This window comes from Enterobacter sp. JS8-1, assembly GCF_049187015.1.
Lineage (GTDB): Bacteria > Pseudomonadota > Gammaproteobacteria > Enterobacterales > Enterobacteriaceae > Enterobacter > Enterobacter mori.
Genome location: NZ_CP185807.1, coordinates 1 through 56,114, shown reverse-complemented (window position 1 = coordinate 56,114; position 56,114 = coordinate 1). Strand labels below are relative to the sequence as shown.

The following is a 56,114-nucleotide window of genomic DNA, read 5'->3' as shown; positions in this document are numbered from 1 at the left end:
TTCGCTGACGCTGAGCGCGGTGCGTGAGGACTACTGGAATACCGGGAAGACCATGGAGTCTTACAGCGCCGGATATAACAACACCTGGAACAGCGTGAGCTACGGGATTACTTATTCCTACAGCAAAAACGGCAGTACCGACACCTACGGTCACAGTATCAGCTACGATAAGGATCAGCAGATTGCGGTGAACGTTAGCGTGCCGCTGGAAAAATTACTGCCGGGTACTTGGGCAAACTACAGCATGAACCATAGTAAGAACAACGGCACCACGCACAGTGTGGGTCTGAACGGTTCGGCGCTGGAGAACAACGCCCTGAACTGGAACGTGCAACAGGGTTACGGCACAGATGGTATTGGGTATACCGGTAACACTAACGTTGATTACAAAGGCACTTACGGTGAAGTCACCGCGGGTTACGGCTATGACAAGGACAGCGATCGCCTGAACTACGGTCTGCAGGGCGGGATCATTGCCCACGCCGACGGTGTGACCTTCTCGCAGCCGCTTGGTGAAACCAACGTGCTGGTGAAAGCACCGGGAGCGAAGGGGGTGAGTATCCAGAATCAGAGCGGAGCGAAAACTGACTGGAGGGGTTATACCGCTGTGGGCAACCTGACGCCGTACCGTAAAAATGACGTAGCCATGATGACCGATACGCTGCCGGATGACGTGGAGCTGGAGCTGACCAACAAGACGGTGATTCCAACCCGCGGTGCGGTAGTGAGGGCGGATTATGTGGCGAACGTAGGTATGCGGGTATTAATGACGCTTAACCACCGTATTGGGCAACCCGTACCTTTTGGCGCTATCGCAACAGTGAAGGGACAGAATAATAGTTTTATTGTCGGTGATAAAGGTCAGGTTTATTTAACTGGATTAAGTCCGAACGGGACATTGCAGGTCAAGTGGGGTAATGATTCTTCTGAGCAATGTAGTGCGGATTATTCTTTTCCTGAAAATAACTTAGATACTGGTGTTCAAGTTATTAATGCGCGTTGTAATTGAGGGCGCCAATAATGAGTGAAAATATCATTATGTTTAGATTTATAAGGGCCATGTTTGTCGCTTTGGTGGGGTTGATAAGTTATAGTGTGAATGCAGCTTGCTACACTAACCAGGGGGGGGCATCACCACAAAGTCAAACAATAAGCCCCGGTGTTATTAATGTTCAACGCGACTTAGCTGTTGGAAGTGTTATTGCAACCTATACCACAGCAACTACAGGTACGGCATTAAGTTGTACTGCAGGAACAAGTGCAGATGGTTTTTATATGGGAATGGTACTATTTACATCATTATCAAATATAAGCCACGTTTATCAGACTAACGTCGCTGGTATTGGTGTAAGAGTTTATAGCGCGGGTGGTAATTTCGATAGTCCAGCGACTTTTGTTAGTTTTCTTGGTCCAGGTTCATCTGCTTTTGGTCCGCGAACAATTGACTTCGTTAAAACAGGAAATATTATACCTGGTAATTTAAATTCTGGACTTTTAGCTCGTATATATGGGAATGGCGATGGGGTTACAGCAGTGAGTTATAATTTAAATTCTACGCAGGTTAATCAACTCGCTTGCTCGATTACAACGCCGAATCTAACGTTTCCTATAGGGGATGTTCTCGCATCAAATTTTGGACAAACAGTTGGCACTATCCCCTCTGGAGCACAAAATACCCAAAGTTTGGGGCTGAATTGCGATGCCGGAGCCAATATTAATGTGATGCTCCAGGGCACCCAAAACCCTGACGTAAGCACCACCAGTGTATTAGCACTAACCGGTCAGGGAAATGCGGATGTGGCTACGGGTGTAGGTGTACAGCTATTATATAACAGCACGCCTTTAGTATTAAATAGCCGAATTATGCTGAAGCAATCGACTGGCGGGGCGGAAACTTTCCCTATTACCGCGCGTTATTACCAGACTAACACTGCTGTTACCACTGGTAAGGCAAATGCAACTGCAACGTTAGATCTCACTTATCAGTAATAGCAATGAGAAGATAAAATGAAAATGTTAAGTGTGTTATCCGCTGTAACAATGGCTCTTATGATTAATAGCTCTGCTCAGGCAGGCGACCCCGTTACCCTCAATATCACCGGAAACGTTGTTGCCTCTCCTTGTCAGGTTAGTAGCGACAGTATTACTAAGTCCGTTGATCTTGGACAAAATATCCAGGCGTCATCATTGCAAACAGCAGGTTCGGCTACCAACTGGGTAAACTTTGATATCAACCTGAACAGTTGTCCCGCTGGAACTACGAAAGCCATTATGACCATGCATGGTACGGCCGATCTCTTTAACCCTGCAGATATGTATCGTAATACCGGCACTGCAACAAACTTGGCAGTCCAGGTACAAAGTCAGGCAGGCGATCAGTTGGGCGATACCAAAACGATTTCAGGAACCATCGCCAGTAATGCCTATACCTACAACCTGCGTGCACGTGCCTATACCCAGAACGGCAGCGTAATGCCAGGAAGTATTAGCTCTGTTGTTACGGCAACGTTTGAATACCAATAGTCTGGATGCGCTCCGGCCTTCCGGAGTGCAACGGAGATTTCTTATGCATAATTCTAAATGGTTTGCTGGCGCATTCATGGTTATGTTGCCATGGCTATCTTTCGCTGATGCCTTGCTGACGTTAAACGGAAACGTGGTTGCCAGCCCCTGTACGGTTGATACCGACACGGTAAACAAGACGGTTGATTTAGGCGCTGCGCAACGCCGGGATCTTCAAACCGCCGGTGAAGGCGCAGAGTGGCAGGATTTTGGCCTGCTGTTAACCAACTGCCCGCCAGGGACGACTAAGGTTACGGCCAGTCTTAGCGGTACGGCTGATACCCAGGATGCAACTGCATGGAAAAACAGCGGTACAAGCGGCAATATGGCCCTGCGTATCGCCAGCAGTGACCACGCAACAGTCTATGCGCTAGGCTACATACTTGAGCAAAATGTGGATATCAGCACCCGATCCGCACATTTTCCCATGTCGGCCAGAATGTTTACGCCACAGGGAAATGCTACTGCCGGCACGTTCCGTTCTGTGATAAACGTCGATTTTACTTGGCAGTAGAATGTTCTCTGGAGCGGAAAACTTTTTAAAGGTGCACTATGTATCATTTACCGCTTGAAAATGCGTTGTGCGGAATACGATTTCAGCCTATTTACTCTGTCGCTGAACAAGAAATTAAAGCATGGGAAGTTTTAAGTTTATTGCAACCCAATATTAATACCGAAGTTTATTTTTCTGCCCAGCCTGACAGCGTCTACCTGAATATTTTACTGTGGCAACTGAAGTTAATCTATCATGTGAACAATCGAAAGCGTTACTATTTAAACATTCCCGCTAGGTTATTGTGTTCCTTGCAGGCTGTTGAAAAACTCCTGCCGTGGTTACGGGAAGGGATTGTTCTTGAGGTACAGGATCCTCAGAGCTTCATTTCGCTGTCACGTTCGGAACGTCTTTTTTTTTATTGCTATACCAGAATAATAAAATCTACGGGCGCTGAGGTGTGGCTTGATGATATTTTACCTGAGCAGGCAAATAATTTAAGCGTTGAGATGGCGCGATTCGACGGAGTGAAAATTGATAAAAGCGTGCTCTTGAAACCGTCTGCTTTAAGCCCACTTATTACACATTGTGCCCGGCACGTGAAATTCGTACTGGTCGAAGGAGTCGAAAATAACGAGCATTTTACTATAGCAAAAGAAGGCGGGAGTGATTTTCTACAAGGTTATATGTGGCAAGAAGAGCAGTTATTTATCAACTACATTATAGATTAACAATGTTAAAGATTTTGATTAATGAGTCTGATACCATGTTTCGCCATGGAATGAAATGCTTCCTTAGAGATCTTTTTTGGCAAATATTTAGAAGAAAAACCGAGTTTATTATCGACTACACACCTGGAAATATAGCTGACGCAGATGTGATTATTCTTTCTATGTGTAATGGTGAGGGATATACATGCTTCCCGGAGTTGCGCGCCAGGAGTAAAGGGATAATTATTGGGCTGGTCGATGAGAGTCAGCATCATCGGTCACCATTTTGCTTCAAAGATATTGTCTATATCACGCGACGAGAAACCCTGGAGATGACAAGATATAAAATATTTTCTACCTGGAATAACTGGCTTGTAAGCAAGACAATACCTCAGTACATAAACTGCCGGGGCTGTCAACATTACACGTTATCTCTCCAGCAACGGGATATTCTGGAAAGAATTTACAAGGGTAACTCAATACATGAGATTGCCGCGGATATGAATGTAACCTATAAAACTGTGATGGCCCATAAATACATTGTGATGAAGAAGTTCGGTTTAAAAAATGACTATGAACTCTGCACGCTGTTTGGTAGGATGCAGGAAAGATTCAGAAAACTAGTGAGTTAAGGCAGAGTACGTCCATATATTTCTTCATTACGAACCACACATGAAGCAGCATCTTTGCTTCTTCATATATTGTTCAGTGTACCTTCTTCCTTGATAAACGTTACCAATTACAAGTGCATTACCCATACTGTAGCGTAAACGTCATTATGTAAAATGACTCATGTCCGGTGTTACAAATTCCCGCCTTCAATTGTTGACGATTTCATTCATTTGGCCAGAGCAAAAGTCGTTGAACATGAATTAATATCACGGTGCAACTTTGACCTGCTCCCCGTTGATTAATACACACCGATGTTAGTAATGTCTTCATAAGTGTAGTGGTCAACTAAAACTGGCCACCGCTTTAGAGTTTTTCCAGTATCGGTTTTCCGATTCGTTTGGGGGTAATCCACCGTTATAGTTATGCGGCCTTAGCGAGCTGTAATACCCGACGATATAGTCTTTGATCGCATGAGCAGCTTCGCTAAAGTTTATATAACCTGTCACTGGCACCCACTCGTTTTTCAGACTACGGAAGAAGCGTTCCATGGGGCTGTTGTCCCAACAGTTTCCACGTCGGCTCATACTCTGCCTGATCCGGCAACGCCACAGTAACTGCCGGAACTGCCTGCTTGTATAGTAGCTACCCTGGTCACTATGGAACATCACTCCGGGCTGGTTTACCGCGAGCTTCCCACGCCATTTCCAGCGCTTTGATGGTCAGCTTGCTGTCCGGCGAGAATGACATTGCCCAGCCCACCGGTTTCCTTGCGAACAGATCGAGAACAACAGCGAGGTAAGCCCAACGTTTACCTGTCCAGAGTAGAGTAAGAGGCAGAGCGTAGTCGGACTATTTCCCTGCCTCTCCTCTCCGAACCGGACGTGCACCTTTCAGCGCATCCGGCTCTCCGTTTAAACGCTGGCGAACGCCATTGCCACTTCAGTAAAACGCGATGTATATGTGTTTCTGGCCTCCGTCCTCAGATAGGGATTTCCCTCAGGCAGACGCCAGCGGAACAGCTTCTTGCCTTGCCCCACCAACCGGTACAGCACTTCACCGCTGAGCTTGCCGTGATTGGTTTTACCAAATAAAACCCACGTTTTGCTCTGACCCGGTTTCGGTGATTTACACCACCACCTCATCAGGGAAGCGATACCTGTACGGTATTTGCGGGCCAGCCAGTGAGCCAGCTTCCAGAACACCACTCGATCGATATAACTGAAGACTTTGGCCTTAAAATCAACGAACTGGTAGAACGCGGCCCAGCCTTTCAGTTTCCGATTGAGTTGTTCAGACATATCGACTTTGCTTTCACTATAATTGCCTGATAACAATGCCGTCAGCGATGCGGCGAAGTTTCTGGCTTTCTCCTTCGGGATCGTCGAGACCACCCGCATATCGCCGTAACGACTGCGTTTGCGAATGATCCTATGACCCAGAAAGATAAAACCGTCGTTTACATGGGTGATTTTAGTCTTATCCATGTTCAGCCTGAGTTTCAGGCTGTCTTCAAGCACACCCCGACACTCCTCCCTGATGGCTTCTGCCTGTGCTTTGGTGCCTTTGACGATAAGCACGAAGTCATCGGCATACCGGCAGTACGCTACAGCGGGTTTCCATTGCCAGTTTTCTCTGACTGCGGTGCTTCGGCCTCGCTGGATGCTGTTATTCCAGTACCAGCGATCCTTTCGGGCTTTCCCGCTCAGGTAGCGCGTATGCAGATACTGATCGAACTCATTGAGCATGATATTCGACAGCAGCGGCGATATTACGCCACCCTGCGGTACGCCTTCGCTGGCCGCCCGAAAGAGACCGACATCAATGTGCCCGGCCTTGATGGTTTTCCACAACAGGCTCATAAAGCGAGCGTCACTGATCCTGCGGCGGACAGCCTTCATCAGCAGTCGATGATGTACGGTGTCGAAGTAACTGGACAGATCGCCTTCAATCACCCATCGACCCCGTGTTTCCCCACAATCGGTGAGTTGTAGTTTCACTGTGCGGATCGCATGGTGGACGCTACGTTCAGGCCGGAAGCCATACGAAAGTGGATGAAAATCACTCTCCCATATCGGCTCCATCGCCATCAACATGGCCCGCTGAACAATACGATCCCGCAACGCGGGGATACCCAGAGGTCGCTGTTTGCCGTTGCTTTTAGGGATGTAAACCCGTCTGGCTGGCAGGGGTTGATAGACACCCGAGAGAAGTTCATCCCTGAGTATTTGCAGCTCAGCAGCCAGTCTGGCCTGTAGCGTTGTTTTGTTCACACCATCAACGCCGGGGGTATGCGCCCCCTTTGATGAAAGCGTGATCCGCGCCGCCTCAGCCAGCCATTCTGGTTGTGTTATCAGACGCAGCAACCGTTCAATCCGTCGGGACGGATCGGCTGTTGCCCATGTGGCAAGCTTGCGTTGCATTTCGCTGATTATCAAAGGTCTTCACCTCATTAGGTCAGTTAATCCACGTCGCAAACACATTCAAACTGCTTCCCTTCGCCATGTAATGGGCTTTCCCCATCGCGGACTACTACGGAAGCTCCGCCAGCCAGCGCGTCATCGGGGCCATTCCCCCTTACCATCCGTCGCTGACCTTCCCCGGTTTACCTGCCTGGACTCAGACATACTGAGGAGGCTGCCCGTCGCACTCTTTATCCTTGCTTGCCGCAAGTTGGCAGAAGTCAGCAACGCTGAGCGTGATAGACGCTGCTGCCCTGGTGTTTCGCATACATGTCAAAACACCTTCGACGGACAGTGCTTACATATCACTGCCCGTTACTTCTGCACGGCCTGCCAGATCACGTAGACCGTGGTGACGTTTTCAACCCACAGAGGCGGATTAACGGGTTCATGTTCTTCAGCCTTTCAGTACTCAACCTTGAGGATCATCTCGGTTTAGTGATCTCGCCTCAATCCCCGTTGTCAGCGGGTTACATCACCCTGCGGGCATGCCGCAGGTCACTGCCGCTCAGGTTCACCACCGTCACACCCGGTGGGATTGTTGGGCTTCTCGTCATGAGTTACCGGTTCAATATTCCAGACAGACTCGTGGTTCATTTGAGCATCCATGCTCGCCCTGAACTCCGGGCACACTATACGTCACATCGCCGCACCACACCTGATTAGGCTCTGTCACTGCGAACTGTCGCTCAAGGTGATTAGGGATAGCTATATGTTCATTACTACCACGTTTATAACGGTGGGTAGGCTGCTGACAACTCACCAGCCCCAGCTCTTTCATGAGCCTGCCGGCAAGCCAGCGTCCCATTTTGAAGCCTCTCAGGGTTGCCATAATCGCGATACTTCTTGCACCAGCAGAGCCATGGCTGATGTTATGCAGTTCCAGAACCTGACTGCGTAACACAGCTCGCCTGCCGTCTGGCTTTTCGGGGCTTTTTCCCCAGTATTTGTAGCTGCTTCGATGAACCCCAAACACGTGGCAAAGTGTGACCACAGGATACTGCGCTCTGAGTTTCCCGATTAACGAGAACTGTTCAGGGAGTCTGACATCAAGAGCGCGGTAGCCTTTTTTAATATGTCGTTTTCCATTTCAATGCGTTGTAGCTTTTTCTTCAGCTCACGTATTTCAATCTGTTCCGGGGTTATAGGGGAGGCTTTAGGTATTTTGCTCTGTCGTTCATCCCGCAACTGCTTTACCCATCACGTCATGGTAGAAAGACCCACATCCATAGCACTGGCCGCAGCTGCAACGGTGTAGTTCTGATCAAGGACCAGTTGAGCGGATTCGCGTTTAAACTCTGCGCTGAAATTTCTTTTTTTCATTGAGGCACCTGTAATGTTCTGAGGTGAGCATATCACCTCTGTTCAGGTGGCCAAATTCAGTAAACCACTACATTTTGCCTCTCAATGCATGAAGGTGTCTGAATAGTTCCTCTACAGAGTGACTTTCAACATCAGGGCTCATGGAACATGTATGCCGCGAAGCGGCATGGAGACGCCAGCCGGAGCTGAACCGGGTGATTCTGGTGAGGGGCGTCGTAACCGGCATCAGCCGTTACGGATTGATAGGTTCTGCCAATCCCATCCCTTTCCCTGCAAAGCCATGACTACTTAAAGCTTTCAGAATGAAAATTTGCGCGGTCGGAGTGAGTCCGTCAAGGCCTCTGGCCGCTGACGGGCTGTATCTCCGCGTTAGCGCTGTGAGGCGCTTACGAGCGTGTACAGCGGGCTTGCCGCGACGCTAACTGCAGCTGCTCTGATTTCTAGTTACAACATCCCTCTTAAAGCGAGGGTGTTCCGGCCCTTCGGGCCGGGGCGGCGTCGGTTTAGCAGGGGTCAGGTATGTATGCGGCGCCTGGTTCTGGCGAGAACGGGGCCCGGCGCTTGCGACGGGAGGTACTTTTGATTTCCTTCTGAGCGCGCGGCCGTGAGGCCGCTGCATGCGAAGGCATTTTACGTTATCCACAGAGTGGCCGAAGACAAAGATCTACTCTGGAATGTAATGAACAGAGAGATAAAAAAGGTGAAGTAAGAGTGTTTTGCGGAATGTCTTTTATTCATTTCCGGGTTACTTCACTTATTCGTTTGCGGATTTCTGTGTAAAAAAAAGAGACTGTGGCCATTGCGGGCCATAACGACCGGCAGAACGTCATGGTGACCGGAAGAAGAAAGGAGTGAAGGATGAAAAATGAGCAGAGTGGCCGAAAAAAACAAGCACGAAAAGCCCCGGTGAGGGGGCTGTAAACAAGAAGACTGTTGTGTCGTCTGTGACTAGTCCGGTGGAGAAAGCGCCAGATCCAGCTGGTAAAGATGCTGGATGGCCAGAGCCTTCAGGCGCTCAGATGTGCACCAGTACGCTTCATCAGGCGGCAGGGTGCGGTAAATCCATTCAGACATTGCATGGAGTCGTTCATCTGCCGGCAGCTTAATCAGATTGTTGGCACGTTTACGCTCCGCGCCTTTTTTGCGGCGGTAAACGAGTGCCTCCCGACGCTTACGGCCAGACCAGCATTTCCGCGCAGAGTGGGCCTGAACATCATCATGTTCGCTCATCACCCCTTCCCGGATCAGCTGCTCACGCTCGGAGCTCTGACGGAGCTTCTTCTCCTGTTCTTTAAACAGCTTGTCCATATCGACGCCCAGCATCTGGAATCCCACAGGGGTGATATAGACATACGTTGGCAGCCAGGTGCGGGATACACGGTCCCAGGCGCGTTCTTCCGCGAGACCCAGAACGCCAAACCGTACCTGTTCCTCAATAAGCCGTGAAAGGCGTGACACCGTCACCTCTGTTTCAGGAATGACATTGCCTTTTGCGTCCTTTGCACTGAGTTCTTTTGCAAGACGGGAGATACACATGCCGACGGTATGCTTGCCGGCATCACAGAAGCTGATGAGCACTGGCCAGAGCGCATCGAGCAGGCGCTGACGTTCCGGACGGAAGCCATATTTACGTCCCGCCTTACGGCGGCCGGCGACATAGAGAGGGTGACGAGAAACATGCATGCGCAGGCTGACCTGCCCGGTTTCATTGTCTTTTTTCACAAGGCGATTGTAGGCATGACCGAGCTGTCCGGAGAGCTTTTTATAATGCTCCGGGCGATACCAGGCCGGGTTCTCACATTTGGCTTTTGTGGAATGCTCACCGCGTTTGCGGCGGGTCAGTTTTTTGACCGGTGCAATGAGGAAATTATCCTGAGTGCCGGCATCGACATTCTGCCAGAAACGGGTTAGCTCATCTTTCGGTAGATCTGACCAGTGAACAGAAATCTGATTGTCATTCACGGCGGCCTGTTCTTATGGCGGCCGGGTGTTGTTTTCTATGGTGCATGCGTTATAATCCTTCACAGGCAACGCGCCTGCTTTTGGACCCCCTGATACCTGTGTCTTCCGCCAAGATGATGACAGTTATCGGGGGGTTTGTGCATTCAGGCTCCGGGAAATCCCGTAACCTGCTCCTGAACGTTTTACTGGACACGTCCTGTCCTTGTTTGTTTCCGGAAGTCCGCATTTCTTCCGTAAAACCATCTTCTGCCACCCGCCTGCCTCACCACAAAGCAGTCAAACCGTCAGTTTGAGTTAGGTCACAAAAGTAATCTGAATCAACAATCTGTCCCACCACAAGACGATCGCTGACGATCCGAATACTACCTTCTCGTCAGTAATTTTTCCAGATGTTAGACCAGATAACCGTCCGTAGTTTGCATGCTAATTATCCTTAAGGGACTATAACCGGCAGCGCTCGCCGCAGTATCAGGCCGGCAGGCCTGATCGAGGAAGCGCAGGAGAACGGAACGGGAAGATGGCAATTACGCGCGGAACATGAAAAACAGTCTCTGGCGGGAGACGTTCTTCGGACTGAGGATCATTTCACTCTGGTGGCTTTCCGGATTGCTGCCTGGAGTCTTTCAGCGGTTACGGCTTCCGGGAAAACCGTGATGGTGTCGGGAGTCGCCCCGCTAACGGGCATGACGACGATCCCCGGCGTTCCGGTGAGCCCCAGTTCCTCTGCCAGGTTACTGTTTTTCTCAAGGGACGCGGTATGGTCGCCCGGCACAGAGGCGGCCAGCCCTGCCTTTGACGCTGCCGCGAGTATATCCTCCGCCGTCAGCTTGCCTTCATTATGGCCGGTGGCGTAGATGGCATTGTGATAGGTGACATAGGCCTGCGGCCCTTTCTTTTGCCAGACCGTCAGCCCCTGCTGCGCAGCCTGAAGTGAAGCTTCCCAGCGTCCACCAAATATTGGCCACTCCTTAAAGAGGTAGCGGACGTCCGGCTGCGCTTTCATGACCTTCTCCAGCTCCGGCGCGAAGCGGCTGCAGAACACGCACTGGTAATCAAAGAATTCAATCACAGCGACCTTTGCATTATCAGGCCCGTAAGCCGGGGTGTCCGGATCATGCAAAAGGTTCGCCTGATTCTCCATCACGCTGAGTGCAAACATCTTCTGCTTACGTGTCTCCTGCTGTTCCTGCAGCTTACGACTGACCGTCACCAGTATCTCCGGGTGCGACACCAGGTAGTCAGCAGCGATTTCGCCGATACGTGCCTCCTGCTCCGGGCTGAATAAGGGCTGAGGGGCCGAAGCGTGTGCCATTGAAATAAAGCCAATGTATGTTGTAACTATTAATGCTGCTAATTTGTTTGCTTTCATAGCCTGATTCTCATGATTAAAAGGGGGATTAACGTTCTTTCTGAATGGTTCGGGTGAGGGTCTGTTCTTCACGCTCCGGCATGCGGCCGCGTTCAGTATTTTCTGCCGCCCTGAGCATGTCTCGTTCAGCGTTTGCCAGATCTGCAATCACACGCGATGCCCGCGACTGTTCACCAGCGGTCTTGTCAGCACCTTCCAGCTCGCTTCGGACGCCTGCAGCGGCTTTTATTTCCTGTCCATCGGTGTTTTCCTCACCTCTGACCCTGGCGATCACATCCGCATCCGGGTTGAGTGGTTCCGGTTTACGCGGGTTAATGTCTTCCGGTTTCAGTCTGATCACCTCTTCCTGTGGAACTTCCGCCAGCAACGACTCCGGCTGCCTGCTCCGTCCGGCTTCTTCATTGCGAACCTGGTCTGCCAGCATTTGCTCGCGCAGCTGCTGTACGTTCTGTTCGTCCGTCAGCGTGGAGACAATACCCGGTGACACATCCTGTTTTGTCCCACCGCTTACCTTAAGCAGCCATGCTGAAGGCGGTTCATCACCGGTCTGCCAGACCACGCCGTCCTTTGGATGATTTCGTACTGCATCGAGTGCAGCCGTCAGGTCGCTGGCCACTATCGTGTTTCCGGACTGACTACGCTGCAGCACGGCGCCACGGGCACGCTCTGTCATGACCATTCGTGTCTCCCCCTGAGTCATCCGTCCTTCCGGGCTGGAAACCAGGGAAACCAGGGCCAGGCCCGCACTCCTGCCATTGTTGTCATACACCGGCAGCGCCAGCGCCGGTTCAGGAAAGCGCCGGGTGGCCGGGATGATTTTTGCCGTCAGTGACGCATCCTGCATGCCCTGATGGCGCACCCAGGCGCGACCGATGGCCGTTTTATTCACCGGCTGCCCCATTGCCCAGATGGCTTTCGCCTGTTTGCGCTGCGTTTCCGGTGCCAGCGCATCGTGCGCAGTTTTGATATCACGCTCCGGTGTTTTTACCGCCTTAACCCAGTCCGCTTTCCCGTCGGTGTATATCTGGACGTGCTCTTTCACGCGTGAGGCTGAAATGTAGAAGGCACGACGGGAAGCCAGTGCCTTACGTCCGTCTTTCGTGCCCTCAAGCGCAATGACATAATCACTGCTGGCCCCCTGTGCGCCGTAGCCGGTGACGGCCCAGCCGTAGTCGATATGCTGCTGCGCCCGGACCTTCTCCGGATTGATGGTGACGCGACCGTTCTCCCCTTTCAGACGGATATTCCCCTCCTCGCTGACCGACTCCACCGTATAGCGCTGGTTGGCCATCTGCCCCTGTTCGCGATCGGTCGCCGTGAACTTAAGCAGATCGCCGGAACGGACTTCCATCTCGCTGCGGCGAAACAGCTGCACGTCACCGGTGATCAGCTCCTTCGGTGAAATCAGAGCAATCTTCCCTTCCTCATCACGTACCGTCACCGTTCTGCCGTTACGGTCAACGGCCACCACATCCTGGTAGCGGTCACCGCGTTTAACCACCATCCCTGCTTCCCAGGCCTCTGTTTTGTTGAACTCATGGCGCGTATGGGTGATTTTATCGAGCACAGGCACCTTAATGGCCTTCTCCCCCAGTTCTCCCCGCGCTGCAAGCGCGGCATGAATGCCGGCATTTATCGCTTTACGGTCGGCGTTCAGCTGCGCAATGATGAGCGTACGGGACCGCGCCTCCGGCGTCCGGTCCTTCCAGTCCGCCACGATGTCGTTAACGGGCGTCTCCGTTTCCTGAATCGCACTTTCCGGGAGCGCGGCTGAAGCGCTACGCGCCACACGGTCAGCCGGCTGGGTTTCAATGCGCTGCAGGGCCGCATCGATCCGGTTATCGATGATGTCGTGAACGGCGCCGCGCAACTGCAGGTCTTTCTGACGGACGATTTCCTTCATGATGGCCACATCCATCGGGCTTCGCTCCTGCATCAGCTTAAACGGCGCGCCCACGTCGACCGCTTCAAACTGGTCGATATCCCCCATCGAGACTGCACGTCCGCCGCCGCTGGCAATGGCCTGGAACAATGCCGCCGTATCCTGGTTGCCTGCCATTGATGATTCATCGATAAGAAACACCTGTCCTTTATAGTCAGGTTTCCCGCCTGCGGCCGTCGCCTGGTCATGCTCAACGACAAAGGATTTGATGGTCTGCGCCCGTACACCGACGTCGCTCATTTCTTTCACCGCCTGGTGCGTAGGAGCAAGCCCCGTCATCACCGGACGAACGTCCGCCGGTAAGGTCTCCAGTGCAGATATCACCGCCTTCAGCTGCGTGGTTTTCCCCACGCCGGCATAGCCCTGAATCCCGATAAACTGATCCGTGGTACCCAGCACCAGGGTGGTCGACTTTTTCTGGCCATCGGTGAGTCCGTTCAGCACGGCCTCCGGTACCTGTTCCAGCAACGGCTGCTGCGTACCTTTCCCTTCCTCCACCACGCGCAGAATGGCTTTCTCCATCTCCCAGGTGGACCGGGACACCAGTACCGGCTCTCCCCCTGCGGATACGGACAACAGCTCGCCATTTTTAATCATCGCGCCAATTTCATTCCCGATGGCTTCGAGGTCGGGATGATATTTCTGCGCTTCCGTCGCCAGCTTAAGCTCGCTGATCACCACGGTGCGCTGGTCGTTAATGGCACGCCACACGGCCAGACCCGCGTCCGTCCGGATGCTGTGATGCAGTGAATCAACCGCCTGACTGACGTCCTGGTGACCGCTCAGGTTTCTGACCAGCTGCACGGGAGAGGCATTGGTCTTCATGCGCTGCAGCCGGGCTTCAGCCCGGTCCTGCACTTCGGCGGTGAACACTTCCGCCCGGTGGCCACTCTGTGCCAGCGAGTTCATGGTCTGGGTCGATATGTCGCGGCTGTTGAGCGCGGCCAGCACCACGCCGGCGTCGTTATCCCGTCCGCCCGGCGCGGTTACGTAAGCATGTGACAGATAGAGCGGCTGGTCTTTTGGCAGCGTCAGTGTGTCTTCCCCCCGTTTAACCTCAATCCCCTTTTCACTTATCCCGGTCACCTCAAGACGATCTTTGGCCTTCAGGCTGTGCTCGCGGTCGCCCGCCACGGACAGCAGTTTTTCGCCGGTGGCCACGCTGAGGGTTTCACGGCTGAAGAGACGCCAGTCAGCGCTGATATCCCCGATTTTCATCCGGGTCAGCACGCCGTCACCGTCGATGAGCGAGAGGACTCGCGTGTCCTCATGCACCCGGTCAATCACAAAGGACTTACGCTCTTTTGCGTCCGCGCGATCTTCAAGCACCATGCCGGGACGGTACGAACCTGGCATGCGGCGCGTTTTGCTGTCGAGCCACACCGGCTGCCGGGCCTCTATCTCCACGCCGTCACGCCCCAGCTGCCCTGCGTTCTGCAGCGCCTCACGTACCAGGCCCGTCAGCTGCGCCTGTTCACGTTTGCCGACCACGACGGCGGTGACGTTATCAGTTCCTCCGCTCAGCTCTGCAAACCGGTTGGCCAGCGCCTCGTAACGGTCGCGTTTGTTAGGAATACTGACCACTTCGGCCTCAAGCCCGGGCGCAGGCTCCGTGCGGCGGGAGCGGGCAACCCCTGCGGACTCCAGCACGGACATGGCGTTACCGTTCGCCTGCCGTCCGGCACTGTCGAGAAAGACCAGCTGTGCGTCCTGCGCGCGCGCTTCGCCCAGCAGAACCAGCGTCTCCTTTAATCCCAGACGCTCTGCCCCTTCGATAATCAGCGTGCTCTGGGGTTTCAGGTGGAAATCACCGCTCAGAACATGCTGCCGGCTGATAATCCGTTCCCGCAAATCGTCGGATTTCGCCAGCGAAATGGCGCGCTCGGCAGAGCTGGCCAGCACCTGCACGTCACGACCGTTCGCGCCGGCAATACCGGCCAGCTGCGCGGTCAGGTCACGGATGCCCGCCACGCCTGACGGTGCATTCATCAGAACCAGGGCGTCCTTCTCCACAACTTCAAGCGCCGCCGGCGCGTACTGCGCCGGGCGGGTGAAACTGACGACTTTTGTGGATTTGAGATGCTCCTGACTCAGCGCCTGGATCGAGAGTTCATCCAGCAGGTGAATACGGGAGGTGAAAACCCCTTTCTCACTGTCCAGCGGCACAATCATGCCGTCCTTCAGCGCCGCATCGATGGCCACACGAATATCCTTAATCTCCGGCAGCCGTTCACTCAGCTCAGCGGTGGTCATCATCAGCTCGCCAAAGGTGAAGCGCGTTTTACTGTCGCTGAGCTGCGAGATGGCCAGCCGGACAGCCTCAGTCAGTTCCGGGCGGGGTATTTCAGTGTCCAGTTGAACGGCAGGTAAGCTCCTGGTCGCCGGCGTCTTTTCGGGAACGGTCTGTGCCGGGTGACTCAGCGTGTCAGTTTGCTGTGGTACTGGCTGACGGGACTGGCTCTCCGGTTCTGCGGGTTGAGCAGGTGTGTCGACGCTCTTTTCTGCCGTGGACGACGTCTGCAGAGAAGCCTGTTCAGGCCCGGCAGGAACCGGCTTAGCCTGGTGATCTCGCTCCGGCTGAGGCGCGGTCTCACGAAGACCTGCATCACGCGGCACCACGCTCTCCTGATACGCCTTCAGGTCAAATCCCTTCTCCTTCATCTGGCCCAGCCAGCGCTCCATCAGGCGCATCCGAGAAGGGTCAACTTTCGCCCTGCGGGTGTCTTTGGCGGCCACATCCCGGCTGCGCAGCGTGGCTTCAGCCCCCACGGCCCCCTGAATTTCCCGGCCCCGTGATGAATATTCGTCCCTGACTTCTTCCGGAACGCCCTTGATCTCCCACATCCCATGCTTGCCTACTTCTTCCACTTCATGGCCGAGCGCTTCAACCCGCTCGCGCAGCGCGCTGCGATAGATTTTCCCGAGGGTGACCTGGTGCTTCATGACGGTTTCGATAAAGCCGGCGTTATGGATATAGTCCGTGGCCAGGGCTTTCCATTTGCCCGCATACTCCGTCATGTTGGCAATCAGGAGATGGGTGTGCAGCTGAGGATCAAGATTGCGCGAGGTATCATGCGTATAGGCGGCCGCCACCATCTTGCCGGTGTGTACAATGGACGTAACGCCGTCTTTCGTGTCGCGGGCCGAGATGAGCTTCTCCACATAGCCAGCCGCCACGCGGACGGCATGGTTATGTGCTTCCACCATTTCTTTATCATTGCCAATGAGCGCCAGAATGGACACGCTCTTGGGAGCGGAAAAGGTCAGGTCATGGCCCGGGCGGTGGACGTGCTGTCCGTTAACCTCCTTGCCCAGCCGTGAGCCGTCCGGCAGACGGCCCTCGAGCACGGCCGTCAGGTCATCGCCACGGACATTGCCCTCAAGGCCCAGCTCTTTTGCACCTTCCCCCATCCAGAGGCTCTGCAGGCTGCCCAGAAAATAGTAGTTATCGGAATTGCTGTAGTAGCCTGCAGCCTCGCCGGCTGACGCTACTGGGGCGACTGACATCATAGGTCATGCTCTCTGTCGTAATAGTGATGGTCGTTTTCGTCGTAACCCGGGTCGTCCGCGTGACGGTGAAGTAAAATGTTCTCTTCTTCCTGCGCCAGCTGACGGTGGGTGCTGTGGGCTTCATCCTGGGTCTGCGGTGTCACTGACTTCCCTGCCGTCGTCAGACTCAGGCCGCCGTCAGGCAGTACCGTCACCTTCATATCCAGGTTCATTGATTCGCCCGCATTCTCGCTGGCCTGATCTTCGCCTCCGCCTGAGGTGGCTCCGGTATTGAGCCGCCGTTTCAGCATTCCCAGCGCGCCAGCTGCTTCATGCTCGGAGGGAGCATCCAGCTGGGTTCGGCTGCGGATTTTTTGCAGTGCTGCAGGTATTTCCGGATTAAGGGACGCAGTCTCTTTTTGACGATTTTCTGAAGGAGAAGAAGGTCGAAGTGAAACGACGTTGTCTTTTTTGTCTTCGGTGACAGGGTCTGTCACCGTGCTGTGATTTTCAGTTACGACTTGCGTAACCACAGGCGCTGTTCGCGATGTGACGGGCTCCCTGGCTGGTACTGGCTTACATTCAGGTGCAGCGCTGCGCGAAGGTTTATTTTCTTCCGCCGGAGCACGCGCCAGTTTTTCGACGGCCGATGTTGCCGGCGAGCCGGATGCCCCTGCAGAAGAAACCGGAGCTGGACCGCCATCTGCAGAGGATGTCGCGCTCCCCTTCTCCAGCACTTCATCACCGGTCGGGAACGTCAGACCTGCAGCTGCAGCTGCGCGCTCGTTCTCCTGAATAACCCTCTCCAGCTCTGGACTCAGTGCATCGCGGATATTGCGCTCGATCAGGCCTGCCTGACGCTTCTTCAGCGAGCGGTATTTCAGCTTCAGACGAACAACCGGATACTCACCCGGGAGGCGCACGTAGAAGTTGAGGTTTGGCAGACGCATGATCTGCTCGTAGTCGACAATGGGGTTATTGACCTCGTCCTTACCGAGGGACACACCATCACGCACCTGGTCCAGACCGTAGCTGTTCTGCTCACGGATTTTGCGCTTACGCTGGTTGCCCAGCTCCTCTTCCACCACTTTGGCCATCTCCGCACTCGGTGAGCGACCGTACATACGGGTGTTCATCAGGTCGAAGATACTTTTGGCCAGCTCGCGGCCGTAGACGTGAACCAGCTGGGCCATGTTTTGCATCCCCAGCACGAAACATCCACCAAACTTACGCGCCTCGGCAAGCGTCTCGGCCAGCTCGGGGATGCGCTGCAGGCTGGGGGCTTCATCGATAATGAACCATACGCGGCGGTCGCTGTTCTCCCCCATGCTCTGCAGCATCAGCGTGGCCAGAGATACCCACAGCGATATCAGCGGGCGTACACTCTTGCGGTGACGAGCCTGTGTTGAAATAAACAACCAGCTGCTGTCATAGCGTTCCTGCGTCATCCACTCTCTAATGGTGAACGGCGGCTTCGTTCCGTCATCCAGCCCCTGCAGGTAGCGAAGGGCTTTGGCGTAGTTGGTTACCACTGAGCGAATGGAAATGGCCGTTTTCTCGATCTTCTCTTCCACCAGGTTGGCTGAGGGCGTGTTGGCCAGATAGTCACGCAGATTTTTCATGCTGAGGGACAGCAGGGTTTTGAGGAACTTCTCAATGCTGCGCTCCGGGTCCGTCGACATACGAATTGCAAGGTCGGCATAAATAGTTCGCGAACTGGATACCCAGAACGGATCTGAATCCCCTTCAACCGGAATGAGGCTGGCGGCCAGGTTGTCGTAATCGACCGCGTCGACACACTCACCCCACATCTGCCAGTTGGCACAGCGCTCGTCGTGGGCGTTAAGGATGATATCGGTAGACGGGTTATAGTGGGTTTCGGTGAAGGTACAGCCGGAGTCGTAGATGATGGCCCGGTCACCACGTTTGCGGATGTAGTCGAGTAACCAGCGTATTAGCGTCGACTTCCCCACCCCGATAGTGCCATGCATCAGGAAATTGAGTACCTCCGCCATCCTGACCATATGCAGATCACCCACGCGAAGGTCAGAGAACTCACCGTTTTTACGCAGCAGCTTATTCACTTCAGCAGGCTTGTCAGTCAGCTGCATCCCGGAAATGTATTCGTCTTCACTTTCCTTTCGACCGATACTGGCGATAAACCATGTCACGGCGATAAACACCACCATACTGAACAACCCGCTGGCGCCGGCCGCCCACTGCAGCTCAGTCAGGCACTGGTTGCCCATCTCCTGCATGTACAGGTCGGTATAGATCTGCGGCAGGGTCATTTTGAGCACCATCATCGTCGCGGTTGGCGCATACCAGTAGTGGACGTCGTAAATTTTTGGCGTCCCCGTTGCCGGCATCAGATCGATAAAACTGCTGTTGATGCTGGCAAACCACCACAGGGAGCCGTTATCAAGGGCTTCCTGTGGAATTCGCCAGAGAAAAATGGCGGTAGTCAGCACGGCGAACAGGATGAAGATCCAGAATCCTATCCAGTTGTTCACCTGAATGAACATGCGCCAGCGGTAGGCAGTCATCTGCCCGCCCTGGGTGAGGTTTTTTCCTGCGAAGCTCATAGAGTGTTGTCCGGCCGTTATCGCATCACCTGCGCGGTGATGTGTGTTATCAGAGAAGAAACGTTGAAAAGGTTGCTGTAAAAGGTGGTATCGCGAGGGTAAAGCGCCGGTTTATTACATCAGGCTCAGCTCATATCTGGCCTGCTGGCACCCGTCCTCCCAGTCCTGTTTATTAATGTATGCAGCCACAGAACGGACTGAAGTGGCCACATCCCTATAAGCCGCTGAGTGCCACTCCCGGGGTTCCAGACCATAAAGAGTGAATTCATAGCCAGCCCAGCAAGCAATGATGGTCATTCCCTGCCCCTCAGGAAGTGAACCAAATACATTAATCCAGGCCTTCACTACCATCAGCTCGCTTTCAAGATGGATAAGCGACCAGAATTCAGCTGAGTAATCTGCACGTTCATTTATCTGATGCATCATGATGGACGAACTCCTTTGAAGTTAAGGACGCAACGCTCGCCGCAGGCAGGGCTGCGCCAGGCGCAGTCATGCGAGGAAGCGTAATTACTGGTAACTGACAGAAAGCACCGACGCACCCTGCCCGTAATGAGCACGGTTAAAAATCAGCTGTGAGGGAGAACGGCTGCGACGATCGCCGCAGCCGTGGGTATTACATGATGCCAGCGATGGACTTGGCCAGCTGCGCTTCCAGGACAGGTTTTGCCTCTTCAAATTTGAGGTTCACCTTGTTGGCGTTGGATACCACGCGAGTCTGGTATTTAGCTCGATTGCCCTGCTCCGTGCTGGTCTGCAGCTTAATACCTGACGTGCCCTGCTTAAGGGCGGCAATATTGTCGGTCGTGACGGCTGCTTTGCTGCGCTCGGAGATCTGCAGATCGGTCACCATCGTGTAGTTCACGTCTTCAACCATTGCATCTGCAGCCATACCAATCAGCCCGGTGGCCAGCCCTACACCCAGCGTTGCGCCAGCTGACGACGAGTTATACGCCGTAATACCCGCGCCCAGTGCCGCACCCATTGCCGCACCTTCATACCCGGTCTTGAGGAATCCCTGCGCATCACGCAGATCCATCTTTTCGGCTTTCAGTACGTTTGCCTGAATCCAGTAGTAGGCCGAGTCCGGAGAGCTGGAAACGCGGTAGCCTTTCGCGGCCAGTTCATTTGTAATTTGTGCCTGCAGACCAGACATGTCCTTGTCAGAGGTATTACGGATCTGCAAATAAACAGTCTTCTCTGATGATGGTTCCAGCCAGATTGTTTCACTCATCTGGGTTTTGACATCGAGATTACGTTTCTTCACCGCTGTGGACATGGCACCACAACCAGACAGAGCGAGAGTCGACGCGATCAGACCAACAACGGCTAATTGTTTTAATTTCATAAATTCATCCTGTGCATAGAAAAACGTCCCCGTTAGCGAGATATAGCTAACAGAGACGTTATTGGCTGATTTGAATGTTAATTTACAGCGAGAGGGTATAAAAATCCGGGCAACGTGTGAAGTTCCGGGACTGTATTTTCATCAGAGATTAAATTTTACTTAAGATAGAATATTGACCATTCCTATCTACTCATCATCTTACTGGCCGTTGACATCAATGGCCCCAGACCGTAACGAGTGCTCTGTATTCCAAGATATCCATTAGTAACAAATATTGATATGAATAAAACTGCTGGAATACTCCCTGCCAGTAACACTCCCCAATCAGTTATCATCCCTACGACAGATAACAAGGTGGCGCTACCCCATAGGTACAAGGCTATTTTCTTAACTGTGGACCTTAAGGAAGTGATTAATGTCGAACGATTCCTGATATCTTCAGGTATAGATAGATATACCAGTACAGTAGAATAATTTATGAGTATGAAGAATATTGCTACAACAGCTGTCGCCCCTATAGATATCCATCCTCCATACCCTAAAACGAGCTGTGCTGCTTCAAGATAGAACTTCCAGCCTAGCCCGCTATTATCTCCTGCTTGAATCAGACTGACATAATAAGCAAACCACATCAGAATGGCTGTGAGGATCATAATTACAGGGTATATAGCTACAATCTGGAAAGCCTTCTTCGGTGATGAAACTGGACGTTCATCACTACTAATCCCTGAGATAATCTCAGCAATTTCTTTTTTTGCATCACCATTTGAGAATGCCATATACCCTCCTAATCAGCCCGTCTTCCTTTCTCTTAGCTCAGCTAATCTACGTTTCATTTCATCATCATATTCAGCAGGAGATGATTCCCCCTGACTGATTTTCTCTTTATTTAAACCATTCGAGAATGAACTTTGTGAATTATGAAGCTCTCCTTTCAATATATCACTGGATGCCTGAACAGTGGATTGTTTTTTACCAATTTCTCCAGCAGATTCGTTGATTTTATGCTCATTTTCAGATCTTTGTTCCGCCACTCGTCGTTGTAACTCATTCTGTGGACCAAAACCCTGCGAGGAATGTTCGTGCAGCTTAGCCTGATTTTCTTTGTATGCCTCCTCTATAGCATCACCACGTACTTTTTCGCCGCCGACATTAATACCAGAACGGTTATGAGTAACTTCACTTTCCTGGCCATGTACGGTCCCTTGCTCCCTAACAACTCCTGAATGACGGAACTCCGGATGTGATTCTGCAATATGGCCGGCATTTTCATCTGCAGCTGAGTGTCTTCCGGTGTTAACCATACTTACCGACGAGGTGATATTACCCGTGCTGCTTCTCTGTCCGGCAGATTGTCCTTCATGATTTGTTGGTTGCTCATTCCCTCGCGAAACATACTCGGTTGTTCTGGTAGAAATATTTTCACCTGCAGGTGTAATCTGCCCACCCTGCTGGCCTCCATAACCTGTGACCAGAGTCGTTCCTGATGTCTGGACATTGCCAACACCTCCCTGGCTATGAGCATCGCCCTCCAGAGAACTGTAACTTACTCCTACATTACCGGATGTACCTGATACCTGCTGACTGCCATGGGCTGGCTGAACAATATGCTCACCGCTGAATGCCGCATGCTCATTACCGCTTCTAAGATCCACTCTCCCCTGCTGATAGTCGCCCATAATTTCAGGTTTAAGACGCTCATTAACGAATTCCATTGCCGCTTCGCGCGCCGACGGCGCACTTGTCAGCATGGACTGAGCCTTATCACCGTATTTATTAGCCGCCCAGTCCACAAACTCCTGGGTATAGTTCGTATCGAGGCTTGCACTCTGGTTCTGAGCAACGGTGGCCATACGGCTGAACTCGTTACTCTGCGTTGAACTGGTGGTGTATTGATGGTACTGGCTTTCCGCATCATTGAGTGTTGCGGCAAACTGCTGAACATTGCTGCTTGCTGCATTCTCGGAATGGTTTGCACCCTCGGTGATTCGGCTACTTTTAACCATATCCATACCTTGCCGGAAGTCATTAACTGCCTGGCTGTTCTGGTCGTGTCGCATATCCTGATTACTGGAGTTAGTTTCCTGGGTACCATGCGAACTTCCGCTCGCCCCTTTAACTTCTGCACCAAGATGTGCTTCTGCACTGACTCCAGTAGCCCATTTCCCAATTTTCCCGAATGCCTGATCGCCGGTGTTGAATTTACCGCTTGCTCCCGCATTAACACTGCCTTCAACAGATTTTGACATCAGCTGGTTGTAAGCCTCCTGCGTAGAGATATTATTCGCCTTCGCGTAATTCTCTGCAGCAGACATCATCATACTGGCACCGCGCGTTGCGTTAGTGGCCTGGCTGTTTTCGCTGCCTTTGATTAGGCTGTCGCTGGTACCGGTCTGATTAGAAAGCTGAGAGAGCTGCGACCAGCCACTGGTAACGCTGTGGTTGTAGCCATCGAGAGCAGTCTGCGCCTGTACCTGCGACTGGCGGGCTGACTCCTGGAAACCACTGCTGGCCAGCTGGCTGAGCTTCATGTTCACCGGCAGATTCGACATTGCACCCGAGCCGTCGATAACCGTATGGCCACCGGCCGTCTGAGTCTGCGTGGAGCCATTATCCGCCTGCCAGGTTTGCTGACCCTGACGCTGCATCAGGTTGGTATCCATCTTGTTCTGGCTGACATTGTCCATCGACATGTTGTTAAACGACCAGTTTCCGTCCGCTGTGGTCGCTGCCACACCAGCTGACGTGAAGGCGCCCGAGCTGAGTACACTCCCTGCCACCTGAGAGCCCATCGCCGCTGCACCTTTGGTCAGATAGAACGACAGCACCGGAATGGAAAGGGACAGATACCCTGCCAAATTCGCCACGTCCGAATGCTGCAGCGCAACCACATCCTTATTGGCCAGCACCAGGGGCGTGCCCCCGGACTGGCTCTGCAGCCAGTAGTTGGCGGCATAGTTAAGAATGGCGAACATTACCGGCCACATCTGGAAGTAGATAAACCCGGAAATGTATATTTTCAGGGTGTTCAGGCCAAACATCGTGTGATTGGATGCGGCCAGCGCAATCATCAGCGGGAACAGGCACACAAGGATAAGCATCAGCAGGGACTGTGCGAACGGCAGCGTGCGGGTCGCCAGCTCGTTACCTGCAGCCCAGGCGAGGCGCTGTTTGGTTGCAGCGTTCTCGGTGGCCAGATTAAGCAGGTTAGCCGTATCGGATGAGCGAGCCGCAAACCCTTTAATACCCTGCCTAACTGCACTGTTCGTGATGTTGTTCTTCATGATCTGCGCAGCAGTCATACCACCGGCATAGAAGAACCCATAACTGTCCCCCATTGAGTTGGCCAGAAGCGACGCGCCATTCAGCTTGTTGCCGAAAACCTTTCTCGTCAGCCAGGTGAACGTCGCACTGCCCGGGTTAACGTCAGTATTGGCAAGCTTCTGGATCTCCGTTGCGGCCTGCTGGCAGGTCAGGAACTGGCGTGAAGTGGAGGTCATCTTAAAGATGCCACGCAGCGGGCTTGGGTTACTGGTTATCAGCGTCAACGGGTCAGTAGAATTGAGCAGCTGATTAATGGTGTATTTTCCATTCAGAAGAATGTCGCCGATCACGCAGTTTTCCACGTAGTCCGGTAGCATCTGTGCCAGCTCCGGATTTTGCGTCGTAAAGTCACTGGTTTCCGCCACAATCTGCGAGCCAAAAAGCATCCCGGTTTTGCTGTAGGTCACTGAGTCGGGTCTGGCCATCAGCATGTCGTAAACCGACGCCATCTTGTACCCGATACTGGTAGTAAGAGACGCGATAGCCGCCAGGCCAACCGGTACGTTATCGGTGACCCAGACCGCCCCAGGATCAGAGAGGTCAATGACCTGCACTGAGCGTTTCGGTACCAGCAGGATGGATGTCAGGATCATGAAGACCGCCAGCCACTGGACGAAAACCATCGGGTTACGTTGTTTGATGAAGGTAAGCAGTACGGCCAGCACCCCAAAGGTGCTGGCAATACGCAGTAAAGTGTGGAAAGTATTCTGACCGACAAGGGTGACTACGGCGTCCAGCGCCGTTTTCCACATTCCCCCGCCATAAATGGTGTATATCTCAAGCATCAGCGATCACCCCAGTGATAGTTGCTTTGATAGGAGCCTGAAACAATGGTGGACACCTGCTGCTGCAGGTACTGCATGTTGCGGTCGATACCGTCCAGCGCGTTCTGGTCAGCCGCAGACTGCAGCTTCATGTCGGCCAGCAGTCCCTGCGCATGAATAATGTTGTCGCGTAGTTTTGCGGCAGCTTCTTCAGGGAAGTTCTTGCCAGCCAGAGACAGGCTTGCCTGTTTCACCAGCTCCTGGAGGTACTGAATCATCAGGTCCTGGGCAATGAAGTCGGAGACCTGCAGAAGGTACGTGGCGCTCATCCCCATACTCTGGGCGTTAGTCAGATACTTCAGCACCGGTACAGAGGTGGTGTTCACAAAGCCTTTTTCCTGATCGGTCAGCGCAGTATCGTCGACCAGCTTGTTCTGCATTGAGAGCATCAGGTTTTTAACCAGCGTAACCAGAGCGTTGGACTCGGAAATCGTCAGATTGGTGACAACAGGTCCCAGACACAGTGTGGACTCGTCACATCCGTAGACCTTCGCCGTTCCCCCGCGCATCAGGACTTTAATCAGGTCGCGGTTATCAACCAGCGGCGTCAGAATTGTCACATCGCCATTCTTGTTGAAAATGATGGAGCCGACGGTACTCATGACCAGCTCCTTCAGCGCGCGGTCGTTGCCGAGAAGGCCATTCTTACTGAGGGTGTCCCAGATAAGGTTTTTGTTCTTCAGCACCTGATCCTTCTCAGCATCACCGGCTTTAGCCGTGACTTTGTCGCCCTGTCCTCCGACGGTACAACCCTGACGGGAAGCCGCCCAGTCGGAGAACATGTTGGTTTCGCCGGCAATGTCCTGGCAGATTTTCTGCTGGGAGACCTGCGTCACTGGCCACAACCCGCCGATGATGCCCTGAGCAGCCTGGCATGAACTCATGTTCATGGAGTTAACATCACTGGCCAGTTTCTGCAGGAAATCTTTAGCCTGCTTCAGCTCCGGTACCATCGTCTGCAGGGCCAGATCGAAAGCATAGCCGGCGGCGTTGCTCATGATTTGCTTCACGAATCGCTGGATTTCCTCGCCGCTGATCATACTGAACGACCCGAGATAGGCATCGATACCGCCGCAGCCGGCGTTAAGGGAAGGCAGCTGCATCGAGATCAGCTGGACGTTTTTTACGGGGTTCCGGAGGTATACCGAGCCACCGGAGAAGTACCCTGCCGCCTGCCCCTGCCAGGCCTGCGCCTGAGTCACGTTGCCGCTGTAGCCCAGATTATTGAAGAAACCGTTCAGATCGCCGTTGACGTCCGCCTGAGCAGGCAGAGCAGCCAGGCCTGAGAAGAACACGATCCCTGCCGTAATAAGCGCCTTAATCATTTGGCACCTCCACAGCTTGCGTATTCTTGCCTGCCGGGCTGTCAGCACAGTTAATTTTACGGCAAAGATATCTGGCCAGACTGAGCCAGCTGCAGACGAGTAAATTCACCGCAATGAGCGCGATAATCGCGGCCATAACGCCCCACAATAGGTACTGCGGATAGTGGATGAGAAGCGAGAGCGTGAACTGTTCGGCGTGGTCAACGGACATCGCACTGAGCGTTGTGATGGCGCACGTCACGTATACCCTTTCGACTACGGAGGTAAAAATTAAGGCATAAAACAGTTTAAGGGTTAACAAATCCGTCCATTTTCGGGCTTCAGTATCCGCACTACAGTCTTTCACTATCGCGAAAGCCTGGTTCCGGATAAACGTCTTCAGTCTGGTAAGCCTCATGCAATCTCCTCCCGGGGGTTCCTGGCAAGGGTCTGTCGGCAGACGTACAGCCCGGTGACGGTGAAAAAGAACCCGATGCTCAGCGAAATAAGCAGGAGCACCGGTAAGTCCTGCAGACAGGTTGTCAGTTCAGGGCGATCCATGACGCTGACCACCCGGTGGGCCAGCACCCCGTAGAATGCTGCGGAGACAAGCAGCGTCACGCTGAATAACAGCCACACGCGCTCGGTACGCGATAACGCATACGTATTTGTCGTCATTTTGTAGTCCGTTTGTATTACTGAGGGGTGACCTGCGCGCTTGCCGGCATTGGCGGCAACATTTTTGGATCGACGTTATCCATGTCAGCCTGAATAAGGCTGGCCATACGGCTCTCAAGTGCCGGGATGTCCATCACGCCCTGGGTGAGTGGATAGGCTTTCAGGGTGTTGACGTTGACCATAAAGGCCGTCGGTGTCGCAATTGGCAAACCGTTTCCGAAGAAGGTGACAATCTCATCTGCGATGGGAGAGTTAGGGTCCGTCTTACGCGGGATCATCGGGGTCGGGTAAGATACGTCCCCGCCGCCGTCAAGGGTGTACGGGTACACCCTGATGGCATGCTCATCAGCCCAGCCCTTCAGCAGCGGGTCAAACTTAGCGCTGTACTGGCAGTGCGCCTGCATAAAGAGCACCACGGCATAATCTTTCATGTTAGCCCGACGTCCGTCCGGCAGCGCCATCAGGCTGGCTGGCGCGGGAACCGGAACGGTGGAGGCGGTGACGGTAGCAGCGTCAGCAGAGGCCATTTTTGTCGCTTCAAGCGCCATTAACTCCTCGCGCGCCCCGGCGTTCGCCAGCAAGGGCAGGCACATCAGCAGAGCCGTGAGTCCGGTTTTAATGTTCATGGTCGCCTTCCTTATGCGTGTGCCCTTTTTCGTCACGGAACCAGCGATACACGGCATACACCACCATGCCAGCCGCCCCGGCCCACATACCATTGCACAGCCATAAGAGCCCTTGCTGCGTATGCTCAACCGACCAGGTCATCAGCTCGCTCAGTACGCGCGCCATCGTGCCCCAGAAAATCAGTCCTGCGAGAATAGCGGGTTTCATTCATGTGTCTCCTTGTTTTGCCGTGCCAAAACCGAATGCGAGTCTGGTGAATTTTTCTTTCGGGCGGCAAGGTTCAGGCCTCGGAATACAAACCACACGCCAAAGCCAAACATCACCGAGATAATCCAGGTGTTGAGCAACGTTGCATCTGTCGCACGCGCCCACGAATCGCTATCCACAGGGCCACGCCGACACAACACTTCAGGCGGTGCTTTCGCTAAGGCAGGAGGCACAGGCTTTAATGACTCTCCGGGTTCAGGTGGCAAGAAGCGTCCTGCCATCACATTTTCATTAACACACCCCATGACCTTGCCGGCAGGCGCACCGTCAGTCAGGTCATGAAAGGTCGTCAGGAATTGCCGGGAAAGTGAGCCGTCTGATACAGACAGCATCACAAACACATACAGCACCAGTGCCGGGCCAAAGACTAAGGAATACATGGCGACCCGCCCTGCATCACGGATGAGGGTGAAAAGTGTTTTGGTCATAATGATCTCTCAGGAATTGGGTTTAAAGCCGGTGGCCACGTTCAGGAATCGCTTAGACAGGTCATCCTGCGTCATGAAGCCGTATGACAGCGCGCGGTAATTCTTGCTCCGGGGGTCAACAAGGTAGAGCGCCGGGAAGTGCGTAATATTCATCGACCGGGACTGCCCCGTATCCGGACGGCTCTGCGGCAGGGAGGCTGCCACCTGGCCATCAACCGATACCGGTATAAGCGAAATCCCGTTAGTTTTCGCAAAGTCCGCCACCACGCCCGCCATCTGCACATCAATCGGGTCACTGCCCCGGTAGAAGTAGAACAGACCGTACTGCTGCGCCAGGAGCTCCACCGCACTCTGCCGCGTCTGCTGGTCGCGGGTCTGCATAAACGGCGCCATGCTGTTGTAGTGTGGATACTCCAGGTTGTAGTCGAGGTCCGGGTGGCTCAGCTGCGCCGCCGCAAAGGACTGGCTGAACATCGATGCCCGATCGGTCCAGAATTTCTGCCAGCGCAGGAACGTCGCCGTGTTTTCCCGTGAGGGGAAGAGGATGGCGCGGTTAAGCGCCTCCTGTGTGTACCCTTTCAGCACCCGGGCCTGTTCCATAGGGGACATTTTGCTGAGATCCGGAATGGCCTGCGGTGCAGGCTGTTGTGGCTTTCTGGGCTGCTCCGGCGGCTTTTTCGGCTCGTTGTACCAGGACCAGCCGGTGAACGGCTCTGCCGGCGTCACAATCTCCTCGGCCATCACCGTATGGCTCGTCAGCGCCATAAGCAGGCCACAGAGGACACGCTTCATTTACCACCTCCCTGCTGATTCACCTGCGCGGCAATGCGCTCCTTAATCTGCTGGACCTGCGTGCTGGTATCGGGGATTTTCTGGTTCTTCATCAAATCCTCGTAGAAGTCAGAGAAGTTGATTTTGTCGAAGTCGATACTCTGCAGCTCCGGGACAGTGATACCCCGGCAGTTCGGACTGTCGCCGCTGCCGAACTTAACGCCCAGTTGGTCGCGACGCCCCTGCTCCTGAATGATGCGGGCAAGCTTGCCGTCAAAGACGCAGTAGACCTGACTTTTCTGGATGCAGGCACCCAGCACCTGACGGTCACAGCGCTCGCCGACGCTGACGGTGATTTTCTTCGCCTTCGCCTTCCCTATAGCTTTTTCTTCATCATCACATGCGGCCAGCCCGGCGCTTTGTCCCCAGCCAGAGTCTTTACAGCAGTTAGAGAAACCTGCAAAAGCCTTACGACAGCGCATGGCTTTCCCCGTGAAGGCTTTAACCTCAATGGTACTGCTGGCGTCTTTTGCGTCTTCTGCTGCCGAGGCAAGACCTGCCAGTTTGGCCACCGCCGTATCAAAACCGCTGCTTCCGGCACCATTGGTGTCGTCACACTCGCCTGACTTACAGATGTAGTCGCCGCCGCAGACCAGGCCGCCCGACTGATGCGTGGTCTGACACTGGTAGGTGTAGCTCATATGGGTACATTGCCCGTCGGTCGATTCGGTGCAGGTGGTGCCTGCCGCCGTACAGGAGGGATTCGTCATTAGCGATGAGCAGGTTCCTGTGGAGTCTGACGGTACGACATAGTTATCGGTGTACTCCCAGCAGTCGCTATAAACGTCATAGCTCTGGCCATTGTTAACAATGGTTTTATTTCCGCCCGGAGAGGTGCAGGTTGACGTGGTTTTTTGCGCCTTTGACATATCCAGGCCACAGGATGAGGTCCAGTTAACTTCCGGGATAAAAGTGGTCTCAACCGCGTTCATGACGAGGACCAGCGTGAAGCCTGACGCACCGGACTGAAAGTCAGCTATTTGCTCCCGGATATGTTTTCTACAGACATCCTGCTTTCCGCTAACACATCCGGTGCTTTGATAGGAACCGGCAGGTAACGAGCCCCCCTGCGACAACGGTGTCCCCGGAGCGCCCGGCATTTCCCAGTTAAAGGCTTTTCCGACAATCGTCTGACTGACGCCCCACCAGGAGATTTTCCCGGCATTGACATCGCGATCCGCCCAGTAAAAATGCGCGCTGATCACCGGTCCTGATGCCGGCGCTTTAAAACTAAAACTTAAGGAAGTACCGTTATTCGTAAAAACAACATCGCCATTGGCCGCCGTCAGTGTGAAAGTTTTCTGCACTGTCGTGGTGGAAGTATGTCCGCCAGGTGTTGCCGTTCTTGAACAGGCTTCCACTGAGGCCACATCCTTATCGCAGGTATAATTTTCAAAGGTGGTTTTCGATACCGTCACCTCCTTACACTGGTTCGCGGTCCCGTTTAGCACACCGTCAGCGCCAGCTTCCGCATTTTTACCGATAGTGATGAAAGGTGCGTTCGGATCGATGGCGGGCGTCGGGTTCGTTTTTCCGGAGTTGATAACCGACTGCGCTGCGTCATTGCCCTTCAGAGCGGCCTGCCCTTTGTTGGCCAGCCCACCGTCACCGCCATCCACGCCGCCGTAATACCCTTTCTCCGGTGGGTTAGCGGTATAGCCTGGTATTGCCCCCGTGACGGTATCCGGATTTTTCAGGGCTCCCGTCCCGGCGGAAGCATTGCCTTTGCCAAAGCTCGCTCCCGCCTCAAAGGCAGGATCAGCTGCGCCAGCCAGAAGCGGAAAAAGCATCAGCACCGTTGAAAGTAGTTTTTTCATTTTCCGGCCTCCAGAAGATGGCGTGCCGTTGCCGCACAATCACCACTTTCAGCTACTTTTTCGAGAGCCTGCTGCAGGGGCAGACTTCCCCTGATTACGTCATAGTGGCCAGTGCAGGTCACCACCAGGGCGGGCACCGTGGTGATGTTGTACTGAGTGAACAACGTTGGATCGATTTGCACGCCAGCGTCCTTGTCCTCCTTACTCAGCTCAAACATTGCCGCCGCGGTCTGTCGCATGTCGTTATTAACCAGGCCGCGCAGTGTTGGCGGAATGTTGTAACGACGGGCATCCTTCAGCATGGGCAGCAGACCTTCACGTGGAATACCGAGGCTCACAAAGTAAATAGCCGGGAACGTGTCTTTTTCCCCCATCTTGTTGGTCTGGGCTGCGATATCGCCCTGCAGGCGGTTAATCAGGTCCAGTTGCTGCTGCGGTAAGACGGGTGCGGCCGCCGGATGCCCCTGCAGGTCTTCCTTCATCGCTGTCAGCGCATTCTGCTGACCTTTGATCCAGCTATGGTCGGAGACGGAGATATCGGTCTGGGCGCTCGCCAGGGCCAGCGGCGCGAAAGCAATCATGACGCTGATCGTCAGCGCCCGGAGATAAGCGTTTTTCATTGTCATGTCCTTAAAGGAATACGCAGTTACGTTTGCGCCAGAAGAGGTAGCCGAAGTTCTTTTTGGAGGATGGAGAGTTATGCGTTGTGCCCCAGAGCTGCGTGCTGGCCCCGAAGGGATGGCAGTTACCCGGTTCGGGGTACATGTTTACCATCTGGTATCGCCATCGCTCTTTCGGGATGATCGGGGATGGATACTGGTTACATACGGCGACGTCCGCGCCCACGGAGTTCCATACCAGTCCCTCACGATGCATCTTGAAGGCCATTCGTTCTCCGACCAGCAGAGAGGCCTCGAGCGGAGAAAACTCACCGCTGGTAAAGCCTGTTAGCGGGTAGATAGAACCCTGACTACCTGCGCACCAGAACAGCGGCGACAGCGGAAGGCCAGCTGATGATGCAGCTGCGTCAGCAGCACAGGCCCCTTGAGCGATCAGGTTGCCGAACAGCGCTGCCTCGGGGTTAATCAGCATCGAGAGGGTGCTGTCATTCCAGAGAGGATCAACTTCGGAGAGATAGGCAATATCCATGTCGCCGGTCTGCAGACACCCCAGGCTGGTGATGATGTTCAGCCAGAAAATCAGCGGGTATTTGTACCAGTGAACATGGTAGAACGTGCCGGCAGCGGGCCGGTCACTCTGCCCTGCGGTTCCCGTTCCCGTTCGTCCGAGATCGATTTTAAAGCCGCCCATGTTGACCATGACGCCAGGCTCACGGGTTACGTCCACCATCGCCATTGGCTCCCAGAACCCGATGGCCAGACCGATACGATAAAACACACCATATGGACAAATCTGGATCGGCGAAGCCGGGTTGTTGGTATCCTTTTGTGGACCGGCGGCCAGCTGAATATTACCGAGCGTCATCGGAAACAGACACTTCCAGCAGACATCGCTTATCGGGTTAACCCAGCGGCCATCACCCGCGTTGCTGGCTGCGGCCGTTGCCTGAGCTGGCATCCAGGACAGCAGGACCAGCATCACACCGGCAAGCCATGAGAAACGCTTCATTTCACCTCCCGCAGCCATACACAGACAGGGCCGTCCTCAGTGTCATGAATGGAGCCAATGAACCAGCCCTCCCCCTCTGGCGCGGAAGGAAGCCAGTCACTGATGTTTTGTTTTCCCTTTTCCCAGTCGGCAATCACCTGGGGAGGCGCGTCGTTTTCCATCCAGCGGGTGGCACAGATCAGATTGTGCTGGCGCATCCAGTCGCCAAATTCAGTCTGTGTGGCCTCATCACTGGCAGGTGCAAAATAATGAGGGTGCGTCCAGAAGCCATTGCGGTCACGGGTAACCGTCACCGGCCTGACAGATTCAGGGTGAGTCATGGGGTATCTCCGGGAGTGCCGCAGCCACCGGACGGCGGGAGGGCTTATAAAAGGATTAATGGTTTTTGGCTTTGCCGGCCGCTTTCATAATGATGGCCAGACGTTCTTCCTGGCTCATTTCGTACAGGGCAAGAATGGCGCCGCGCAGAACATGCGAGGGTTTGTACAGTGGATTATCATTGAGGATTTCATCCATCTGTCGGGCCGAACCCTCATCGTGACGTACTGAGGTGACATTCCGGCCCTTTTCAGTAACAGGGTCTTTTTTCATGGCGTTACCTGGTCGGGGTTAATCGGAAACCGGGATGACATTCAGGCTGAGGCGGAGCGCAACGCAGTGAGCACCGAACATCCTGAAGGGCAGCGCGGTTAATCACTGGCTGTTTTCCGGTCTGGTGATGTACCAGCCAATGCGCTCACTGCCACGTATGAGTAATCTGAGCCACGAGCCGGCGTAACCATCGTTCACTGCTGCATCTTCGCTGTCCTGCATCGCCTCCTCAGTGACTCTCGGTGCCGTATAACACAGGCGTACCCGAATAATCCGGCGGCTAATTTGTAGCCAGTCGGCCTCTGGGATCGTCACGCGCAGTGATTCATCGCGAGTGAGTGCATAGCCCGCCTCAGTCAGGCCTTTTTCCAGCTCTGCGAGCAATACCTGATAGTATTCCCGGTTAGCAAAGGCGTGAACCGCATCGGCATGTCGGGCACCGCCAAATTGTACGAGAGGGACGGGGATTCCCGATCTGCTCTCCCACGCCCGGCGTTCACGCCGGGCACATGCCACGTACTGAACAACAATCCAGCCAGCGAGTAGCACAACGACGACCAGAATACCGGTCATGCCCTCAGTATCACGCAAACAGGTGAGCATCCCCTGCAGCCCCTGATGGCCGGTGAAGCAGCTGATTAACGCCATGCGTTCATCTCCTCCATTCTGTTGCGGATAAGCCTGACGAGGTACAGGGGAAACGCCTCATCTCGTTCTTCCGGCGCTATAGGCTGACGCTGGTTATTCGCGCACCACTGGTGCCAGGCACCGGCGATCAGCGCCGGTTGCCATGAAGCGATCTCAGGGTATAGCTGACAGAGTTGATTCACGGTTTCGTCACAGCTTCTGGTATCAGCATTGTGACCAGCCATTTGCTGAGACGCTGGCGGCACAGCGGTATTGTGTATCAGTGACATTCGGCGTTCTCCTGCCCTTCGCCTGCAAACAACCTGTCTAGACGCTCGGAAAGTGACAGCGTCGGGCCCTTTTTACGTTTCGCGCTGTCCTCGGCCCGCATGTTCTCCAGTAAGAGGAGAATGATGTAGTCAGGGAAACGTTCATCACGCCTGGACGGTTCCCGGCTGTCCTGCTGGTTCTGCTCACACCAGTGGAGCCAGGCTTTGGTCACCAGTACCGGATGCCAGGAGTCAATTTCGGGGTACAGCGTCTTCAGTCGTTCTGCTGTTCCCATGCGCGGCGTTATCTCAACGGGTTTGCGCGGTTTTCTGCCGTAACGTCGATGGGATGTGACCGCCTGACGCATTTCGGGAAACAGGTCACCTAACGTTGTTGCACTCATTTTTTCGCTCCTGATACCGGAATCTCTTCCACTTTCATCACGTGGCCGTCGCGCGATATCCGCGCAGGGATGTGTTCAAAACCGAATTTACGGGTCAGTACGCCAGACTGGTCGAAGTAGATACGTTCATTCAGCGCATCACTGGTTTCTTTGATGTTGCCGTTCACCAGGATGACCTTCACGCTGGTCTGGCCGGCGAGCTGCTGTCGTGCCCAGTTCACCTGCTCCTTATCATCGCCGTCGATAAAAAAGAGCACCTGGCTGAAGGGCACCTTATCCAGAGGATTGACCGTGTCACCCTTGCGGGCGATCACGTTGCCCTGCATGTCTGTGATCGTCTCCTTCACGGTAAATGTCGGGTCCCAGGCAAAGCTGCGGTATTCCTTCGCTTTCGTGAGCCCTTCCACTGGCGTCGGACGTACCGCATGCTCCTTCACTCTTTCCGTTGCCTCTTTGCGAAGGCGGTCCAGCTCGCCCGTCTGCTCCATTCCCTTCAGGCGATTCTGGATAAACGCCAGCATGTCCTGCTCTGCAGGCTCGAAGACGTTGCCCCAGGTACCGAGATCTTTCGCCCCGCTGCCGGCGGAGAGCATCAGCAGCATCATGGCCGTCAGCTGCGTTCGTTTTTTCACTGGCCCCCCTGGGTACGACGTGCGATATCAACACGGATTTCATTTGTGATATCGCGCTGCGGGCTTATCACCGCCGGTTTCACCAGAATGATGGCGTTATGTGAGGCCTGCCACTCCGTGAGACTGTCCGTCAGCGCCGCGTTGAACTGCACTGTCATCGCTTTTGCACTACCTTCATCGAGCGGCAGCTGCGCAGACTGCTGCTTAAAGAGGTCCACCGTCCCCTTCATGTCGAAGACCACCACCTCAGGGGTGACGGCTTTCGCCGTCACATATGCCACGCCTGTCATAACCAGAAGTCCCGCCAGCCCCAGCATGCTGGCTTTAACCCAGCGGGATGTTTTGCTGGCTATCGTTACACTGTCGCGGACGGTGTCGCCGTCATACGGCTTGTCCTGTTGTTCACTCATGCTGCTTTCACCCACTCTTCAAGTTCGCGAAGTTCACTGCCGTATTTTTTCTCCGCCAGCAGATATGCCGCCTCTTCCGCTGTCGCTCCCGCTTCTTTCTGCGCTTTCTGCATGAAAGCGAAGTCCTCGCCACGCGAGCTGAACATGGCACGCGTCACGGGGTCGACGAACAGGCGATGGAAGGAGCTGTATTCACCGGCGTTTATCAGCAGGGAGCTGTAGCCGGTCTGCAGGGCTGGCTGGAAGCCACGGATAACTTCTTTTTCCATGTCCGAGAACTGATCCGGGTTATCGGCAAGGTACTGTTTAAATGCCTTCGCATCCTGCAAGAGGGTGATTTTGGTGGAGCTGTTGTTCCAGGCGGCTTCCGCTTCCTTACTGGCGCTGAAGTCTTTGATGCCCTGGGTGATAGTGATAAATGCCCCACGGTGACGACGCACGGTGCGGTAGCCGGTTTCGATAAACCGTGCAGCGTGCGGGTTGGAGCCACCCAGCAGGCGCCATGCCTCGTCGATGATGCACACTTTTTTAAGGTCGCGTGGGCTGTGGTACATTTTTTCCTGTATCGCCAGAATGAGCGAGAACAGGATGGACGAGAGCAGCTTCGGCTTGTCTTCCAGGCTCAGCAGCTCCAGCACCGCGAAGCGGGTTTCACCATCGAGCGTCGGTGCGTCGGCGTTGAAGTATTCTCCGTCGGGTCCCCAGGTGCAGTAGGTCTCGAGCAGCATGGCCAGCTCAGCAAGGCGCGCGATGATGGTCGGCTTATCTGCGGACGCCTGATTCACGTCCTCATTGGTCAGGTAATTATGAACGTCGTCGATACGGGCTTTGTTTGCCTTCTTCTCCCACGCATCCATTACCGCTTTCTGAAGGATTGCTTCACAGACGCCATCCAGCGGCTGCGTCGGACTGGCGAGTACCGTCAGCAGGCGCACAATCCCTTCCGCAGAATGATTAATGTCCTTAACGTTGGCGAACGGGTTAAAGCGCAGCCTGGAGCCATCGAGATAAACCCCGCCGGCCTGGTGACAGTAGTTCTTGTAGCTGTCCCCCATGTCGATAACCCAGGCGTATCCCCCGGCATTCAGTACGTCACGAAGAATGCCCTGCGTCAGGAAGGATTTACCGGCCCCGGACGTGCCGGTGACGGCGATGTTAAAGTTGGTACTGCCGTTCTCTTCACCAAACATGTCGTAGAATGCAACCTGGTTGCGGTAGGTCGGCAGTGGCATACCCACGTTGGACAGCTGGCGTTCGGCGACGACCGGCATCAGGCTCACCGCGTTCCATGACTTGGAGCGTAGCGTTGCCCCCGTCATCTTCAGGTCTTCCCACATCCCTTCCTGCATGACGAACGGGAAGCTGGCCAGCCAGTTGCGCATCTGCTGGTACTGTATCGTCACCATTTCCAGCTCGTTCTTACGGAACACGTTGACGGCGGCCAGTTCACACTTCTGTGCCTCGGTATTGTTATCCGGGGCGAACAGGGTCAGGTTGAAGTAGGTATTGCAGAGCGCGATTTCATTGCTGTGAAGCTGCTCCCGGGTACGCCGCCATTCCTCTGCAGCCTTTTTGGTGTTGGGGAACAGTGCAGCGTAGGCTGAGTTGGCCTTTTTAGACAGGTCCTGGTCTTTACGGAAAGCCTCGCTCTGACTTTTGGTCTGTTCTTCCAGCGCCGTCGTCCAGGTCAGCATAAAGGGACAGGGTATCCCGAGGTCGGGAAAACGCAGGTTCTGCAGATTGTCAGCCCCCTGCCAGAGCGCGAATCGACGCGGATTTTTAGCAAGCTGCATGTTGATGATACGACATGCCGATGCCGGCAGGCGTGTCCCGCGCGCGTCAATGGTTTCAGGCAGCTCCATCCGGATATGCGATGGATGCACCTTCAGGTCAATCCCGGGATCAACCACCTGGCGGTTGAGCTTCTCATCCTCGTTGTAGTCCCCGGAGGACGTCAGCACCTGTTCCTGACGGTAGTTCATCTGCTCGCGTACCGCAGACAGGAATGCGTGCACATCGGTGTTCATGCTGTCGATGCGCGCGGCTCCCAGTGAGACGCGGATGGTGTTACGTATCTGAATCAGGTCATCCATCACCCGCTGCACCTGGGAAGCGCGTTTAATGGGCTGACCATAGACAATAAAGATACGGTAGTTACGCAGGTAGAGCGGGTATTCCCGTTCGTTGGCCAGGCCGTGCAGCGCGGAACGCTGCCAGAACGCGCGGGTAATTTTATTGAGGTGTTCGGCCATCTCCCCTTTCCACATGTCGTTACTCACGCCGCGATCGATACGTTCCCCGACACACTTGCTGGCAAGCATAATGACGGTCACAGGAGTCTGGCGGGGAAGCTTCTTACGCAGCATGTCATCGAGCGCGGCCATCACCTGCTCGTTCGCGCCAGGAAGCGGGGCGGCCTCCATAATGAAGCCCGCAGAGCCGGCGTTGACGAAAATTTCATTCCTGTCGTCGTAATACCGGTACGGCAGCGCAGCGACCAGGGACGGATAGTCCCAGGTCTGGGAAAGGTTGTTGCGGGCCGTTGCTGCACCGTCTTCCTCTTTCCCGTTTTTCAGCATATCCATCAGGCTGTCGACAAAACTCATTTTCGGCCCTCCGCAGCGGCCCGGATTAACTCCAGGCGACGCAGCTTCTCTTCGTTCATTTGCCCGGTTAGCGGTGCATCACCGGCGGTTTTAATCTGCCAGTCACAGCTGACGCTCAGAACGGCCAGCGTTTCATCGTCGGTATCGACTGACTGTGTGGCGGTGATTTGCGTCGTTCCTTTCCGTGAATGGATTAAAGATTTCGCCAGATGATCGATGCCGTTCTTGCCGGTAACGTAGTGGCTGCTCATTCCCCGCCCTCCCCGATAACGCGGTAGCTCTCATCCCAGTGGGATTTGTTTTTCACGAACTCGACCACAGCCGGCTGATGAAAGTTGTCGTCTGTGTCCACCCAGGGGGCAATCCACAGGCGCTGCGTGGCGTCAGGAATACGCTGAACCGGAACGCGGCCTGCAGTGTTAACCGGCACAGGGGTCGCATGACTTGGCGTGGTCAGCGGCGTGACCAGCGAGCCAGACGATTTCGCCGGCGCAGTGGTCAGAGGGCTCGGTGCAGCAGGCTTAGCGGCAGTGGTTCCGGTTGCTGCGGCGGAGACAGGACGGAAGGGATTCACGACCGGTGCTGAATTGCGCAGTGCCGGCAGGGTTTCACCCGCAGGCTTTTTTGCGGTTTTCTCTGCCGTCAGGTCATCCAGACTTTTACCCTGAGCGGCCAGCTTGTTGGCCTCACCGGTAGTCAGGCACTGGTCGGTCGCGGTCTTGTTGCAGTCGAAATCAGAATTGAGACCGGCGCAGCCGGTCAGTGCGCTGCACAGCAGTGCAGCACCCAGTAGATTTTTCATGGGGTAACTCCGGTTTTAATTTAAGGGGTATTCAGGGAGGGGTAATACTCAGTTTCGATTATTTGCAGTTGCACTGAAGCACAGTGAAAACTAGCTGCACAGCATGTCAGAGGTTACTTCACCGAAAGGAAAGGTACGGTACCTCCGGGGATCATTGATGCCGGAAGCTTTCCATCCCAGCGTTCAGCCGTCGTCAGACTGACCAGACCGGGATTATCCCGAAGTGCATCACCGCGCTGGCGGATGGATTCAGCTTCTGCGGCTCCGCGAAGGCGTATTGATTCAGCGTCTGCCTTTGCTGCCGCCAGTTTACTGTCTGCCTGGGCCTGAGCCTGAGTGACCGCTATCTGAGCCTGAATTTTCTCTGTCTGGAGGTTCTGCGTCCGTGTGGCAATGGCCACCTCAGCTTTCATTCTGTCCTCAATGGATTTCTCATATGCCGGCGAGAAGTCGATGTTTTCAATCTGAACGGTATCAATCACCACCGGTCCATCAACACTTTTCCGCAGCGCGGCCTGCATATCCTGTACCAGCTTCGCTCTGTCCTGAACCGCGCTTATTGCGGTATATCGTCCAAAAACGTTTTCCAGCTGTGTAGGTATCTGCCGGGCAATCAGCCGCGTTTTCATGTTATCAACCGTCTGATAGCCACTGTAGACGCGTTCCACTTCAGTCGGCAGAACATGGAAGTTCACGGATACGGTCATTTTTGCGGGTTGCTGATCGAAGCTGTAGGCGCTCATACCTTCATAAAGCATGGCCTCATTCCTTACGGTTATTTTCTCCACGCTTTCGATGATCGGCCATTTCAGTCCCAGGCCGGGCTGAGCGACTTTAACAATACGCCCGTTTCGCAGCAGCACTCCCCTTTCGCCTTCGTTAATACTGTAAAATGAGAGCCAGGCAATAAGCAGGCTGGCGATGACGATAGCTCCCCCCATAATGAGGAAAAGACCGCGGGGGTTAAGACCTGTTTCTGAATCGGTTGTGTATCTCATATAGCCACCATTGATATTGATTTCAGTTTTGATGCAGGAGGCGGGGTAATTACGGGGATTGGCGTATTACGTTTCACTCCTCTCCCGTTTTCCCGCGACGGTCAGTAGTTTTATGGAGAAACTTCAGGTCTGGTTTCTTTTCTGGCCAGACGCTCATTGCTTCCAACTGATACCAGTTTCTGACGTTGCTGGCCGTCAGCCCCTCTGTTTCAGCCTGGTGCTTCAGGTGTTCCCAGGCAGAAAGGTTCAGGGGTTCATAAGCAGAAAGCTTCCTGTCGAATACCTCCGCCCAGCTTTCGTTGTAGTGAGGGACAATTCGCCTGCATATCCATTGACTCGAAAAGAACCAGATAACCAGGAAACCCAGCGCCCATAGTAGTTGGCAGTACGCGAGAACCGGCCACGCGGTCCCAAGGTACATGACAAGCCAGATAAACATGAACCGGCTTCCTTCCGGAGTGGCGCGTCCTGCCTCCCATTCAGCAATGTGTATCCGCATGCTCCTGAGCAGGCTGTTATTACGCTCGTCGTCACGCATTTCGGCTTCCTTAGTTATCTGGCCAGATGGGGGGGCGTATACGAGTCAGGACGATGGCCATGAAGATTGCACCAAAGATGCGAAATGCGTATTCCTCCCGTACTCCTTTGATAATGATTGCAATCACCGCCACCCAACAGAGGACCCAACAAAACGAATAGAGCCAGTTAACTGTTATCCTTATTCGACGGTTCACATCCTTTGCTTTGCAGTCTGGCCCGCCCCCCTGCGCTTGCGTTTTCATTTGCCCTCTCCATTACATTCGGCCTTCTGGCCAGACTCCCGTTTATCCAGCCATTCAGTGAAGCTGTAGCGTTGCTGCTCATCTCGTTGACGCTCGAAAAGCGCACGCGCTTCTTTTTCGTCTTTGAGCCATGCAGCAATGTCATCAGGCTCTATTGCCCTCTTCTCTTTCACTGTGCGGCACAGTTTTTCGAACGCGTCTTTATCTCGCGGGCTAACCGACTGTAATGCCTGATTGATTCGGCCTTCCCAGCTATCGGGAGCGTCCATTTTGCCTGACGCTGCCACGAACAAGAGGAAACCGAGGACCATGCCCATAAAGATAAATCCAGGCTGTTGATAAAAAACACTGTAGAGAAACATGCTGCCCGGGATGGCTGCTGCGCACCAAAATATCCGGTACTTATGTAGCCTTTTCCCGGCACGCCATTTCTTCAGGTCTTCTTCGATAGCATCCAGCTCAGTTTTAAACGACATATGCAGCTCCCTTAGTTGATGGTGTCACCGAGGCGCAGCTGACTGGCCTGACGGAGAACGTCATCCGGGTTGATATTGCCGACTGAGGTGGTACTAGATGCGGTGGTTTGGCTCGCCGGTTGCGGAGTTACGGCATTCTGCGCGGCGTTGCCGGCTTTCTGCAGTTCCTCTTTCGCTTTCGCGTCCTCGGCGTCCTCGATGGTTTCAAGGCGGAAACCCTTCTGGAACACGACTGTGACCTGGTTGCCGGCACCGATATCAATCACCGCGTGGTACTGCTCGGCGCGCTTAATCCAGTACTGGCTCAGCGTTTCAGCGGCCTTATTAGCCCCGCCGCCAAAGCCCTGCTTAAACACATCAGCGGCACCGACATCCGCGGTGGCGCCGAGGCCGACGGATGGTGTGGCGGCAGATTTGATACCTTCCCCAAAGCCTGACAGGAGGCCTGCTGCACCGGCGTAGCCGACAATCATGCCGTTTCGCATAACGGGCTTGCCGCGAATGCCGCCTTTCCCCTGGAAGCTGACATGCCCCTGGAACTCCATGTCCACGTGCTTGCCGTTTTTCAGGATGCAGCTGATGGACTGGGTGCGGACGTTTCCGCGTTCGCTGGAGATATCACCCCACATCTCCCCCACAATAAAGCAGCCGTCAGCGTTGAACTCCTTGTTGTTGGGCATCTGAATGTTGCCCTGCAGGCGGATGGTAACAGGGCTGGTATTCTGCTGACCGGTGACGCTGGCGTTCGCGTCGGCCCCCTCAATCAGGACAGCATCTGAGAATGAGCCGGAAGGAATCCAGGGCAATTTAGTTGGCTTTTTCTTCAGGCTGTCGTAGCTGAACTTTGTTGTCGACAGGCCACCTGTCATCCTCTGGCCAGAGCCGCCCGGGTAGAACGCTGCGCCCTGTCCCATATTCACACCAGTGGCGGCCGGTGCACCTGCGGGGGTCACATTGTATTCGGGTGGTCGGGCCTGGCCGGCAGCAACGGGACCGGGGAGTGGTGTTCCGTTCTGGCCAGCAGGTGGTGTCTGCTGGCCAGTGGTCTGGTTGCTGCCGGGGGCTTTCGTAAGCTGGTCGTTCAGGCGCTGAATTTCAGCGTCCTTTTCGGCCAGCTTTTGTTCGGTGGTGAGCTTGTTCTGCGCGAACTGCTGAGCAAGCGTGGCAAGGTTTTGCTCAAGAGCGGAGGTCTTTGCCTGCTGCTGTGTCAGTGCGGCATCGTTGACCTGTTCGTTAAACGTCGCGGTCACAACGCCGGTCAGGTTTGGTGTTGCAACTGGTGCGGGTTGCTTTTGTTTTTGCTGGTATTGCCCGTACCACATTACGCCGCCTGCTGCAGCTGCGCCGCCAATGATGACGGCGGCCAGGATAGCCAGCTGCTTGCGGCGGGTTTTCAGGTTTTCATTCAGGCTTATGGTCATGGGCGGGCGTCTCCGTCATCTGAAAACACAATCCAGGCATAGCCTTCGCCGCCAGCGTAGAGCTGATTCTGCGACAGCATTACGGCCCGGACGCCCTTGCGCCAGAAATCGCGCTCGCGGAGGCTGCGGGTGATGCTGCCCGGGTTGCTCATCCGGAAGCGAACAACCCGCAGGTGGTTGCCCACAAACTGGCGTTCAGGCGTCAGGCGTACATCACTGGCGGGTGTGTAAGCCGGCATGCGGCTGACCGGGTATTCCCGGTAGTCGTCCGGCACCTGACCATTGACTACAGCGCGGGATAGCGCAACCAGCGTTTTTTCATAGGTCTGCCCTTCTTCCCATGCCTTCGCATCGTCGTTCTTGCGAAGTGGTGGTGACATCGGGGTGAAGCGCAGTGTTTTGCCGTTACCCGGCTGCGGCCTGACGTTCAGGCTCAGCGATGAACCGTGGTCAGTCTGGATAAACAGGGTGAAGTTCTGACCGACAAGCGGAGACAGGATAAGCGCTCCGTCCTCGGTCTGGCTCTGGTCATACGCACCGGTTGGTCCGCTGATGCTGGTAATGAGTTCTCCGTCTACAACAACCTTGCTCGGGTTGGTGTTGCTGAGGGTGACGTTAAAGGCGGCGTCGTTCTCAAACGGAATGGCTGCGGGTGCGGAAGCGGCCCGGAGGCCGCTGGTAAATAATCCCGCTGCCAGAAACACAGCAGCAGCTGCCGGTGAAATGCGAAATTTCATGGGCAGTCCTGTCAGTTAGTGGAAGATACCGGCTTGAGTTCTTCAAAGCTGTGGAGGTTAATCACACCGTTGTCATAGCTCAGTTTTAGTCGGTAGGTTTTTTCCTGGTCTTTCAGTGGCGTGATGATTGCGCCGTTTGTGGTGGAGGATTTCAGTACCCCGCTGTACTGCACGGAGCCATCATCCATGACGCGAATTTCTTTCGTGTCGAACTGGGTGGTGATGCCCGCTTTCTGGATACGCTCAGTTTCTATGTCCAGGGCTTTCTTGAGTACGTCCCGTTCGGCGGATGGGACAAATCCAAGAATCATTTTCTGGTTATGTTCGATGTTTTCCGGGGTAACGTTGAGTCGCCAGTAAATAAAGGAAGCGGCGAACTGTGTCAGACCGGTCGCATCGACACTTTTAGAATCTGATGCAAATGGGCGGTTAAACGTTAACGGCGTGGTGATGGTTTTCTGGGTTGTGGCGAAATACCATGCCAGTGACCCTGTCAGTACATTCCCTGCGCCCATGAGTAAAGTTAAAGCTGAAAGACCAATAAACGCATAGCGGAGTTGTTTATCGCGCTCTCCTTTAATATTCAGTTTCATGAAAAACTATGCCCTCCAGTGCCGGAAACTTGAATCAGGTATCTGGCGAAAGGTTACTTTGAATAAAAGTGATGGCAGGTGCCAGTAACAGAAATTAAGCAACCAGTATGACCCCTGCCCTTTTTTCAGATATCTGACGATAAACCAGAGGATTCCCGCGATTACACCAAGTTCAAGTGACAAGTTGTTAAGCACCCCCAAAACTAAAAGGGGTGCGGTAACAATCAGTTCGTCAATCGGTAAGCCTAAATAGCGGCCCTGCTGGTTCATTGTTTCCGGGAAGTTATATTTATCTCCTTCCCCGTTCATCATTTAGCTCGCGATGCCGTAGGCGACACGGGTAAAGATGATTGCCAGAACGATACCGACGAACACCAGTGGATTGCGGGCCTTAATGTAAATAAACAGGCCCATGATGATTTCGGCGATGTAGAACCATTTAACCAGTGAAGAACCAGAACCGAAGGTTGAATTAACCGTGGTGTTTTGTGAGGAAAGAAGGTCAGTACCAGATGCGAATGCCGGGTGAGTGACCATAAGTGCAATTAAAAAAGCGCCTGCTGACTTTAAGTAAAATTTAGCCTGGCGATTTTCGCGAGTCTTGCGGAATAAAGACGCTACCGCCCATCCCTTACCGACGTTAAGGGCACTGCCTTTGGTTAACATGTTTGTTTTCTCCGAAGTAAACAAAAGTGAATCGCGTAAGTGCTTGTTTACGCGGGCGCAATTGTCCCATGACCCTAAAAAAAAAAAACTGTGACGCATGTCACACTTTTTGGAATCATTCAGATTTATCCGAATATGTAAGTGAGTAGGCTTTGTTGACCAGAAAGTTCGGAAATGGCCTCCGGGATCTATAGCTATGAAAGTTAAAGAGAAAATGTGGGATGGTCGCGGCCGTCCGCGTAAGTTCCAGCCAGGTGAAGCGGTGGAGTGGCGATTGCGTGCTCCGGATAATTTGCTTATGGAGCTGAGAATATGTGCCAGAGCTGGCAACAGGAGTGTGAATGAGGAAATTATTGCCAGGCTTTTATTGTCGCTAAATTATCAGCCGGGTAAGCCAGTCATTAAAACTGCGGAGGGTGAGCGGCTCATAGCGCTGGCGGTAAGATTCGAGGAGTGGCTTGGGAAATTACTTGATAGTGAATCCGCTCAAGTTGTGGATGAAGTTAAAACCCCACTCAAGCAGGAGCAATTGTGGATGTGGCGTGAGGGTGAAAGAGTTTTACTTCCGGGGAAAACAACCGGATATAGCATGCGAATTCCTGAAAACCTTGCGGATGAAATCAGGGCAATGGCGAAAGTGCATAACCGTAGTCTGAATGACGAAATGCTCACCCGTCTGATGAATACGCTGGGTTATTTTACGGAAAGGTTACTTGACCAGAACGAGGATGCGCAGGCGCTTAAAGTTCTTTGCATGGAGTTCGAGGTGTTCCTGAAAGAAAAAATAAAGGAGGTGGAGAAAAGTGACCTTCCCTGGGATGAAAAGCCGTCCCTGTGATCGATGTGAGCCGGGATGTCCGGCTCACAGATTTATTCTTTTTCGTTGATGAAGTGTCTGGCTTCTGCCTCATCCTCAGCTGTGTTAATGCCGGTTATAATCATATTAAGCGTATCTTCGAGGCTACCCTCGCCGTCTTTTCCTGTCATTTTTAAATACATCTCAGAAAGTAAAGTGGCGATTAGGAATGTGCCCTCGCGGGAGCCGGCTGCTTTTCTTATGAGGTCTCTGCGATATCCTTCGATATCAAACTGGTTGCCATCCTCGCCATCGCGTTTATAGACAAGCAGTCCAAGCCTGATTAATTCGTTGCAGGTGGCTGATATGTTTGCTTCTCCAGCATTCGCACCGTTTTGCAGGTCTTGTTGAACTATATCGCGAACTTCACGTTCAATTTTATCTTTAAGGTAGATGCCGACTCTTCCCATATTTCTTACCTGTTTTAAGTTAGTGTCGGAACCGACACTACGTATGGCTTGTTGGTGGATTATCAGATTGCTGTGCAAGGCTGTAATGGGTTGATACTGCTGTGAATTCCTGTTCTATACAGTAGTACAATCCAGCACTATGATGTGCGACAGTGTGACACTGTGCGATATATAATTCAATGTAAATAAAGCATATCTACAATTGTATGATACATGTGTGACATACCGACACTAACAGGTATCAGGATTATACGATAGTGTAGTGTCGGTATGTACGACATTAAGCGGTCACATTTCATAATCGCGCAAATTTCTTACAAACATCCCACTGAAATAAAAGGAAAAATCTGCAAGACGAAGTCTTGCGTGGGGTGTGATGTTTTAAAGGGTTAGTAAAGAGCGGCATGTTAATACCGCCTACTGCTCTGACATGTTTATTTCGGACAGGTGTTAAATCCCATCAGGAGAGCGCTCACGCGCGTTTGTAGTGAATTTACTTGATTACGACGATCCGCCGGGGTATTTTTTAAAGCGCCTCTCCAGAGCCCGTTTATTTCGCTAAAAGGCCAAGCTATGAAAATATCGTTACTGCCTGCTGCTTTGCTGACTCTTTCACTATCTGCTGGCGCAGCTCCGCAGATGTGCTTTGATCAGGCCGGGAAAGATTACCAAATTGATCCGCTGCTGCTTATGTCAATTTCGATTAAAGAGAGCCATCTGGTACCGGATGCGATAAATGGATCAAACAGGAATGGAACGGAAGATGTCTGCGGTATGCAGGTGAACAGTTCCCATTACGGTAAACTTAAAAACTTCAATATTACCCGTGAGCGCCTGTTAAATGATCCATGTATCTGCGTTTATACGGGAGCATGGGTACTGGCGCACAACTTTCGGTCATACGGAAAAAACTGGGACAGCGTGGGGATGTATAATACTGGACCGAGCAAAAAGCTCATTGCGCAGCGCAAGGCCTATGCACAGGATATCAAAAATATATATCGCGTATTACTGGCCAGAAAAAAATTACTTTCTGAACGTCTCGCGCCAGCTGCGGGAAAGGAGCATGAGATATAAACTACAGAAACAGCATCGCTTAACAGCGGGCAGTAAAAAGCCGCTCTGTTGAGCGGCTTCATTTTCAGGCCTTCAGCTTTGCAAACTCCTCAGCCATTTTCCAGAGCACCTGATTTAATTTGATGTCACCATCTATTCCGGTGACTTCCCGCGTTCTGGTCATCTTCCCTTTTTCCGTTCTGCCACGAATTCCCCCACGGATCACATTTTCCTGCACCACGTTAAACGTGGTCCATAAATCCTGGCCTCTGTCGAGCACACGGCGAGGGTTAATAATTTGCTCCGGTGTAATCGGCGCTGGTTTTCCATCGTATTTAAGTTCCAGGGCGGTCGCACCAAAAAGGCGCTGCTCAGGCAAAGTGAGCTGAATGCTTTTCATGAGGTCAATATTTTCATCAACCGCGTCAAATGTTTTCAGCACCGTGTAAGCGCCTTCAATTACCTGCCCGACAATATCCCCTTTGTGGGGTACGCGGATTTCACCAAAATCCTTCCATGCAACCAGACCATTACTGCAAACCTGACGGAACATACCGGGGATCATTTTATAGCTGCTTGAACCATCATGGCTATTCAGCAGAATAATTTCCGGTACTTCTTTTCCGTTAATCTGGTCATGACGGCGCAGGCGAAGCATATGCTTTGTAAAGTCGCGTTTATCCTGGTCACGTGTACGTGACTGAGTTGCATAATATGGCTGAAAACCTTCATCACGTAAGCGATCAAGAATGTTAATGGTCGGTATATACGTATAACGTTCAGAGCGTGAATCGTGTTTATCCGATGAGAAAGCGCTGGGAACGATGCGCTGTAATTCATCATTCGTCAGCGGACGGTCTTTACGGATCGAGGTAGGCATACGATAACGGCTTGCGAAACTGACCATTTTTATTTACTCCTGATTATTTAGTTAGAGATGAAGAAATAACGCGGTGAAAATTATCCAGCGGCATTGCAGCTGCCACCGGGCGACCATCTACAACCCAGACAGAGATATAATCCGGGCATTCGTCATTTATTAACGTCAACTCAGTGGCATTCTCTGGCGGCGTAAAAATTGCCGGTTGTGGCTCCCCTTCCGTTGCTGCCAGGACCCAGCAAAACAGATCCGTGAACTGGGACGTTGTGAGGTTTGAATCACATCTTCCGGTAGATTCTTGAGCGGCGGTTTTGACGTTGACGTTTCGTGTGTGCATCCTGGTTTTCTCCTGTGGTGATGGTTGTCCATCTCCCTGGTGAGTTCTCTCGCGGCAAAGGGCAAAGGAGCAACGGCGAAGGGAGGAAGGAAAGGGGCGGAGACTAAAGTTTTTGCGGCACGCAAAAAGTTTTGGCGGAGTGCATTTCACCCCTTGGATGACGACCCGACGGTGCTACAAGCAGCCCTCCGTGTGAGGACACACGGGGGATGGCTTCACCGGGGGAACAGGATGCACACACCCGACACGTCGGAACGGCGTGGCGCCATTAAAGCGACGGCATCAGCCGGCGCGGTGAAGGCGTTCCGGACGGCACGGCCGGAGAAGCCGCAGCCCCTGACCTTCGCCATCAGACCCTAGCCGTATGGCCCGAAACCCGGAGGGGTTCGGCGGAGCCTGGCGGGTGCGCAGCAGCCGCCCTGGCGGAGTGGGGCTCGACGACCGGACAGCAGCGCTGGCCGGGAGCCGAAGGGGGCCATCGCCCTGCCCTGTTTTTCGGTTATGGCCATAACTGAGCTGCAGCTGAGAAAGTTAACCAGCAGGACGCCGGTTATGACCGTCGATGAGGAGAGCATCACTGCAACGGGGAAAGGCAGGAGCGCCGGAGGCGCTTTCGCCCTCCCCGTTTCCCCGAAGGGTTAGCGTTTTTTGCGGTTGCCCCGATGATATGCACCGGGGCCAGGATTTCCGCTCAGATCGGTTCTTCGCTGTCACCTCCGTTTTCCTGTTCATAGTGCATCATGGCCATTTTCAGCAGGGCATTAAATCCCTCGATGCCAGCCCCGTCCGGCTCGCACTGTTCGCACAGGTGCAGCAGATTGGCCAGAAAATCCGTGATGACAGTTTGCACGCTTTCGCTTTCCCTGTTCAGCCCGGTTTTACGGGCAAATTTCCAGAGCACATCTGCAGCCAGCGCGGCGTGATCATCGTTGCTGCGGATTTTTATCGGTTCAGCCTGGCCTTGCAGGCGTTCTGCCATCGTCTCCAGCACGGTGGCCGGAACAGCGTTCAGTGTGTTGCTCATCATTTCTCTCTCTCCCTGCGGCAGGTCTGCCCTGCCGCTCTGTCAGTCAGGCGGCCACGGTGGCCAGAAAGTTTTTCATAGCTTCGAAACGGCTGCGGAACTCCAGACGTCCCTTCCAGTCATTGAAGTAATAAACGGGGGTATAACGCACGCGATTTGCTTTCAGGGTCAGCGTGTTACCGGTCACGACTTTCGCAGGGATACCCAGCAGTGACAGCTGGATAAAGGCCATATCAGCCACCATCGGATCGATATCTGTGCAGGTGGCATACAGCTGTTCTGACGGGTTATATCCCGCATCAGTCATCCAGTATGCAAAGGCAATGACCATACCGGCGCTACCACAGGCAGGCTCATCGAGTGTCATCCAACCCTCACGCTTTATCGTCTCCTGAGCGCCGGGCATGAGTAGTCCGGCCATCAGGCGGGAGATGGAGGACGGAGAGAAATACTGCCCCATTTCATCCGCGCCCAGCTCCTGCTCCATATACAGCGCGCCGAGGAAATCATGAGTTTCACCCGCCAGTCCCTCCACCAACAGGCAGAACAGCTGGTTCATGGCGTCTAAATCGGACGGTTCATAACGTTTGCAGATCAGATAGTTACTTTCCATACCCTCTGGCGTGCGCAGCCGAGCCACATCCAGCTGGCTGGCAGCAAGCTGGATAAAGTCGCGGAACACTTCGGAACGGCGCATATGTTTCGCAGTCTGACGGAAGACACTGGCGAACTCTCTACGCGCCTCAGCTGGCGACAACATTCGGGCAGGAGCAGAAGCCCGCGGCAGCGCCTCTGCCTGGTCAGACAGGAACAGGGATTCAAAACTCAGTTGTGACATGGTTTCTCCTTACCGGCCGCCCGCGGGCGGCCGTCTCCTGTTAAGCCAGTCCAAGCGCCGGGTAGACGCTGACAGCCAGACCGCAGTCAGCATCGGCGGCGTAGCCCGTTTCGGCATTTACCACGGACAGGAACGGCTGCCACTGTGAGAAGCGCAGCGCGGGTACGCGTGCGCGTTTTCCGGCGCGGAGGGCATTTACAAATGCCTTCGCCTGTGCGACAGTTTGCGGGTCAAATTTCACGATCAATCTCCTTACTTTGGTTGTGATTGCCGTATCTCGTTTTGGTAGGCCAGATACGGCGTTGAGAAAGCAGGGGCAACCCTGCTTTTTTAATGCGCGGAATTCAGCGGCGCATCGAGACAGAAACGGGCGATCACGTCGCCAATCAGCTCACGGTGATGGCGGGTGTGCAGGTCATGGCACTCAAAGAAACGCGCGCCGTACCGGACAAAAATTGCGGTCACATCCCCGCCCGTAAACTCCATTGATTTGAACGACTCCCCGCCAAACCCCCTGCACCAGTCCACTGGCGGCAGTGTTTCCAGCTGGTCGATATACCGGGCCTCGGTGATTTCCGCCCAGGGACGGCGATAGCCGTCATTCTGCTTTTCCTGTACCTGAGTCGCGGGGATCAGCTCCGCATCCGGATAGAGACGGCGCAGGGATTCCAGCGTTATTGCTTCACGCTGAGTCACCCACTGCCCTTCCAGCTGGGTTGCCCGGTCATAAACGGCGTTATGTGACGGAACGAAAAAGGCCATTGGTGCAGCGGCCGGGGGGTTAACGTTCATCTTTATGCTCCTGTCTGATGAGGTTCCGTGCGGCGGCTGCCGCACGGGGTGAACGGGATTTAAATGTCGATACCAGCGCGCTCGATCAGGCGCACAAACTGTTTGAAATGGTCAGCTTCAGCCACATGGATATGGCGGAACTGTTTATCGACACCGCTGCTGAGGGCGTAGAAATAGGTGCAGCGCATTGTTTCGGGGCAGCGTCTGCGCAGTTTCTTCAGCTCTGCAAGGCTGCTGAACTCCAGAACGTCCGATTCCTCCTCAGAGTTTTTTTTCATCTCAGCGACGAGGATCGTGTACGACACGGTTTTTCCCCCTATCTTCCTGGAAGATTCTTGAGCGGCGGTTTTGACGTTGACGTTTCGTGTGTGCATCCTGGTTTTCTCCTGTGGTGATGGTTGTCCATCTCCCTGGTGAGTTCTCTCGCGGCAAAGGGCAAAGGAGCAACGGCGAAGGGAGGAAGGAAAGGGGCGGAGACTAAAGTTTTTGCGGCACGCAAAAAGTTTTGGCGGAGTGCATTTCACCCCTTGGATGACGACCCGACGGTGCTACAAGCAGCCCTCCGCGTGAGGACACACGGGGGATGGCTTCACCGGGGGAACAGGATGCACACACCCGACACGTCGGAACGGCGTGGCGCCATTAAAGCGACGGCATCAGCCGGCGCGGTGAAGGCGTTCCGGACGGCACGGCCGGAGAAGCCGCAGCCCCTGACCTTCGCCATCAGACCCTAGCCGTATGGCCCGAAACCCGGAGGGGTTCGGCGGAGCCTGGCGGGTGCGCAGCAGCCGCCCTGGCGGAGTGGGGCTCGACGACCGGACAGCAGCGCTGGCCGGGAGCCGAAGGGGGCCATCGCCCTGCCCTGTTTTCGGGTTATAGCCACGGAGCTGCAGCTGAGAAAGTTAACCAGCAGGACGCCGTATATGATGCCCGGAATGAAGAACACAGGGAAAACCAGGCTGATGCCAGGCACAGGCAGGTAACTCATGGCGCGCTGACTTCAGCAAAATCAGGCGGGAAAGGCTGGAGTGTGGACAAGGCGGAGGGAGCAGAGGGGCAGCGCCGAAGGCGCGTCCCCCTTCCCCCGTTCCCCGCAGGGGAACAGACCTTCCGGGTTGTTCATGCATGCGACTGCACCCTTCGGGATGGAAAAAGGGGCTACCGGTAAACCGGCAACCCCTTCATAAAGGCGCTTCAGGCATGTCAGACCAACTCAGCTCCTGAAAAGGCGGGGTTTCCCCCGCCTTCAGGTAGCTTACTTACCGGATTCGTAGGCCATAAAAGCCGCCACCTCCCTGTTCGTGTCCCTGTAACGGATTTCGCAGAGCGATTTCCGTGTCAGGTAAGTGAATATCAGCAGTGTGAGACACACTATCAACACACACAAGAGCAGGGTACTTCGTGGCAGTTTCATAGCTGACTTCTCCTTGCCTTTCGGCAGGTAAGCGGCTAATCTGATGTTGTCTAGGCATACAGATTAAGCCTCGGGTTAATTGAAAAATTACTCGGGGCTTTCTGCTTTCTGCCACACAACACGGTAACAAACCACCTTCACGTCATGAGGCAAAAAGCCTCAAGCGCCATCGCCATTATATCCCGTTGTCGATCATCTGCCCAGGAATAACAGTCTGAAAACTGTATAAATCCTCATCGTTTTTCCGCGTCATTCAGCCCCTGAAATCCCCAGCGCCTCACGAATTTCAGCGGCTCGCTGTTTGCTTCCGGCGGCCACGCCGGCGTTATAAACAAGGCTGATTATCGCCTGCACTATCTCCCAGTCATCCCGCTCCAGCCGGGCATCAAGGCGGTACAGGATCTTCCCGCTTTCAGCATGCCGGAACACGGTACCCGTTTCTTTTTTGTCGAATCTGCGGCTGATAATACTCAATATCCCTCCCGGTTATCCGTACCTTCTGACCACTCGCGGATCTGGTCTTCGAGCGCCTCAAGATGCCTGTCTATACTCTCAGCCAGCTGCTCGCTTTCGGTTTCCAGCCAGCCGCTGAGTCCGTCCCACTCGCAGCACATCTCTTTCAGCTTTGCCGACATGGTGCGGAGCTTGTTACGCTGGCTGCGGGCGACTTTCAGCTCCGTCTTGCAGGGGTTATTTCTCATTCTGCCCCCTGCTGATAACGCAGCTTGTTCGGTACCTGCCAGCGTTCAGCAGTACGGATATGCTCCGGCGTCTCCCGGACAATAAACGGAATTTGGTACATGACCGAATACAGCGGATCGCCGCTCATGCGAAGCCAGTCTAGTTCCTTCAGCGACGTGAACCGCGACTGCCAGCGCCAGAACGGTCCGGCAAGCTCTGCCGCGTCAAACTCGTCGCTCCACCGGGTGTACCAGGTGCAGACGGTTTCCGGTGACTGAAAATTCAGGTCGATTTTCGCCTGCTCCAGCAGGTTCTGGCGCAGTTTCCAGCGCTGTTCATATTCACGAGACTGGCGGCGCAGCTGGCGCGTGGTCTTAATGCCGGACCTGTGCAGCCGTCGACCCGTTCGGGTGTGCATGACTTCAGGAAACAGTTCGGCCTGCACGTCAATCGTGAGCGGCAGCGGGCAGGCTTCGCCACTGGTGGCAATCATCGTATTAAGCGCTTCCTCGACCTGTTTCAGGTTCGAATGACGGTTATTTGGCACCCAGTGCAGGCCAGGTATTTTATTGGCCACCGTGGCGTTGAGGCGTCCGCTGCCCGTGAGAAGGCGCAGAAAGGTACGCACATACGGCATGGCGGGCAGTCGTGCGCCGCGATCGCGGGCAGACTCAACATGGCTGATAGCCTGAATTGCAGCCTGACGGGCGGGCTTCAGGGAAACGAGCGCGTGTGAGGACGGGATCATGCTGTCACCTCCACGCTCATCAGGTTCACCACGGTGCTGGCTGTGCAGTTAAAGCGGCGCATACCTGCCAGCTGCGCGATCAGCTGGTTTATCCGGTCAGGCTGGAGCGTGTCGCTCTGGTAAAGGGTACGCACCACTTCACCGCCGGAGGAGAGCAGCACCAGAAGCCAGTAAGGCGAGACTTCGCCGGGGCTGCACACGCACAGATGCCAGTCATCGCTGCCGTCCGCGCTGAAGCGGCACTGGACGGGGAAGAAGCCGCCGAACTCGGTGCGGAACTCGGCGCAGACGCACCATCCTTCAGGTGTCGACAGAAGGCCGGTTACGGCATCGCTGAGGGCGCGGCGCACGTCCTCGCCCTGCTGACGGATAAACTCCAGGTCTGTGGCGGTCAGGGTGTTGATTCGGTTCAGGTCATATTGCATGGTCATGTCTGTTCCCGCCGCCCGAAGGCGGCGGCCTCCGGTATTAAGCAGCGTGGTCAGTGGTGTCAGCGTCGGATTCGGTCGCTTCTTCAGCCTCAGCGGCTGGCGCTGGGCGCACCATCCAGTCAGGCAGCCAGCCCTGAGCATTCAGATCCTGCTCGGCGGCCTTCGCCGCATCGCGGCGCTTGAGCTTCACAACTTCACCCGCACGGGCGCTGAGTCCGGCTTCTTCATAGGCTTTGCCAATCTGGGAAATAGTGAGCTTACCGAAGTAGCTCTCAGCATCCGGCTGCCACCATTTGCGCAGGTCAAAGTCCAGCGCCGCTTCCAGCCCGTCCAGTTCACTTTTCTGCGTATGGTTATACATACGTTCCTGAATACCGTTGATACCGTGCGCTGCACAGAATCCCAGCAGGGTGTTCACCTGCTCTGCTGACCATGACAGCAGCCAGGTGAAATCGAGATGCCAGTTTTCGGGCAGCGTTGCCTGAAGCGCCTCTTTCTGTGCATTGAGCGCCGTCAGCGCCTTCCCTTCTTCACCGGATGGAGCCAGTGATGCAAGGTGATACTGATTCGAGGTCACATAGGCTTTCAGCGGTTCACTGCGTTTGCCGTGGGTGCGGTCAAAGAGCGCAAGACACAGCGTCCACGTCAGGAGTGCCACCGATACATCGGGGCGACCCGCCAGTTCTGCCTGAACGGCGAGAGTGCGCTCCGCAGACATGGCCTTAACCAGCGTTGCCGGATAGGCATCGGCGGGAATGTCAGGTGCGGTGTATCTGATCACGTTGCTTTCACGTTCCTGACGCGCCTGTTCTTCTTCTGCCCGGTCTTCGTCGGTCAGCCTGCGGATACCAGGCTGAACCTGAAAATTGCTACCGTCCCATGACACCCAGATACCGTGGGCGGCGCGAAACTCCGGCGTGGCTTCGCGGTACTGCGCCTCACAGTAGATGTCATCGATCTGCTGCTGAAGCTCGTATTCGTCATCGTAGCTTTCAGTAGCTTCCATTTGTTCTTCCAGCTCACTGACGCGCTTCTGTTCTTCTTCCGTCAGCACAGCCATCGGCATGGCAAAGCGATAGTTTTCGCTGTCCTCGCCGCTGGCGCGTAGTTCCGTCATACGGTACTCAGCCCAGCCCCAGCCCTGCTCCTGCTTAACGCGGGCGGCGAGCACGGTGAGCTTGCCAGCCAGCAGAGATTTCACCAGCGCCGCATCGGCAAAGGTGCTGTCCTTGTCGCTGAACAGGTCGGCGGTCAGCGTACCGCCAGCGGCGGTATAGGCTTCCTCGCCCACATACTCAAACATCGGGTGACTAATGGCCATCTTGTCGTCGGTCACCATTTTGCGCAGAGTCTGTACAGCAGGATCGCGCCACTGTACAACAGCCTCTTTCCAGACCTGCTCCTGACGCTCATGGGTATCAGCAAGTGTCAGGACTTCACACTGTTCAAGGGAGATTTCATCCCGCGCCAGTGCATCCAGCAGGGAGGGGGCAAGATTCGCCAGCTTCAGGCAGCGCTGAACGTGGCGCGGGTGGTAGCCCATCAGTGCGCCGATCTGAGAGGCCGTTTTACCTTCCTGCTGAAGGGTACGAAAACCGATAATCTGCTCGGCGGGATGCATGTTTTTACGTCGACCGTTCTCGATCATCGAGGCCGCCACCGCCATCTCCACGGGCAGGACTTTCACCGGAACAAACGGCGTGTCTGCATCGAGCACACCGCGCATCACCAGAATGCCTGTACCTCTGCGGCGACCTTCCCCGCCGACAATGCCGATCGTACCGTCCGGCAGTTCTGCACCGATCAGGTTTTGCAGGATGCCCATTGCCTGAATGCTGTCTGCCATCTCTTCCACTTCCTGATCGGTATGCGGAATGATGCGCGTGTTTAAGCCCGTGTGTGACAGGCGGGAGTACGGGAAGATTTGCACGGGCGTATCAGCGAGCAGCTGGACGAGCTTCTGCTCGGTAGACTGCGCGATTTTTTCCGCAGACTTTTTAGCGCGGGTGGATTTAACGGGTTTTTTTGCCGTAGTATTGGTGGCGACCAT

General features: G+C 54.2%; 59 protein-coding genes and 3 pseudogenes (1 of these 62 running past the window's edge). 8 read left to right on the top strand and 54 right to left on the bottom strand.

The window, feature by feature from the left end; all coding sequences use genetic code 11:
- The 6 genes in view from ACOQH0_RS24320 to ACOQH0_RS24295 are tightly spaced (at most 43 nt apart) and all read left to right on the top strand, a layout consistent with a single transcriptional unit that may run on beyond the window.
- A protein-coding gene (locus ACOQH0_RS24320; RefSeq protein WP_421512495.1) for a fimbria/pilus outer membrane usher protein crosses the window boundary here: on the top strand, positions 1-1,009 show its 3' portion. It extends 1,523 nt beyond the left edge of the window; 1,009 of the gene's 2,532 nt are visible here — the last part of the coding sequence; its start codon lies beyond the left edge, outside the window; its stop codon occupies positions 1,007-1,009.
- Between the two features lie 11 nt (positions 1,010-1,020).
- On the top strand, positions 1,021-1,989 hold the full coding sequence (locus ACOQH0_RS24315) for a fimbrial protein (RefSeq protein ID WP_421512494.1): 969 nt from the start codon (positions 1,021-1,023) through the stop codon (positions 1,987-1,989).
- A gap of 18 nt (positions 1,990-2,007) precedes the next feature.
- Entirely contained in the window at positions 2,008-2,523 is a 516-nt protein-coding gene (locus ACOQH0_RS24310; protein ID WP_421512493.1) for a fimbrial protein, read from the top strand.
- A gap of 43 nt (positions 2,524-2,566) precedes the next feature.
- Positions 2,567-3,076 carry a fimbrial protein gene (locus ACOQH0_RS24305; protein WP_421512492.1) on the top strand — a complete coding sequence of 170 codons (510 nt, stop codon included), beginning with the start codon at positions 2,567-2,569 and terminating at the stop codon, positions 3,074-3,076.
- A gap of 38 nt (positions 3,077-3,114) precedes the next feature.
- Complete coding sequence (locus ACOQH0_RS24300) at positions 3,115-3,786, top strand: EAL domain-containing protein (protein ID WP_421512491.1); 672 nt, start codon at positions 3,115-3,117, stop codon at positions 3,784-3,786.
- 2 nt (positions 3,787-3,788) lie between these two features.
- The gene (locus ACOQH0_RS24295; protein WP_421512490.1) at positions 3,789-4,397 is read left to right on the top strand and encodes a LuxR C-terminal-related transcriptional regulator; all 609 of its coding nucleotides are present in this window, start codon (positions 3,789-3,791) and stop codon (positions 4,395-4,397) included.
- A 321-nt stretch (positions 4,398-4,718) separates the two neighbouring features.
- On the opposite strand, the pseudogene ACOQH0_RS24290 reads toward ACOQH0_RS24295, so the two are convergent.
- The 39 genes and pseudogenes from ACOQH0_RS24290 to ACOQH0_RS24100 form a co-directional block, all read right to left on the bottom strand.
- A pseudogene (locus ACOQH0_RS24290) lies at positions 4,719-5,208 on the bottom strand (IS3 family transposase); the annotation flags it as partial.
- A gap of 80 nt (positions 5,209-5,288) precedes the next feature.
- Complete coding sequence (gene ltrA, locus ACOQH0_RS24285; RefSeq protein ID WP_421512326.1) at positions 5,289-6,797, bottom strand: group II intron reverse transcriptase/maturase; 1,509 nt, start codon at positions 6,795-6,797, stop codon at positions 5,289-5,291.
- A 673-nt stretch (positions 6,798-7,470) separates the two neighbouring features.
- Positions 7,471-8,159: pseudogene (locus ACOQH0_RS24280) on the bottom strand (IS3 family transposase); the annotation flags it as partial.
- Between the two features lie 948 nt (positions 8,160-9,107).
- Positions 9,108-10,121 carry a plasmid replication initiator RepA gene (gene repA, locus ACOQH0_RS24275; protein ID WP_421512489.1) on the bottom strand — a complete coding sequence of 338 codons (1,014 nt, stop codon included), beginning with the start codon at positions 10,119-10,121 and terminating at the stop codon, positions 9,108-9,110.
- 580 nt (positions 10,122-10,701) lie between these two features.
- Complete coding sequence (locus tag ACOQH0_RS24270; RefSeq protein ID WP_221696971.1) at positions 10,702-11,490, bottom strand: DsbA family protein; 789 nt, start codon at positions 11,488-11,490, stop codon at positions 10,702-10,704.
- 28 nt (positions 11,491-11,518) lie between these two features.
- Positions 11,519-16,942 (bottom strand): conjugative transfer relaxase/helicase TraI, encoded by a 5,424-nt coding sequence (gene traI, locus ACOQH0_RS24265; protein WP_421512525.1) that lies wholly within the window; start codon positions 16,940-16,942, stop codon positions 11,519-11,521.
- Complete coding sequence (traD, locus tag ACOQH0_RS24260) at positions 16,939-19,506, bottom strand: type IV conjugative transfer system coupling protein TraD (protein ID WP_421512524.1); 2,568 nt, start codon at positions 19,504-19,506, stop codon at positions 16,939-16,941. The genes traI and traD overlap by 4 nt, the downstream gene beginning before the upstream one ends.
- 114 nt (positions 19,507-19,620) lie before the next feature.
- Entirely contained in the window at positions 19,621-19,932 is a 312-nt protein-coding gene (locus ACOQH0_RS24255; protein ID WP_333156185.1) for a hypothetical protein, read from the bottom strand.
- 190 nt (positions 19,933-20,122) lie between these two features.
- Positions 20,123-20,854, bottom strand: a complete 732-nt coding sequence (traT, locus tag ACOQH0_RS24250) for a conjugal transfer complement resistance protein TraT (protein ID WP_127849929.1) — start codon at positions 20,852-20,854, stop codon at positions 20,123-20,125.
- 182 nt (positions 20,855-21,036) lie between these two features.
- A complete protein-coding gene (locus ACOQH0_RS24245) occupies positions 21,037-21,633 on the bottom strand; it encodes a hypothetical protein (protein WP_049019365.1) in 597 nt (198 codons plus the stop codon).
- Between the two features lie 12 nt (positions 21,634-21,645).
- Complete coding sequence (gene traG, locus ACOQH0_RS24240; RefSeq protein ID WP_421512523.1) at positions 21,646-24,963, bottom strand: conjugal transfer mating-pair stabilization protein TraG; 3,318 nt, start codon at positions 24,961-24,963, stop codon at positions 21,646-21,648.
- Positions 24,963-26,327, bottom strand: a complete 1,365-nt coding sequence (gene traH / locus ACOQH0_RS24235) for a conjugal transfer pilus assembly protein TraH (protein WP_148577026.1) — start codon at positions 26,325-26,327, stop codon at positions 24,963-24,965. The genes traG and traH overlap by 1 nt, the downstream gene beginning before the upstream one ends.
- Positions 26,320-26,724, bottom strand: a complete 405-nt coding sequence (locus tag ACOQH0_RS24230) for a hypothetical protein (protein WP_333156179.1) — start codon at positions 26,722-26,724, stop codon at positions 26,320-26,322. Before ACOQH0_RS24230 ends, traH begins: the two co-directional genes overlap by 8 nt.
- Positions 26,721-26,984 carry a hypothetical protein gene (locus ACOQH0_RS24225; protein ID WP_063409490.1) on the bottom strand — a complete coding sequence of 88 codons (264 nt, stop codon included), beginning with the start codon at positions 26,982-26,984 and terminating at the stop codon, positions 26,721-26,723. Before ACOQH0_RS24225 ends, ACOQH0_RS24230 begins: the two co-directional genes overlap by 4 nt.
- Positions 26,985-27,001: 17 nt before the next feature.
- Positions 27,002-27,610 carry a type-F conjugative transfer system pilin assembly thiol-disulfide isomerase TrbB gene (locus ACOQH0_RS24220; RefSeq protein WP_421512522.1) on the bottom strand — a complete coding sequence of 203 codons (609 nt, stop codon included), beginning with the start codon at positions 27,608-27,610 and terminating at the stop codon, positions 27,002-27,004.
- Complete coding sequence (locus ACOQH0_RS24215) at positions 27,600-27,818, bottom strand: hypothetical protein (protein ID WP_248202633.1); 219 nt, start codon at positions 27,816-27,818, stop codon at positions 27,600-27,602. Before ACOQH0_RS24215 ends, ACOQH0_RS24220 begins: the two co-directional genes overlap by 11 nt.
- A complete protein-coding gene (locus ACOQH0_RS24210) occupies positions 27,815-28,306 on the bottom strand; it encodes a hypothetical protein (RefSeq protein ID WP_333156176.1) in 492 nt (163 codons plus the stop codon). Before ACOQH0_RS24210 ends, ACOQH0_RS24215 begins: the two co-directional genes overlap by 4 nt.
- Positions 28,307-28,315: 9 nt before the next feature.
- Entirely contained in the window at positions 28,316-29,098 is a 783-nt protein-coding gene (gene traF, locus ACOQH0_RS24205; protein ID WP_333156174.1) for a type-F conjugative transfer system pilin assembly protein TraF, read from the bottom strand.
- Positions 29,095-30,954 (bottom strand): type-F conjugative transfer system mating-pair stabilization protein TraN, encoded by a 1,860-nt coding sequence (gene traN, locus ACOQH0_RS24200; RefSeq protein ID WP_421512521.1) that lies wholly within the window; start codon positions 30,952-30,954, stop codon positions 29,095-29,097. The genes traF and traN overlap by 4 nt, the downstream gene beginning before the upstream one ends.
- On the bottom strand, positions 30,951-31,574 hold the full coding sequence (gene trbC, locus ACOQH0_RS24195; protein ID WP_333156170.1) for a type-F conjugative transfer system pilin assembly protein TrbC: 624 nt from the start codon (positions 31,572-31,574) through the stop codon (positions 30,951-30,953). The genes traN and trbC overlap by 4 nt, the downstream gene beginning before the upstream one ends.
- A 10-nt stretch (positions 31,575-31,584) precedes the next feature.
- Positions 31,585-32,583, bottom strand: a complete 999-nt coding sequence (gene traU, locus ACOQH0_RS24190; RefSeq protein ID WP_032656090.1) for a conjugal transfer pilus assembly protein TraU — start codon at positions 32,581-32,583, stop codon at positions 31,585-31,587.
- A complete protein-coding gene (locus ACOQH0_RS24185; protein ID WP_023345504.1) occupies positions 32,580-32,903 on the bottom strand; it encodes a hypothetical protein in 324 nt (107 codons plus the stop codon). The genes traU and ACOQH0_RS24185 overlap by 4 nt, the downstream gene beginning before the upstream one ends.
- A gap of 55 nt (positions 32,904-32,958) precedes the next feature.
- Positions 32,959-33,174, bottom strand: coding sequence for a hypothetical protein (locus ACOQH0_RS24180; RefSeq protein WP_029403804.1), 216 nt, complete (start codon positions 33,172-33,174; stop codon positions 32,959-32,961).
- A gap of 102 nt (positions 33,175-33,276) precedes the next feature.
- Positions 33,277-33,822, bottom strand: a complete 546-nt coding sequence (locus tag ACOQH0_RS24175; RefSeq protein WP_421512520.1) for a hypothetical protein — start codon at positions 33,820-33,822, stop codon at positions 33,277-33,279.
- Complete coding sequence (locus tag ACOQH0_RS24170; RefSeq protein WP_176261204.1) at positions 33,813-34,091, bottom strand: hypothetical protein; 279 nt, start codon at positions 34,089-34,091, stop codon at positions 33,813-33,815. Before ACOQH0_RS24170 ends, ACOQH0_RS24175 begins: the two co-directional genes overlap by 10 nt.
- Positions 34,082-34,474: a hypothetical protein gene (locus ACOQH0_RS24165; RefSeq protein WP_333156165.1), complete on the bottom strand. Its 393-nt coding sequence runs from the start codon at positions 34,472-34,474 to the stop codon at positions 34,082-34,084. Before ACOQH0_RS24165 ends, ACOQH0_RS24170 begins: the two co-directional genes overlap by 10 nt.
- A complete protein-coding gene (traW, locus tag ACOQH0_RS24160; protein WP_333156163.1) occupies positions 34,471-35,106 on the bottom strand; it encodes a type-F conjugative transfer system protein TraW in 636 nt (211 codons plus the stop codon). The genes ACOQH0_RS24165 and traW overlap by 4 nt, the downstream gene beginning before the upstream one ends.
- Positions 35,103-35,516, bottom strand: a complete 414-nt coding sequence (gene trbI, locus ACOQH0_RS24155) for a type-F conjugative transfer system protein TrbI (RefSeq protein ID WP_421512519.1) — start codon at positions 35,514-35,516, stop codon at positions 35,103-35,105. Before trbI ends, traW begins: the two co-directional genes overlap by 4 nt.
- On the bottom strand, positions 35,513-38,122 hold the full coding sequence (gene traC / locus ACOQH0_RS24150; RefSeq protein WP_421512518.1) for a type IV secretion system protein TraC: 2,610 nt from the start codon (positions 38,120-38,122) through the stop codon (positions 35,513-35,515). The genes trbI and traC overlap by 4 nt, the downstream gene beginning before the upstream one ends.
- Positions 38,119-38,373, bottom strand: coding sequence for a hypothetical protein (locus ACOQH0_RS24145; protein ID WP_143346234.1), 255 nt, complete (start codon positions 38,371-38,373; stop codon positions 38,119-38,121). Before ACOQH0_RS24145 ends, traC begins: the two co-directional genes overlap by 4 nt.
- Positions 38,370-38,924: a type IV conjugative transfer system lipoprotein TraV gene (gene traV / locus ACOQH0_RS24140; protein ID WP_127728893.1), complete on the bottom strand. Its 555-nt coding sequence runs from the start codon at positions 38,922-38,924 to the stop codon at positions 38,370-38,372. The genes ACOQH0_RS24145 and traV overlap by 4 nt, the downstream gene beginning before the upstream one ends.
- A gap of 113 nt (positions 38,925-39,037) precedes the next feature.
- On the bottom strand, positions 39,038-39,922 hold the full coding sequence (locus ACOQH0_RS24135) for an SPFH domain-containing protein (protein ID WP_143347815.1): 885 nt from the start codon (positions 39,920-39,922) through the stop codon (positions 39,038-39,040).
- Between the two features lie 73 nt (positions 39,923-39,995).
- Positions 39,996-40,460: a hypothetical protein gene (locus ACOQH0_RS24130; protein WP_143347814.1), complete on the bottom strand. Its 465-nt coding sequence runs from the start codon at positions 40,458-40,460 to the stop codon at positions 39,996-39,998.
- A 240-nt stretch (positions 40,461-40,700) separates the two neighbouring features.
- Entirely contained in the window at positions 40,701-41,180 is a 480-nt protein-coding gene (locus ACOQH0_RS24125; protein ID WP_143347812.1) for a hypothetical protein, read from the bottom strand.
- 11 nt (positions 41,181-41,191) lie between these two features.
- Positions 41,192-42,595 carry an F-type conjugal transfer pilus assembly protein TraB gene (gene traB / locus ACOQH0_RS24120; protein ID WP_325821521.1) on the bottom strand — a complete coding sequence of 468 codons (1,404 nt, stop codon included), beginning with the start codon at positions 42,593-42,595 and terminating at the stop codon, positions 41,192-41,194.
- Between the two features lie 2 nt (positions 42,596-42,597).
- Positions 42,598-43,338, bottom strand: a complete 741-nt coding sequence (gene traK / locus ACOQH0_RS24115; RefSeq protein ID WP_023338038.1) for a type-F conjugative transfer system secretin TraK — start codon at positions 43,336-43,338, stop codon at positions 42,598-42,600.
- Between the two features lie 11 nt (positions 43,339-43,349).
- Positions 43,350-43,931, bottom strand: a complete 582-nt coding sequence (locus tag ACOQH0_RS24110) for a TraE/TraK family type IV conjugative transfer system protein (RefSeq protein WP_032641264.1) — start codon at positions 43,929-43,931, stop codon at positions 43,350-43,352.
- Positions 43,932-43,937: 6 nt separating this feature from the next.
- On the bottom strand, positions 43,938-44,240 hold the full coding sequence (gene traL, locus ACOQH0_RS24105; protein ID WP_325821520.1) for a type IV conjugative transfer system protein TraL: 303 nt from the start codon (positions 44,238-44,240) through the stop codon (positions 43,938-43,940).
- Positions 44,241-44,243: 3 nt separating this feature from the next.
- Entirely contained in the window at positions 44,244-44,597 is a 354-nt protein-coding gene (locus tag ACOQH0_RS24100; protein ID WP_325821510.1) for a type IV conjugative transfer system pilin TraA, read from the bottom strand.
- Between the two features lie 196 nt (positions 44,598-44,793).
- On the opposite strand from ACOQH0_RS24100, the gene ACOQH0_RS24095 reads away from it, so the two are divergent.
- The gene (locus tag ACOQH0_RS24095) at positions 44,794-45,435 is read left to right on the top strand and encodes an Arc family DNA-binding protein (protein ID WP_325821509.1); all 642 of its coding nucleotides are present in this window, start codon (positions 44,794-44,796) and stop codon (positions 45,433-45,435) included.
- 32 nt (positions 45,436-45,467) lie between these two features.
- On the opposite strand, the gene ACOQH0_RS24090 is transcribed toward ACOQH0_RS24095, so the two are convergent.
- Positions 45,468-45,863 (bottom strand): conjugal transfer protein, encoded by a 396-nt coding sequence (locus ACOQH0_RS24090; protein ID WP_032641258.1) that lies wholly within the window; start codon positions 45,861-45,863, stop codon positions 45,468-45,470.
- 573 nt (positions 45,864-46,436) lie between these two features.
- Here ACOQH0_RS24090 and ACOQH0_RS24085 point away from each other — a divergent pair.
- Positions 46,437-46,940: a lytic transglycosylase domain-containing protein gene (locus ACOQH0_RS24085; RefSeq protein ID WP_421512517.1), complete on the top strand. Its 504-nt coding sequence runs from the start codon at positions 46,437-46,439 to the stop codon at positions 46,938-46,940.
- A 64-nt stretch (positions 46,941-47,004) separates the two neighbouring features.
- Here the strand turns inward: ACOQH0_RS24085 and ACOQH0_RS24080 are convergent, their stop codons facing one another.
- The 14 genes and pseudogenes from ACOQH0_RS24080 to ACOQH0_RS24015 all read right to left on the bottom strand — a co-directional run bounded on the left by ACOQH0_RS24080 (position 47,005) and on the right by ACOQH0_RS24015 (position 56,114).
- Entirely contained in the window at positions 47,005-47,826 is an 822-nt protein-coding gene (locus ACOQH0_RS24080; protein ID WP_015572081.1) for a DUF932 domain-containing protein, read from the bottom strand.
- A 16-nt stretch (positions 47,827-47,842) separates the two neighbouring features.
- Positions 47,843-48,136 carry a hypothetical protein gene (locus ACOQH0_RS24075; protein WP_072163962.1) on the bottom strand — a complete coding sequence of 98 codons (294 nt, stop codon included), beginning with the start codon at positions 48,134-48,136 and terminating at the stop codon, positions 47,843-47,845.
- 691 nt (positions 48,137-48,827) lie between these two features.
- On the bottom strand, positions 48,828-49,163 hold the full coding sequence (locus ACOQH0_RS24070) for a hypothetical protein (protein WP_221696949.1): 336 nt from the start codon (positions 49,161-49,163) through the stop codon (positions 48,828-48,830).
- A 43-nt stretch (positions 49,164-49,206) separates the two neighbouring features.
- The gene (locus ACOQH0_RS24065) at positions 49,207-49,998 is read right to left on the bottom strand and encodes an N-6 DNA methylase (RefSeq protein WP_096151569.1); all 792 of its coding nucleotides are present in this window, start codon (positions 49,996-49,998) and stop codon (positions 49,207-49,209) included.
- Between the two features lie 40 nt (positions 49,999-50,038).
- A complete protein-coding gene (locus ACOQH0_RS24060) occupies positions 50,039-50,239 on the bottom strand; it encodes a hypothetical protein (RefSeq protein ID WP_031494497.1) in 201 nt (66 codons plus the stop codon).
- An 89-nt stretch (positions 50,240-50,328) separates the two neighbouring features.
- On the bottom strand, positions 50,329-50,790 hold the full coding sequence (locus tag ACOQH0_RS24055; protein WP_214593203.1) for a DUF1419 domain-containing protein: 462 nt from the start codon (positions 50,788-50,790) through the stop codon (positions 50,329-50,331).
- Positions 50,791-50,849: 59 nt separating this feature from the next.
- On the bottom strand, positions 50,850-51,164 hold the full coding sequence (locus ACOQH0_RS24050; RefSeq protein ID WP_421512516.1) for a hypothetical protein: 315 nt from the start codon (positions 51,162-51,164) through the stop codon (positions 50,850-50,852).
- An 881-nt stretch (positions 51,165-52,045) separates the two neighbouring features.
- On the bottom strand, positions 52,046-52,171 hold the full coding sequence (locus ACOQH0_RS24045) for a type I toxin-antitoxin system Hok family toxin (protein ID WP_223540704.1): 126 nt from the start codon (positions 52,169-52,171) through the stop codon (positions 52,046-52,048).
- A pseudogene (locus ACOQH0_RS24040) lies at positions 52,113-52,262 on the bottom strand (DUF5431 family protein); the annotation flags it as partial. The pseudogene ACOQH0_RS24040 and the gene ACOQH0_RS24045, both read right to left, overlap by 59 nt.
- A 191-nt stretch (positions 52,263-52,453) precedes the next feature.
- The gene (locus ACOQH0_RS24035; RefSeq protein WP_221696978.1) at positions 52,454-52,678 is read right to left on the bottom strand and encodes a hypothetical protein; all 225 of its coding nucleotides are present in this window, start codon (positions 52,676-52,678) and stop codon (positions 52,454-52,456) included.
- Complete coding sequence (locus ACOQH0_RS24030) at positions 52,675-52,905, bottom strand: hypothetical protein (RefSeq protein ID WP_032641239.1); 231 nt, start codon at positions 52,903-52,905, stop codon at positions 52,675-52,677. Before ACOQH0_RS24030 ends, ACOQH0_RS24035 begins: the two co-directional genes overlap by 4 nt.
- Positions 52,902-53,633, bottom strand: coding sequence for a plasmid SOS inhibition protein A (locus tag ACOQH0_RS24025; RefSeq protein ID WP_262319797.1), 732 nt, complete (start codon positions 53,631-53,633; stop codon positions 52,902-52,904). Before ACOQH0_RS24025 ends, ACOQH0_RS24030 begins: the two co-directional genes overlap by 4 nt.
- Positions 53,630-54,064 (bottom strand): conjugation system SOS inhibitor PsiB, encoded by a 435-nt coding sequence (gene psiB, locus ACOQH0_RS24020; protein ID WP_421512515.1) that lies wholly within the window; start codon positions 54,062-54,064, stop codon positions 53,630-53,632. The genes ACOQH0_RS24025 and psiB overlap by 4 nt, the downstream gene beginning before the upstream one ends.
- A 37-nt stretch (positions 54,065-54,101) precedes the next feature.
- Entirely contained in the window at positions 54,102-56,114 is a 2,013-nt protein-coding gene (locus tag ACOQH0_RS24015; RefSeq protein WP_421512514.1) for a ParB/RepB/Spo0J family partition protein, read from the bottom strand.

Coding starts and splice junctions, on each gene's coding strand:
- ACOQH0_RS24315 (WP_421512494.1), top strand. CDS start 1,021: ATGAGTGAAAATATCATTATGTTTAGATTTATAAGGGCCATGTTTGTC.
- ACOQH0_RS24310 (WP_421512493.1), top strand. CDS start 2,008: ATGAAAATGTTAAGTGTGTTATCCGCTGTAACAATGGCTCTTATGATT.
- ACOQH0_RS24305 (WP_421512492.1), top strand. CDS start 2,567: ATGCATAATTCTAAATGGTTTGCTGGCGCATTCATGGTTATGTTGCCA.
- ACOQH0_RS24300 (WP_421512491.1), top strand. CDS start 3,115: ATGTATCATTTACCGCTTGAAAATGCGTTGTGCGGAATACGATTTCAG.
- ACOQH0_RS24295 (WP_421512490.1), top strand. CDS start 3,789: ATGTTAAAGATTTTGATTAATGAGTCTGATACCATGTTTCGCCATGGA.
- ltrA (WP_421512326.1), bottom strand. CDS start 6,797: ATGCAACGCAAGCTTGCCACATGGGCAACAGCCGATCCGTCCCGACGG.
- ACOQH0_RS24270 (WP_221696971.1), bottom strand. CDS start 11,490: ATGAAAGCAAACAAATTAGCAGCATTAATAGTTACAACATACATTGGC.
- traI (WP_421512525.1), bottom strand. CDS start 16,942: ATGATGTCAGTCGCCCCAGTAGCGTCAGCCGGCGAGGCTGCAGGCTAC.
- traD (WP_421512524.1), bottom strand. CDS start 19,506: ATGAGCTTCGCAGGAAAAAACCTCACCCAGGGCGGGCAGATGACTGCC.
- ACOQH0_RS24255 (WP_333156185.1), bottom strand. CDS start 19,932: ATGATGCATCAGATAAATGAACGTGCAGATTACTCAGCTGAATTCTGG.
- traT (WP_127849929.1), bottom strand. CDS start 20,854: ATGAAATTAAAACAATTAGCCGTTGTTGGTCTGATCGCGTCGACTCTC.
- ACOQH0_RS24245 (WP_049019365.1), bottom strand. CDS start 21,633: ATGGCATTCTCAAATGGTGATGCAAAAAAAGAAATTGCTGAGATTATC.
- traG (WP_421512523.1), bottom strand. CDS start 24,963: ATGCTTGAGATATACACCATTTATGGCGGGGGAATGTGGAAAACGGCG.
- traH (WP_148577026.1), bottom strand. CDS start 26,327: ATGATTAAGGCGCTTATTACGGCAGGGATCGTGTTCTTCTCAGGCCTG.
- ACOQH0_RS24230 (WP_333156179.1), bottom strand. CDS start 26,724: ATGAGGCTTACCAGACTGAAGACGTTTATCCGGAACCAGGCTTTCGCG.
- ACOQH0_RS24225 (WP_063409490.1), bottom strand. CDS start 26,984: ATGACGACAAATACGTATGCGTTATCGCGTACCGAGCGCGTGTGGCTG.
- ACOQH0_RS24220 (WP_421512522.1), bottom strand. CDS start 27,610: ATGAACATTAAAACCGGACTCACGGCTCTGCTGATGTGCCTGCCCTTG.
- ACOQH0_RS24215 (WP_248202633.1), bottom strand. CDS start 27,818: ATGAAACCCGCTATTCTCGCAGGACTGATTTTCTGGGGCACGATGGCG.
- ACOQH0_RS24210 (WP_333156176.1), bottom strand. CDS start 28,306: ATGACCAAAACACTTTTCACCCTCATCCGTGATGCAGGGCGGGTCGCC.
- traF (WP_333156174.1), bottom strand. CDS start 29,098: ATGAAGCGTGTCCTCTGTGGCCTGCTTATGGCGCTGACGAGCCATACG.
- traN (WP_421512521.1), bottom strand. CDS start 30,954: ATGAAAAAACTACTTTCAACGGTGCTGATGCTTTTTCCGCTTCTGGCT.
- trbC (WP_333156170.1), bottom strand. CDS start 31,574: ATGAAAAACGCTTATCTCCGGGCGCTGACGATCAGCGTCATGATTGCT.
- traU (WP_032656090.1), bottom strand. CDS start 32,583: ATGAAGCGTTTCTCATGGCTTGCCGGTGTGATGCTGGTCCTGCTGTCC.
- ACOQH0_RS24185 (WP_023345504.1), bottom strand. CDS start 32,903: ATGACTCACCCTGAATCTGTCAGGCCGGTGACGGTTACCCGTGACCGC.
- ACOQH0_RS24180 (WP_029403804.1), bottom strand. CDS start 33,174: ATGAAAAAAGACCCTGTTACTGAAAAGGGCCGGAATGTCACCTCAGTA.
- ACOQH0_RS24175 (WP_421512520.1), bottom strand. CDS start 33,822: ATGGCGTTAATCAGCTGCTTCACCGGCCATCAGGGGCTGCAGGGGATG.
- ACOQH0_RS24170 (WP_176261204.1), bottom strand. CDS start 34,091: ATGTCACTGATACACAATACCGCTGTGCCGCCAGCGTCTCAGCAAATG.
- ACOQH0_RS24165 (WP_333156165.1), bottom strand. CDS start 34,474: ATGAGTGCAACAACGTTAGGTGACCTGTTTCCCGAAATGCGTCAGGCG.
- trbI (WP_421512519.1), bottom strand. CDS start 35,516: ATGAGTGAACAACAGGACAAGCCGTATGACGGCGACACCGTCCGCGAC.
- traC (WP_421512518.1), bottom strand. CDS start 38,122: ATGAGTTTTGTCGACAGCCTGATGGATATGCTGAAAAACGGGAAAGAG.
- ACOQH0_RS24145 (WP_143346234.1), bottom strand. CDS start 38,373: ATGAGCAGCCACTACGTTACCGGCAAGAACGGCATCGATCATCTGGCG.
- traV (WP_127728893.1), bottom strand. CDS start 38,924: ATGAAAAATCTACTGGGTGCTGCACTGCTGTGCAGCGCACTGACCGGC.
- ACOQH0_RS24135 (WP_143347815.1), bottom strand. CDS start 39,922: ATGAGATACACAACCGATTCAGAAACAGGTCTTAACCCCCGCGGTCTT.
- ACOQH0_RS24130 (WP_143347814.1), bottom strand. CDS start 40,460: ATGCGTGACGACGAGCGTAATAACAGCCTGCTCAGGAGCATGCGGATA.
- ACOQH0_RS24125 (WP_143347812.1), bottom strand. CDS start 41,180: ATGTCGTTTAAAACTGAGCTGGATGCTATCGAAGAAGACCTGAAGAAA.
- traK (WP_023338038.1), bottom strand. CDS start 43,338: ATGAAATTTCGCATTTCACCGGCAGCTGCTGCTGTGTTTCTGGCAGCG.
- ACOQH0_RS24110 (WP_032641264.1), bottom strand. CDS start 43,931: ATGAAACTGAATATTAAAGGAGAGCGCGATAAACAACTCCGCTATGCG.
- traL (WP_325821520.1), bottom strand. CDS start 44,240: ATGAACGGGGAAGGAGATAAATATAACTTCCCGGAAACAATGAACCAG.
- ACOQH0_RS24100 (WP_325821510.1), bottom strand. CDS start 44,597: ATGTTAACCAAAGGCAGTGCCCTTAACGTCGGTAAGGGATGGGCGGTA.
- ACOQH0_RS24095 (WP_325821509.1), top strand. CDS start 44,794: ATGAAAGTTAAAGAGAAAATGTGGGATGGTCGCGGCCGTCCGCGTAAG.
- ACOQH0_RS24090 (WP_032641258.1), bottom strand. CDS start 45,863: ATGGGAAGAGTCGGCATCTACCTTAAAGATAAAATTGAACGTGAAGTT.
- ACOQH0_RS24085 (WP_421512517.1), top strand. CDS start 46,437: ATGAAAATATCGTTACTGCCTGCTGCTTTGCTGACTCTTTCACTATCT.
- ACOQH0_RS24080 (WP_015572081.1), bottom strand. CDS start 47,826: ATGGTCAGTTTCGCAAGCCGTTATCGTATGCCTACCTCGATCCGTAAA.
- ACOQH0_RS24075 (WP_072163962.1), bottom strand. CDS start 48,136: ATGCACACACGAAACGTCAACGTCAAAACCGCCGCTCAAGAATCTACC.
- ACOQH0_RS24070 (WP_221696949.1), bottom strand. CDS start 49,163: ATGATGAGCAACACACTGAACGCTGTTCCGGCCACCGTGCTGGAGACG.
- ACOQH0_RS24065 (WP_096151569.1), bottom strand. CDS start 49,998: ATGTCACAACTGAGTTTTGAATCCCTGTTCCTGTCTGACCAGGCAGAG.
- ACOQH0_RS24055 (WP_214593203.1), bottom strand. CDS start 50,790: ATGAACGTTAACCCCCCGGCCGCTGCACCAATGGCCTTTTTCGTTCCG.
- ACOQH0_RS24050 (WP_421512516.1), bottom strand. CDS start 51,164: ATGCACACACGAAACGTCAACGTCAAAACCGCCGCTCAAGAATCTTCC.
- ACOQH0_RS24030 (WP_032641239.1), bottom strand. CDS start 52,905: ATGAGAAATAACCCCTGCAAGACGGAGCTGAAAGTCGCCCGCAGCCAG.
- ACOQH0_RS24025 (WP_262319797.1), bottom strand. CDS start 53,633: ATGATCCCGTCCTCACACGCGCTCGTTTCCCTGAAGCCCGCCCGTCAG.
- psiB (WP_421512515.1), bottom strand. CDS start 54,064: ATGACCATGCAATATGACCTGAACCGAATCAACACCCTGACCGCCACA.
- ACOQH0_RS24015 (WP_421512514.1), bottom strand. CDS start 56,114: ATGGTCGCCACCAATACTACGGCAAAAAAACCCGTTAAATCCACCCGC.